Source organism: Algibacter luteus, from assembly GCF_900141715.1.
GTDB classification, from domain to species: Bacteria; Bacteroidota; Bacteroidia; order Flavobacteriales; family Flavobacteriaceae; genus Arenitalea; species Arenitalea lutea.
This window is the reverse complement of record NZ_FQYK01000011.1, coordinates 1-54,023: the sequence shown is the minus strand read 5'-3', so window position 1 is coordinate 54,023 and position 54,023 is coordinate 1. Positions and strand designations below refer to the sequence as shown.

Below are 54,023 nucleotides of genomic sequence, written 5' to 3'. Positions count from 1 at the left end.
CTGCCACCTGCAAATCCGTTTACTGGAGAGGTGCTGTAATCGTCTGCTACGGCATCGATTGGTGCTGGAGCTACGACTACTGTTACTGTAGCGGTATCACAGTTTGCTGGGTTTAAGTTCTCACAAATGGTGTAATCGTAAGTGTATGTTCCTGCTGTTGTACCTGGAGCTACCGTAATCGTACCATCAGCATTCATCGTAATGCTTCCTGATGCTGGACTTGGTGCTGTACCTGGTGTTAATGTGATATCTGCTGGAACTACGGCTACACCGTTTAAGGTGTCGTTGCCTAATACCGTTGTCGTGCTGCCACCTGCAAATCCGTTTACTGGAGAGGCGCTGTAATCATCTGCTACGGCATCGATTGCACATAAAGGGCCTAATATTGTATCGTCAGTAGAACTAACATCTCCTTGACCACCTGAAACTAAATCAGGAACACCGTTGGCGTCTACTGAACCATTAATTTGACCCGTGGTTCCATTAACTTGTGCTAAAGTGATTCCTCCATCACCTTCAAGTGCATCAAAACATCCATCACCATCGCTATCAGTATCAAATCTATTTGGAATTCCATCACCATCTGTATCTATATCTACATAAAAGTTTGGAGTAGTTACCCAATAATCCCTTGGGATACAAGGCAATAAAGTTATTGAGTGATTAGAATTGTCTCCTCCGTTACTTCCAAATCTGAAACTTACAGAATTTACAAATGAATAGGCAGCTGCCACTTGAAATTGAGGGGAGTCTAATCCAATTCCTCCAAATACATTTCCATTGCTTTCATATCCATTCGAAAATCCATTCTCAGTGGCTGTACCTGTATGAACTAATTCATCGGTTGGAGTATCAACATAAAGGCCTAATAAATAACCGTCTTTATATGTTACAAACTCCTCTACATCGTTATCAATTGTAGTTAATATAAAATTAGTTTCCGGCGCTGGTGTATTTGTCCCTGTTAAAACAAAATCAATCCTAAACTCAGTATAACTATCAGAATCATTATGATTTATAAGGGGCTGAAAATTATCATCAATTCCGGTACTTGTAACATCCAATTCTGTTATTGCCGTATCTGTTGAAGAAACAATTGTTATTATAGCATCAACACCTGAGTAAACTCCTATATAAAGGAATGCATCACCTACTTGAGGGTTATTTATATCTGACCCCAAATAGTTGTTCGGTCCTTGCGCAGCACCAAATACTGGTGTAACACCAGTAGTACAATCCATAATACCTAATTCATCTGTATCCAGAATTCCATCGTTATCATCATCTAAATCATCTTCATCAATAATACCATCCGCATCATTATCTGGTAAAACTATTACAGTGGCAAAAGCAATTTTACAATTGGTTGGTACAGCAGATTCACATATTTGATATTCTACAACATAAGTTCCTGTTGGAACCGCAGAAGTTACATTTACTGCTCCCGTTGCTGTATTTAATGTTACTCCAGGATTACTAGTACTTATCTGAGATAAAATCACATTAGAAGTTGTAGGCGTGTTACCATCTAAATCATCATTAGCTAGTACGTTAGCAATAGCAATTCCTCCGATTCCTTCATTCACAGAACCGCTATCATTATTTGCAGCAATAGGTGTTACAAATCCACAAAGTTCAACTGTTGCGGGAATAACACATTCAAAAGTAGAACCATCACCTGTGGTCAATCCACCTGTACTACCATTAGAAATATGACCTACAAAACAAATTGACCCACCATTTGCTCTATTAAAAAAGGTAGTTGCATGACCACCAACACTAGCAAAGACAGGATCGTCTACTCCAACATTAAACGAAGCTGGTATCGTTGGATCATCTACAGTTCCATTAGCTCCATGTCCTAATGAGTTGGTATTATTTAATCCCCATGTATATAGAAGATTAGGGTCTGAAGATGTTGGGCCTGCTGTAATCGCTGATGCCCCAGCCCATTCTTCGGAGGTATGAGATGTTGACAGTTGGATCACGCCAACAAAATCTCCACCACCTGCGGCCTGTATTGCTGTCCAAGTATTTACATTTCCAGTACCTGTAGTAATTAATTCTCCAAGAGTATTTGCACCAACTCCATATATTTTGGTGTCTGAACCCAACGCAAGAAGCCCAGTATCTCCATCATTATGAGTAAAAGCTGAAATTTGAGTTACTGGAACAGGCGGTGCAGTCATTTGAGTTGCGTAATCTAAATTTTGAGTTCCGCCACCATTACCTAGCTCTACAGCATCTCCCCAAGCATAAAGACTACCATCATTAAGCATAGCGTAACCTGCATATTTATTTCCAGTTACTTCGACTACGTTATTTAAGGCATTTCCTGCAGAGGTTTGCACTTGATGCCATATATTTCCATTACCACTTGCATTCCCGTTTGGTGCTGTAGTACCCGTAGTAGCGACCCAAACTTGACCAGAAGCTAAAACAAATAAAACGTCTGAACTAGCGTGAATTTGTGTAATATTAGCTGCCGTGAATGGTAAAGTTTGTGTGGCATTCATATCGTTAAATGCATTCCCTGATACAAACGAGCCGTCAACCACTTCTCCACTTAATCCCCAAGCATATAAACTCGTGGTTGTTGCTAAAAATGCTTGACCACCAGTATTACCGGATACACCAAAATGAATTGGAGTACCTGTGTAATTATACCCATTCCCAGGTATCACTTCAGTAATGCTTGTTGCATCAGTAGTACCGTTTGCAGTCATATCTTCACCCCATGCCACAATATTAGTGGATGTTTTGGCCATAGACTGATGATAGGAAGTTATTAATACGTCTGAATTAGGGTCGAATATACCTTCCGAAGTAATGGTAGGACAATCTTGCGCATTTAATCCCTGCGAAAAAATAACAAACGAAAAACAGATTAATAATTTAATTGAGAATCGAGTAGTGATTTGCATATTATTATGGAGTAAAATTTTAGTCTAATTTAATTTTTTATATAATAGAAAAAGCGCCAACGGCGCCTTCAAAAGTTTATTTAATATAATAGAATGTTTCTTCAATATTCATTTGAAAAGAATCTTTAAAAATCATTAATGCTAAAAGTATCTAATAAAATTTTTATTAACAAATGTTTATGCTTCAACTTCCAAGATACCTAAATTTAATTATAAAATAATTTTCTCCGGTAAATTAACGGCAAATACTTTAAGCATCAAACAATTTTATTAATTAGTAACTACGCATTTTATACTCAATATGCGAATTAAGTATATCAAAATAGTTAAATGAATACATGATATCGTATTTATTTTCCTTTTGTCGAACAAAAATAAACGTTTAATTCACGTAACTCAATTCTTGGTCAAAAAAATAATAAAACGATATTTCACAAAAGGTATGACACACCTTTAAATAAAAGGTCACATTTAGAAACAATTATTATTGTTGGCACTTATTAATTAATAGTATCTTTGCAAACTATTTGCACGATTATTATGAGTTTTTTAAAAGAAATACAGCGTAGACGCACATTTGGTATCATTTCTCACCCTGATGCTGGTAAAACGACTTTAACAGAAAAGTTATTACTTTTTGGAGGTGCTATTCAAGAAGCTGGTGCTGTAAAAAGTAATAAAATTAAGAAAGGTGCTACCAGTGATTTTATGGAAATAGAACGCCAACGTGGAATATCGGTAGCAACATCAGTTTTAGCATTTGAGTACAATGGTATAAAAATAAACATTTTAGATACCCCTGGGCATAAAGATTTTGCTGAAGATACTTTTAGAACTCTTACTGCAGTAGATAGTGTAATAGTTGTTATAGACGTTGCTAAAGGTGTTGAGGAGCAAACTGAAAAACTAGTTGAAGTTTGCCGTATGCGAAAAATCCCGATGATTGTATTCATTAATAAAATGGATAGAGAAGGAAAAGATGCATTTGATTTACTAGATGAGGTTGAGCAAAAATTAGGACTTAAAGTTGTACCACTTAGCTTCCCAATTGGCATGGGTTATGAATTTAAAGGTATTTACAATATTTGGGAAAAAAATGTTAACCTTTTTAGTGGAGATAGTAGAAAAGACATTGAAGAAACCATTGAAATTTCAGATTTATCGTCTTCCGAATTAGATAAACTCGTTGGAGACAAAGCTGCCAATACATTAAGAGAAGAAATTGAATTAGTAGAAGGTATTTATCCGAGTTTTAATAAGGAAGAATATTTAAATGGAAACCAACAACCTGTGTTTTTTGGTTCAGCATTAAATAACTTTGGGGTTAGAGAATTATTAGATTGTTTTGTTGATATAGCCCCTAAACCAAGACCAAAACAAAGTGAAGAACGCTTGGTTAAACCTGAAGAGAAAAATTTTAGTGGGTTTGTTTTTAAGATTCATGCCAATATGGATCCTAACCATAGAAACCGTTTAGCTTTTGTAAAAATAGTTTCGGGAGAATTTAAACGAAATACACAATACCTTCATGTAAGGCATAATAAGAAAGTGAAATTTTCTAGTCCAAATGCTTTTTTTGCTGAAAAGAAAGAAATCGTAGATATCTCCTACCCTGGTGATATTGTAGGGTTACAAGATACTGGGACTTTTAAAATTGGCGATACCCTAACCGAGGGCGAAGTTTTAAATTACAAAGGGGTTCCTAGTTTCTCTCCGGAACATTTTAGATATATTAATAATGCAGACCCGTTAAAGTCGAAGCAATTGTTTAAAGGCATAGATCAACTTATGGATGAAGGGGTTGCTCAATTATTTACCTTAGAACTTAATGGCAGGAAAGTTATAGGTACTGTTGGTGCACTGCAATATGAAGTAATACAATATAGGCTTGAACATGAGTACGGAGCAAAATGTACCTACGAAAATTTAAATGTACATAAAGCTTGTTGGGTAGATCCTAAAAACTCAAAATCTGACGAATACAAAGAGTTTGTACGTGTTAAACAACGTTTTCTTGCCAAAGACAAACAAAACCAATTAGTCTTTTTAGCAGATTCACCTTTCTCATTACAAATGACGCAACAGAAATACCCGAACATAAAACTTCATTTTACATCTGAGTTTGATTAAAAAAGGCTGCATTTCATCTATTCATAAGAAAAAATAGGTTTTTAATCGATTTTTAGATTCATTTTTTGGGGCTCCTTTTAAATTTATAAAACAAATCTCAACCCCAAATTGATTGATTATGAAAATAAATGCAAGAGAATTTAGTAATTCGGAAATCACAGTAACCTACGACCCATGCATCTGTAAACATGCAGACAATTGTGCTAAACAACTTTCTAATGTTTTTAGAGACTCCGTAATACCTTGGATTGATATTAATGGAGCAAGTTCTGCACAAATTATTAAACAAGTAAATAAGTGCCCCACTGGTGCCTTGAAATATTATTTAAATAAGAAAGAAGTTGCGTAGATTCACAAACTAATTATAACTTTAAAAACTGTTCCAGTAACAAGTTATTAAACTTAAAATATTTATGTTTTTATAACAATTATTTTAATACTTGTTATGTTTTAAGCTATTTCTGACGTGGTTATAGGATAATAACTCCCACCATTACAACAGACAAATTCAATATAACACACTTATTTACAGGTTTTTATATATAATTTTGCGTTTTAGATTATAAAGTATTTAATTTGTAACTAGTTATAACACTGATTTTCAGTATATAAATTGCTATTACATAACTCTCAATAAATATCATGAAGCTACTTAATACTATTAGTATCTTTGTATGTCTCTTTACGTTAAATCTTTCGGCACAAGTTGGAATTAACACTACCAATCCTCAAGAAACATTACATGTTGTAGGTACAGCACGAATAGAAACAACAAATCAAGTAGGCGTTACAACCACGAAGGTAACTGGTCTTGATAATTCTGGAACCTTACGAGAAATTTATATAGGGAGTAATCTAAAACTTACTAATAATACATTATCAAGCAATTTCGATTATTATTTTGGCAGTGTATCCTTCTCAACAAAAACTAACCATAACATAGATCTTTTACTAGATCCGGGTGAAGCCAATGAGGGTAAGCATATAATTCGTATAAATAATTCTGCCGGAGATACTGAAATTACTGGTATAAAAGATGGCTATGATGGCCAACATATTTGGATCTACGCACAAGGCAATGAAGTTAAGCTATTGGATAACAATGCTGGATCTAACGCAGGAAATAGAATTGAAGTAAACGATAAAATGGCAGCAAAGGATTGGGGAATGATTGAACTGGTTTATGACGGTGCCAGATCCAAATGGATTATCATGCAACACCATAATTAAATTAATAATTATGCCTGCCCTGTCGGTCCAAAATTTAGGGGCATTGGCGGTTGCTCATAATCTTTAATTTCACCATGTGCGCTCTCAAATCTGGCTACATTATCACCTAATGCTTTTAACAATCGTTTAGCATGCTGCGGCGTTAATATTATTCTAGCCTTTACCTTATTTTTAGGAATCCCTGGCATAATATTTACAAAATCAACAACAAACTCAGAAACAGAATGGTTAATAATAGCTAGATTGGAATATGTTCCTTCTGCCACCTTCTCATCAAGTTCTATGTTAATCTGTCCTTGTTTTGGATTGTTTTTATCATCTGCCATAATAATCTTTATTTAAATATTTAAAAAGCCTTCAAGTATATTAAACATGAAGGCTTTTAGTTTTATAGATTCCCGCCTTCCTGCCTGCCGGCAGGCAGGCGCGGAAATAAAATTTAATTATAATTTAATTCTTGCTTTACTTGCATCATTTCATCAAACTCTTCTTTAGAGCCTACAATGATATCGGTATAATTTCTCATACCTGTACCTGCTGGAATTCTATGTCCAACAATTACATTTTCTTTCAAGCCTTCTAACGTATCAACTTTACCGGCAACTGCCGCTTCGTTAAGTACTTTAGTTGTTTCCTGGAACGATGCCGCAGAAATAAATGACTTGGTTTGAAGTGATGCTCTTGTAATACCTTGTAAAATAGGTGTAGCCGTTGCAGGCTTAGCGTCTCTTGCTACTACAAGTTGCTTATCTTCTCTACGTAAGATGGAATTCTCATCTCTTAAATCACGAGGTGAAATTATTTGTCCCGCTTTAAGATTTGCCGAATCTCCAGCATCTTCAATAACTTTCATTCCGAAGATTTCATCATTTTCTTTGATAAATTCATCTTTATGAGCTAATTGATCTTCTAAGAAGATAGTATCACCAGAATCAATAATCTTCACTTTACGCATCATTTGTCTAACAACTACTTCAAAGTGCTTATCATTAATTTTTACACCCTGTAAACGATAAACTTCTTGTACCTCGTTTACTAAGTATTGTTGAACAGCTGATGGTCCTTTAATATTTAAGATATCATCTGGAGTAATAGATCCGTCAGATAAAGGCATACCTGCTTTCACATAATCATTTTCTTGAACAAGAATTTGATTAGATAGTTTTACAAGATACTTTTTAACCTCTCCTAATTTAGATTCTACAACTATTTCGCGATTTCCTCTTTTAATTTTTCCGAAAGAAACAACACCATCAATCTCACTTACTACTGCAGGGTTAGATGGGTTACGCGCTTCAAACAACTCAGTTACACGAGGAAGACCACCTGTAATATCACCAGCTTTAGCAGATTTACGAGGTATTTTTACTAAAATTTTACCTATGTTAATCTTTTCGCCATCATCAATCATTAAGTGAGCCCCTACTGGTAAGTTGTACGAACGTACAGTTTCACCTTTAGAATCTTCGATATGTAAAGTTGGAATAAGCTTTTTGTTTCTAGATTCAGAAATTACCTTTTCTTGGAAACCTGTTTGCTCATCAATTTCTACTTGGTATGTTACACCTTGCTCGATGTTTTCATATTTAACTTTACCAGCAAATTCTGAAATAATAACACCGTTATATGGATCCCAAGTACAAACCACATCTCCTTTTGACAGTTCTTGACCGTTTTTAACCAAAATTGTCGAACCATAAGGAATGTTGTTGTTACTTAAAACAATACCTGTTTTCTTATCGGTAAGTTTAAGTTCAGATGTTCTTGAAATTACAATATCAATTGCTTTTCCGTCACTATCTTGACCTTTAACCGTTTTTAAATCTTCTATTTCAGCAATACCGTCAAACTTAACAGCTAACTTGTTATCTTCAGAAATGTTACCAGCAATACCACCTACGTGGAATGTACGAAGCGTAAGCTGTGTACCAGGTTCTCCAATAGATTGAGCAGCAACTACACCTACAGCTTCACCTCTTTGTACCATTTTACCGGTTGCAAGGTTACGACCATAACATTTAGCACAAATACCTTGTAAAGCTTCACAAGTTAATGCAGAACGAACTTCGATACTTTCAATAGGCGAATCTCCAATAGACTTGGCGATATCATCTTCTATTAATTGCCCAGAAGAAACTAATAATTCGTCAGTTAATGGATTATGCACATCATTTAATGATACACGACCAACGATTCTTTCTTCTAAAGTTTCAACAACTTCATCGTTCTTTTTTAATGGTTCAACTTCTACACCTCTTAACGTACCACAATCAACGCTATTTATAATAACATCTTGAGACACATCAACTAAACGACGTGTTAAGTAACCAGCATCTGCTGTTTTAAGTGCAGTATCCGCAAGACCTTTACGAGCACCGTGAGTAGAAATAAAGTATTCTAATATTGAAAGTCCTTCTTTAAAGTTAGAAAGAATTGGGTTTTCAATAATTTCTCCTCCACCTGCATTTGATTTTTTAGGTTTCGCCATTAATCCACGCATACCTGTAAGCTGACGAATCTGTTCTTTAGATCCACGAGCACCAGAATCAAGCATCATAAATACCGAGTTGAAACCTTGTTGGTCTTCACGAATACGTTTCATTGACAATTCAGTCAATTCTGCATTTGTTGAAGTCCATATATCAATAACTTGATTGTAACGCTCGTTATTAGTGATAAGTCCCATGTTATAGTTTCCAGTAATACCGTCAACTAATGTATTGGCTTTATCAATCATGCCTTGTTTTTCTGGCGGAATAATAATATCACCTAAACTAAATGATAAACCACCTTGGAATGCAAACTTAAATCCTAAAGTTCTAATACCATCTAAGAAATCTGCCGTTTCAGGAACAGAAGTTACTTTTAAAATTCTACCAATAATATCTCTTAAAGATTTCTTAGTAAGAACTTCATTTATATATCCAGCCGCTTGAGGTACATGTTGGTTAAATAATACTCTACCAACAGTTGTCTCAACTATCATTCTGTCTAACTTACCATTTTCATTAATGTCAATGGTACGTACTTTAATTCCGGCATTTAAATCTACTTTCTTCTCGTTAAAAGCAATTTCTACTTCTTCTGGAGAATAAAAAGTTAATCCTTCACCTTGCACGGGAACTTCTGGAGTAGACTTACGTAACTTAGTCATATAGTAAAGACCAAGTACCATATCTTGAGAAGGAACCGTTACTGGTGAACCATTTGCAGGGTTTAAGATGTTATGAGAAGCCAACATTAATAATTGACATTCTAGTATAGCTTCTGGCCCTAATGGTAAATGTACTGCCATCTGGTCACCATCAAAATCGGCATTAAATGCTGTACACACTAATGGGTGTAACTGTATCGCTTTCCCTTCAATTAATTTTGGTTGGAAAGCTTGAATACCTAAACGGTGTAATGTAGGCGCACGGTTTAGTAATACTGGATGTCCTTTAAGAACATTTTCCAAGATATCCCAAACTACAGGCTCTCTTTTATCTATAATTTTCTTTGCAGATTTTACTGTTTTTACAATACCTCTTTCAATTAATTTTCTAATTACAAAAGGCTTATAAAGTTCAGCTGCCATATTTTTTGGCAATCCACATTCAAATAATTTTAATTCTGGACCAACAACAATTACAGAACGTGCAGAATAATCAACACGCTTACCTAGTAAGTTTTGACGGAAACGCCCTTGCTTACCTTTAAGTGAATCTGATAATGATTTTAACGGTCTGTTAGAATCAGTTTTTACAGCAGATGATTTACGTGTGTTATCAAATAATGAATCTACAGATTCTTGTAACATACGTTTTTCGTTACGTAAAATTACTTCAGGAGCTTTTATCTCTACTAAACGCTTTAAACGGTTGTTACGGATAATTACACGACGATATAAATCATTTAAATCTGAAGTTGCGAAACGACCACCATCTAAAGGCACTAACGGACGTAATTCTGGCGGAATGATAGGAATAACCTTCATAATCATCCACTCTGGTCTGTTTTCTCTATTTTGATTTGACTCACGTAATGATTCAACAACTTGTAAACGTTTTAAAGCTTCTGTTTTACGTTGTTTAGACGTTTCAGTATTTGCTTTATGGCGTAACTCATATGATAACGCTTCTAAATCAATTCTCGCTAATAACTCAATTAAACATTCAGCACCCATTTTAGCTAAAAACTTATTAGGGTCTGAATCGTCTAGATATTGGTTATCTTGAGGAAGTTCTTCTAAAATATTTAAATATTCTTCTTCAGTTAAGAAATCCATTTTTTGTAATGGTTCTCCTTCTTCATTCTTAGCATTACCTGGTTGAATTACTACGTAACGTTCGTAGTAAATAATCATATCTAATTTCTTAGATGGTAATCCTAATAAATAACCAATTTTATTTGGTAACGAACGGAAGTACCAGATGTGTGCTACAGGAACAACAAGGTTAATGTGTCCTACTCTATCACGACGTACTTTCTTTTCTGTTACTTCTACACCACAACGGTCGCATACAATACCTTTGTAACGTATTCTTTTATATTTACCACAAGCACACTCATAATCCTTTACAGGACCAAAAATACGCTCACAGAACAAACCATCACGTTCTGGTTTGTGCGTTCGATAATTGATAGTTTCTGGTTTTAAAACTTCACCTCTAGATTCTGCTAAAATAGACTCTGGTGATGCTAAACCAATTGAGATTTTATTAAATCTCTTAACTGTATTTTTATCTTGTTTTCTTGCCATAATAAATGGTTGAAATGAATTTAATTAATTAACTACTCCTCTAATCTGATGTCTAGACCTAAACCTTTCAATTCGTGCATAAGTACGTTGAAAGATTCTGGTAAACCTGGATCAGGCATTGGTTCACCTTTTACGATTGCTTCGTAAGTTTTGGCTCTACCAATTACATCATCAGATTTTACAGTTAAAATCTCACGTAAGGTACTTGATGCTCCATAAGCTTCAAGTGCCCAAACTTCCATCTCACCAAAACGCTGACCACCAAATTGTGCTTTACCACCTAATGGTTGTTGTGTAATTAATGAGTAAGGTCCTATAGAACGTGCGTGCATTTTATCGTCAACCATATGTCCTAATTTCAACATATAGATTACACCAACTGTTGCTGGCTGATCAAATCTTTCACCTGTTCCACCATCGTATAGGTAAGTATGACCATATCTTGGAATTCCAGCTTCATCTGTAAATTCATTAATCTGATCGATAGTTGCTCCATCAAAAATAGGAGTCGCATATTTGCGATCTAATTTTTGACCTGCCCAACCTAATACAGTTTCATAAATCTGCCCAATGTTCATACGAGAAGGTACACCAAGTGGATTTAATACAATATCAACAGGCGTTCCATCTTCTAAGAACGGCATATCTTCTTGACGAACGATACGAGCTACAATACCTTTGTTACCGTGACGTCCTGCCATTTTATCTCCAACTTTTAGTTTACGTTTCTTAGCAATGTAAACCTTAGCTAATTTAATGATTCCTGCTGGTAACTCATCCCCTACTGAAATTGTAAATTTCTCACGACGTAAAGAACCCTGTAAATCGTTTTCTTTAATCTTGTAGTTATGAATTAAATCTGCTACCAATTGATTTGTATGATCATCTGTAGTCCATTTTCCAGATACTAAATGCGCATAATCATCAACAGCATTTAACATTTTAAGTGTGAATTTTTTACCTTTTGGTAATACTTCTTCACCTAAATCATTAAAAATACCTTGAGCTGTTTTCCCGTTAACGATATTGAAAAGTTTTTCGATTAAAACATCTTTCAACTCATCAAATTTTCTATCGTATTGAGCTTCTAAAGCAAGAATATCATCTTTATCTTGTGCTCTTTTACGTTTATCTTTTACGGCTCTTGCAAATAATTTTTTCTCAATTACTACACCGTTTAATGAAGGCGACGCTTTTAAAGAAGCATCTTTTACATCACCTGCTTTATCACCAAAGATAGCACGTAATAATTTTTCTTCTGGAGTTGGATCTGACTCTCCTTTTGGAGTAATCTTACCAATTAAGATATCACCTGGTTTAACTTCAGCACCAATACGAATCATTCCATTTTCATCAAGATCTTTAGTAGCTTCTTCTGAAACGTTAGGAATATCATTAGTTAACTCTTCGTTACCTAATTTTGTATCTCTTACTTCTAAAGAGTACTCATCTATATGGATTGATGTGAAGATATCTTCACGAACTACTTTTTCTGAAATTACAATTGCATCCTCAAAGTTATACCCTTTCCAAGGCATGAAGGCTACTTTCATATTTCTACCAAGTGCTAATTCACCTTTTTGAGTGGCATACCCTTCACATAGTACTTGACCTTTAGTTACTTTATCTCCTTTAACAACAATTGGTTTAAGATTGATAGAAGTACCTTGGTTCGTTTTTCTGAACTTAACTAATTGGTATGTTTTAATATCACTATCAAAACTAACTTTAGCCTCATCTTCAGTACGGTCGTATCTAATTTTGATTTCGTTTGCATCAACGTACAGAACTTCACCCGATCCTTCAGCGTTGATTAAAACACGAGAATCTGATGCTACTTGACGTTCTAAACCAGTTCCAACAATAGGTGCATCTACTCTTAATAAAGGTACAGCCTGACGCATCATGTTTGATCCCATCAATGCACGGTTTGCGTCATCATGTTCCAAGAAAGGAATCAGAGAAGCCGAAATTGATGAAATTTGATTAGGTGCAACATCCGTATAATGTAACTGATTAGGGTCGATAACTGGGAAGTCACCTTCCATTCTAGCAATTACCTTATCGTGTGTAATTTTACCTTTATCATCAACTTTAACCGTAGCTTGAGCAATCAATTTTTCTTCTTCCTCTTCAGCACTTAAGTAAATTGGCTCATTTTTAATATCAACTACACCATCTGTTACTTTTCTATAAGGTGTTTCAATGAATCCCATAGAGTTCACTTTAGCAAATACAGAAAGTGAAGAAATTAAACCAATATTTGGTCCCTCTGGTGTTTCAATAGGACAAAGTCTTCCGTAATGTGTGTAATGAACGTCACGTACCTCAAACCCTGCTCTCTCTCTTGATAAACCACCTGGTCCAAGAGCTGATAAACGACGCTTATGCGTAATTTCAGCTAAAGGATTGGTTTGATCCATAAACTGAGACAACTGGTTTGTACCAAAAAATGAGTTAATTACTGAAGACAAAGTCTTAGCATTAATCAAATCTATAGGTGTAAACACCTCATTATCTCGAACGTTCATACGCTCGCGAATAGTACGTGCCATACGCGCTAAACCAACTCCAAATTGTTGAGATAATTGCTCACCAACAGTTCGTACACGACGGTTTGATAAGTGATCAATATCATCAATCTCTGCTTTAGAATTGATAAGCTCGATTAAATATTTTATAATGGTAATGATATCTTCTTTGGTAAGCACTTGCTTGTCCATTCCAATATCAAGACCTAATTTTTTGTTCATTCTGTAACGCCCAACTTCACCTAAAGAATAACGTTGGTCTGAAAAGAATAATTTATCAATTATTCCACGAGCCGTTTCTTCATCAGGCGGTTCTGCATTACGTAATTGTCTGTAAATATGTTCAACAGCCTCTTTTTCAGAGTTTGTTGGATCTTTTTGAAGCGTATTGTGAATAATAGCATAATCACCTTGTTCTGTACCTTCTTTATGTAAAAGAATGGTTTTAACTTCAGCTTCAATAATTTCCTCAATATTTTCTTTATCTAGAACCGTATCACGATCAAGAACAATTTCATTACGCTCGATAGAAACTACTTCACCAGTATCTTCATCAACAAAGTCCTCGTGCCAAGTATTAAGTACACGTGCTGCTAATTTTCTTCCAGTATATTTCTTTAAACCAGATTTAGAAACTTTAATTTCTTCTGCTAAATCAAAGATTTCTAGAATATCCTTATCACGTTCAAAACCAATTGCACGGAAAAGTGTTGTAACTGGTAACTTCTTCTTTCTATCAATGTATGCGTACATCACTTGATTGATGTCCGTAGCAAACTCTATCCAAGATCCTTTAAAAGGAATTACTCTCGCTGAATATAATTTAGTACCATTAGCATGGTGTGATTGTCCAAAAAAGACTCCAGGTGAACGGTGTAATTGCGATACCACAACACGTTCAGCGCCATTGATTACAAAAGTACCACTAGGTGTCATGTAAGGAATAGTTCCTAAGTACACATCTTGAACAATGGTCTCGAAATCCTCATGTTCAGGGTCTGTACAATATAACTTTAACCTTGCTTTTAGTGGAACACTATAAGTTAACCCTCTTTCAATACACTCTTCAATAGTATATCTTGGTGGATCTACAAAGTAATCTAAAAATTCTAAAATGAATTGATTACGCGAATCTGTAATTGGAAAATTTTCCATGAAGGTATTGTATAAACCTTCATCACCTCTTTCTTCTGATTTTGTTTCCAATTGGAAAAAATCTTGAAAGGATTTAATTTGAATATCTAAGAAATCTGGATATTCTGTTCTATTTACAATAGAGGAGAAATTTAATCTTTCAGCTTGTGTTGACAACATCAATAGACGGAATTTTGATTAAAAAAAAATTGAATTTTGTATATAACTGTTATATACACAAAATGGTTTAGGTCTTGAAGACAACTCTCCAGACCTAAACCTTTATGTTCTTGAGTTATTAAGCTTACTTAAGCTCAACCTCAGCCCCAGCTTCTTCTAAAGATGCTTTTAAGCCTTCAGCTTCATCTTTAGAAACACCTTCTTTAATTGGGCTAGGTGCACCATCAACTAATTCTTTAGCTTCTTTTAAGCCAAGACCAGTTAATTCTTTTACTAGTTTTACAACAGCTAACTTAGAGCCACCTGCAGCTTTTAATATAACATCAAATTCAGTTTGAGCTTCAGCAGCGTCTCCACCACCAGCAGCAGGACCAGCAGCAACAGCTACAGCTGCAGCAGCAGGCTCAATACCATACTCATCTTTTAATATAGTAGCTAACTCATTTACTTCTTTTACTGTAAGGTTAACTAATTGTTCTGCGAAATCTTTTAAATCTGCCATTTTTCTATCGTTTTAATAAATTTTTAATAATAATATAATTGTAATAAGTGCGTACTTGTTAAGACTATCCTTCTTTTTCAGATAGTGTTTTAATAATTCCAGCTAATGTTCCGCCACTTGATTTAAGTGCTGAAACAACGTTTTTAGCAGGCGATTGTAGTAATCCTATAATCTCTCCTAATAACTCTTCTTTAGACTTGATATCAACTAACATGTCTAATTGATCGTCGCCAATATAAACTGTTTCCTCAATAAATGCTCCTTTTAATAAAGGCTTGTCTGATTTCTTACGGAAAGTTTTAATCAACTTAGCTGGTACATTACCAGTTTCAGAATACATTACAGATGTATTTCCTTTTAAAACTGTTGGAAGATCTCCAAACTCTCTGTCTGAAGCTTCCATAGCTTTTGCTAATAATGTATTTTTAACAACTGATAATTTTACGTTTGCTTTAAATGCAGCACGACGTAAATCTGAGGTTGTAGCGGCGTTTAATCCTGAAATATCGGTTAAATAGATATTTCCATTGTTAGCTAATTCTACAGTTAATTCCTCAATTACTTGTGATTTTTCTTGTCTTGTCATAATAAAAGTTTTAACTAATTAACCACCAACTTTAGGATCAACAGCTATACTAGGGCTCATAGTAGAAGACATAAAAATGCTTTTTACATATGTACCTTTTGCAGTTGTTGGTTTAAGTTTAACTAATGTTTGAATTAATTCTTGAGCGTTACCTTCAATTTTATCAGCACTAAATGATGCTTTACCAATTGCAGCATGAACGATACCAGTTTTATCAACTTTAAAGTCAATTTTACCAGCTTTTACTTCAGTAACTGCTTTAGCAACATCCATAGTTACTGTTCCAGTTTTTGGGTTTGGCATTAAACCACGAGGACCTAATACACGTCCTAAAGGACCTAATTTACCCATTACACTAGGCATAGTAATAATAACGTCAACATCTGTCCAACCATTCTTGATTTTCTCTAGATATTCATCTAATCCTACATAATCAGCTCCAGCTTCTTTAGCTTCTGCTTCTTTATCAGGAGTTACTAATGCTAAAACTTTCATGTCTTTACCAGTTCCGTGAGGTAATGAAACTACACCTCTCACCATCTGGTTGGCTTTACGTGGGTCTACACCTAAACGTATTGCTAAATCTACAGAGGCATCAAACTTAGTATTAGTAATTTCTTTTACTAATGCCGATGCTTCATTTAAAGAATATACTTTACCTTTTTCTATTTTCGCTAAAGCTTCTTTTTGCTTTTTTGTTAATCTTGCCATTTTATAATGTCTTTAATAGATTACGATGGGAATTGCCCAGTTACGGTTATACCCATTGATCTTGCTGTACCAGCAACCATTTTCATAGCAGATTCAACAGTAAATGCATTTAAATCTACCATTTTGTCTTCTGCAATAGTTTTAATCTGATCCCAAGATACTTTAGCTACTTTTTTTCGGTTTGGCTCTCCTGAACCTTTTTTAATTTTGCTCGCTTCTAATAATTGTACCGCTGCAGGAGGAGTCTTGATTACAAAGTCAAATGATTTGTCTTTATAAACAGTAATCACTACTGGTAACACTTTACCTGGTTTATCCTGTGTTCTCGCATTAAATTGCTTACAGAATTCCATAATGTTAACTCCAGCAGCTCCTAAAGCGGGTCCAACCGGTGGCGACGGATTCGCAGCACCTCCCCGAACTTGTAACTTAACTACTTTGCCAATTTCTTTTGCCATTTTTAATAATTTAGTTTGATATACTTCTAAATTTGGAAGCCTAGTAATACATCATTTATATAGTGTAACAATTATTATACTTTTTCAACTTGCATATAGCTTAGCTCTAATGGTGTTTTTCTTCCAAAAATCTTTACCATTACTTCTAGCTTACGCTTTTCTTCATTTATTTTTTCAATAGTACCATCAAATCCATTAAACGGACCATCAATAACTTTTACAGTTTCACCTTTAGTAAAAGGTATCGCTACATTAGCACTTTCTTCTACAGATAATTCATCAACTTTACCTAACATTCTGTTTACTTCAGATTGTCTTAATGGTACAGGGTCTCCACCTTTTGTTTCCCCTAAAAACCCAATTACATTTGTAACCGATCTTATGATATGAGGAACTTCACCAGTTAGATTTGCTTGTATCATGATATATCCAGGAAAAAACGTTTTTTCTTTCTGAATTTTCTTTCCGTTACGGATTTGTATCACCTTTTCTGTTGGAACAAGAACCTGATCAACATAATCTTGTAAACCTAAACGAGCAATTTCATTCTCGATATACGTTTTGATTTTGTTTTCTTGACCACTTACGGCTCGAACAACATACCATTTTTTTTCACTTACTTCAGACATAAATTCTTCTTTTAACCGTTAATCCATTGAAAGTAAGTTGCTATAACTTTACTGAATACTGTATCTACACCCCAAATAGCAAGGGAAAATATAATTGAAAATACAGCAACTAAAACTGTTAAACTTTGTGCTTCTGCCCATGTTGGCCAAGACACATTATTTTTTAGTTCTCCGAATGATTCTTTTATATAATTTACAATTCCAGCCATGTTCTTATTTTTTATTCCAATTTGAAATGATACTCAAATTACTATTGCACGGGTTGAGAGACTCGAACTCCCGACACCTGGTTTTGGAGACCAGTGCTCTACCAACTGAGCTAAACCCGTAAATATAAGGGAAGGTATTCCGAAAAAAACGGAATACCTTAACTTAATATTTATTTAAACTGTATTAGTCTAATATCTCAGTTACCTGACCTGCACCAACTGTTCTACCTCCTTCACGGATAGCGAAACGTAAACCTACGTTCATTGCAATTGGTTGAATTAACTCAACAGTAATAGTTAAGTTATCTCCAGGCATAACCATTTCAACTCCATCAGGTAAAGCAATGTTACCAGTTACGTCAGTTGTACGTACGTAGAACTGTGGACGGTAGTTATTATGGAATGGAGTATGACGTCCACCTTCTTCTTTTTTAAGGATATAAACCTCAGCTTTGAATTTAGCATGTGGTGTTACTGAACCTGGTTTAGTAATAACCATACCTCTTGAGATTTGAGATTTCTCAATACCTCTTAATAAGATACCAGCATTATCACCAGCCTCACCTCTATCTAAAATTTGACGGAACATTTCGATACCAGTAATAGTAGAAGTTAATTTCTCTGCACCCATACCAATAATTTCTACAGGATCTCCAGTATTAGCAACACCAGTCTCAATACGACCAGTTGCTACAGTACCACGACCAGTAATAGAAAATACATCTTCGATAGGCATTAAGAAAGGCTTATCCATATCACGAACTGGCTCTTCAATCCACTCATCACAAGCTTTCATTAATTCTAAAACTGTATCAACCCACTTTTGCTCACCATTAAGTGCACCTAAAGCAGAACCTGAAATTACAGGACCATTATCTCCATCATATTCATAGAAGTTTAATAAATCTCTAACTTCCATGTCTACTAATTCTAATAACTCTTCATCATCAACCATATCTACTTTGTTTAAGAAAACAACGATACGTGGAATTCCTACTTGACGACCTAATAAGATGTGCTCACGAGTTTGAGGCATAGGACCATCAGTTGCAGCAACAACTAAAATAGCACCATCCATTTGTGCAGCACCAGTTACCATGTTCTTTACGTAATCCGCGTGACCTGGACAGTCAACGTGAGCATAGTGACGATTTGCTGTTTGATATTCAACGTGAGAAGTATTAATTGTTATACCTCTTTCTTTTTCTTCTGGAGCATTATCAATTTGATCAAATGATCTTGCTTCTGAGTAACCTGCATCAGCTAATACTTTAGTAATAGCAGCAGTTAAAGTTGTTTTACCGTGATCTACGTGTCCAATTGTACCAATATTTAAATGTGGTTTTGAACGATCGAAAGTTGCCTTTGCCATGTTTTTTAAATAATTTTAATCTTAGTTATATAATAATATTAGTGTATTCTAAATTTCTCTAAAAATAGAGCCAATGACGAGATTTGAACTCGTGACCTCTTCCTTACCAAGGAAACGCTCTACCCCTGAGCTACACCGGCGTAAAGTTTTTATTTCCTATTCTCTCAAAACCAATCTTTTTCAAGATTTAAGCTAATATGAAAGAAGAGATTCCTGCCTTCGCAGGAATTTTAGAGCGGGAGACCGGGTTCGAACCGGCGACATTCAGCTTGGAAGGCTGACGCTCTACCAACTGAGCTACTCCCGCAATTTTTTGATAAATGCTTATTTATCAGGTTTTCAAAATATACAAAAAACTAAAAAAGTTGTGGGGAGAGCAGGATTCGAACCTGCGAAGACGTAGTCAGCAGATTTACAGTCTGCCCTCGTTGGCCGCTTGAGTATCTCCCCAATTTACTTATTTCATTTTTTTTAAGAACTTGAGCCGATGGAGGGACTCGAACCCACGACCTGCTGATTACAAATCAGCTGCTCTAGCCAGCTGAGCTACATCGGCGTTTTTTATACTTTTGGCGCATAAAAAAAGCCCGTTATTTCTAACGGACTGCAAATGTATAGATTTTTTATTTTATTCAAAACATTTTTTGAGAATTTTTATTATAAATGTGCTCTTAATTTCTCTTTTCTCTTTTTTAATTGTCTTTCTAACGATGCAACTGCCATATCTGTACCTTCTTCAAAGGATTTACATTGCTTTTTAACTACCAAGCTATCTCCTGGAACACTAACTCTTGCTTCGAAAATTTTATTTTGTTTATCGCTTGTGTTTTCAACTTTTAAAAAAACATCAGATTTAATAACTTTATCATAAAACAAATCTAATTTATCCATTCGTTTTTGAATAAAATCAATCAATTTTTGGTCTGCATTAAAATTTACTGATTGGGTGTTTACTTTCATCTGTTTACTTTTTTGGTTAGACTTTATTACAACTACTATTTTTTACTTCTTGGATGTGCATCAATATGCACTTTTTTTAATTCTGCAATACTATTATGTGTATAAACTTGTGTTGCAGCTAAACTTGAATGTCCTAAAAGCTCCTTAACAGCATTTAAATCGGCACCTTGGTTTAACAAATGTGTAGCGAAGGAGTGCCTCAAAATATGTGGACTCTTCTTTACCTTTGAAGATGCCTTACTAAAATACTCATTTATTATTCTGTAGACAAGTGTTTCATATATTTTAACGCCTTTTTTCGTCAAAAAAAGATATTCCTTATCAACAATCTTATCCAATTGTAATCTTGCTTCTAAGTATTTAATAGCTGTTTGATGCACTGATTTTATTAACGGTATAATACGTTCTTTATTTCTTTTACCTAATACTTTTAACGTATTTTTATGTAAATCTAAGCTCGATAATTTAAGTTCAACCAATTCAATTCTTCTTATACCAGTAGAATAAAAAAGTTCAATTATAAATTTATCTCTTAACCCCTCAAAATCATCGGCAAAATTTAAGTCGTTTAAAACGTCTTTAATTTCTTCTTCAGAAAAAGGTACCTGAATTTTTTTACTCGTTTTTAATGCTTTGTGTTTTGCTAACGGGTTTAACTTAATATCGCCTGTTTTTAAAAGAAATTTATAATATGAATTTAAAGCTGATATTTTTCTATTAATTGTACGGTTAGAAAGTTCATTTTCTACAAGGATTACAATCCAGCTTCGTATTTGCGAATAATTAACTTGATTTATAGAAGCAGTATTGAATTCAACTTTTATAAATTCTGAGAAATCATTTAAATCATTTTGATAAGCTTTAACAGTAAGCTTCGAATAGTTTTTTTCCAATAAGAGGTAATCCAGAAATGATTTAAAAGTCATCTTACATATGTTAAAGATTTAAAGTTAGAAGTTATTAGTTAAAACGACAAGTTTAATTACTTTAATGTAGTTATTCCACAATTATCAATACAAAAAAATCCCGCAAAATGCGGGATTTTTATATTCTTAATAAATCAAATCATTTAAGATTAGATGTTTTCTGCATCTCTTAATGATTGAATGTATTGTGCTTTTTGAACTTGAGCTCTACGAGCTACTGAAGGCTTTGTAAACTGCTTACGTTCTTGCAACTGATTTTTAATAGTTGTTCTAACAAACTTACGCTTGTAACGCTTTAACGCTCTATCTATATTTTCTCCTTCTTTAACTGGAATTATTAACATAGTGTCTTAACCTCCTCTCTTTTAGAAATTTCTGGCTGCAAATATAAAACTATTTTGGAATTACAAAAACACCTTTTAAAGTTTTTTTTAAATTAAGGATGTAATACTTTTCAAGTATTGTTTTAGCTAATTGTGATACAATTTTCGCCAAAATAATATAAGTTATTTAGTTGCTGGTCGATATTCTTTTTTATCTATTATTATTTTAGCGATAATCTCTCTTAAGATTTCTGAAGTGCCACCACCAATTGGTCCTAGTCTGCTATCTCTTAACAACCTTGCCATAGGGTATTCTTCCATATAACCATATCCACCTAAAAACTGAAGACATTGATAAATAACCTCATCGGCCATTTTTGTAGACTTTAATTTAGACATTGTTGCTTCTTTTACAACATATTCGCCTTTATCTAATCTTGTTGCTACATTATAATTGAAAACTTTACAGATTTCCATTTCGGTATATAAATCAGCAATACTATGTCTAAGGGCTTGAAACTTATCGATTGTTTTTCCAAAAGCTTGACGCTCACTCATATATTTTAAAGCATATTCAAGCGCATATTCTGCCCGGGCATGAGCATTAATACCCATGATTAGACGTTCCAATGAAAAATGCTCCATAATATAAGAAAAACCTTTATTCTCTTCGCCTAAACGATTTGTAATTGGAATTTTAACATTATCAAAAGCAATTTCGCCAGTATCAGAAGCGTTCCAACCTAATTTTTTTAGTTTGGTTGCCGATACACCATTCATGGTTCTATCTAAAACAAATATGCTTATACCTTTATTACCAAGTTCTGGATTTGTTTTTGCAGCAACCACTAAATAATCACTACTCACCCCATTAGTAATAAATGTTTTCGAACCATTAATAATATAGTGGTCATCTTTTTTTACTGCTGTTGTACGCATACCTGCCACATCACTTCCTCCAAAGGGTTCAGTAATACAAAGACATCCTATTTTATCTCCAGTTATACTTGGAGCTAAATATTTTTCTTTTATAGCCTCATCTCCTTCAGCATTTAAATGCGTCATAGCTAAATAGGCATGTGCCCAAATTGCTGCAGCGAAACCACCAGAATTTATTTTTTGAAGTTCTTCAAGAAGAATAACAGTATAGAATAAATCTAAATTCATTCCACCATAGGCTTCTGGATAATTGATTCCGAAGAAACCCATGTCTCCAAATTTTTTCCAAATAAACCGGTCGATAGATCCGGTTTCTTCCCATTTTTCAATATGCGGTACAACCTCTTTCTGTAAAAAGTCTTGAATACTTTTTCTAAAAAGCTGATGTTCTTCAGTGAAGTACATGTTATTCATTTATTTTTCTTTTTCGAAGTGCAAATATAATTCAATTATCTTTATTTTATTTAAAGGGAAGTCTTTTACTTTAGTTAATTCCTCAATTGAATTGAAACCCTGTCTTAATTTTCGTTGCTCAATAATATTATAGGCTAATTCGTAATCTATATGAGGAATCTTAACTAATTCATTACTTGAAGCCTTATTTACGTTTATTTTATTAACTGAATTTGGTGTTTTAACAGTAAATTGATTTGTAATTTTTTCAATTAATTCTGGTGTAAGACCATATATATCTTCGAGTTGAACATCTGCAATAAAACCACCTTTTAGTTTATTTCGATATTTAATAATGCGTTCTGAAAAGGTTTTGCCTATACCATTTATATTTTGAAGGTCTTGTGCTGTTGCTGTATTCAAATCTTGTTTTTGTGCATATGTCTTAGGTTTATTATTCGAAGATGTTAGAAACCGTTCTTTTGAAGGTTTAGAACTTGTAACCCATTCTGGAAATTTAAAATACACAGAAAGTGCTGCCAACAGTGAATCTGATACTTGAGTAACTTCTTGAAATTGTTCAGCAGTATTTATCCATTTATTTTGATTTCTAAACCTTAATAATCTATCAATTTCTTCATTAGTCATTCCTAATGAAGCACCTTTAAAATCGGTTAAATAATTAGGGTTAAATGGATATATTTTAGGTACTCTTTCTTGTAACTCAATTATTTTTAAAGAATCAATTTCTTTAATGAATTCTGAAAGTTGTTGTTCATCAACTGAAACTTCTTCCGAAGTAAAATCGACAAAAAAGTAAATACATTGAAAGGTAATTATGAGGGTTAACATTAAAAAAATCCCATTACGTTGTTGTTTAGTAAACGTGAATTGGGATTTCATTTGTTATAGTTTTTGTTTATTTAGTTATCTATTGCTTCCTTTTTAAGGTTAATAGCATCAAGATAGCGCTTTAATTGTCGCTTAACAACTGGGAACAACAGGAACAGACCAACCATGTTTGGGAAAATCATGGCAAAAATCATGGCATCTGAGAACGACCAAATAGAGTTCATACTTGCCGCTGCACCAATTACTACGAAAGTTAAAAATAAAAGTTTATAGATTAAATCGGCTGTTTTTCCTCTACCGAAAAGAAATTTCCAAGATTGTAAGCCATAGTAAGACCAAGAAATCATTGTTGAAACCGCAAATAAAACTACAGCAATGGTTAAAAACACATTTGAATATGGAATATATTGTGCAAATGCTTTAGATGTAATTCCTGCGCCTTCAAAAGGCATACCATCAATAAAAACAACTCCAGATCCATCGCCACCGTATTCGAAGAAACCTCCAAAGTTAAATATAACAATTACTAAAGCTGTCATGGTACAAATTACCACTGTATCAATAAACGGCTCTAGTAAAGCCACTAAACCTTCACTGGCTGAGTATTTTGTTCTTACTGCAGAATGAGCAATAGATGCTGAACCTGCACCTGCTTCGTTTGAAAAGGCAGCACGTTGAAATCCTACCAACAATACCCCAATTAACGAACCTACTCCAAAAGCTGTTGGACTAAAAGCTTCTTCAACTATTAGACCAATTGCATCATCAATTAAGCTAAAATTACTTAGGATAATATAAACACATGCAACTATATACATTAAGGCCATGAAAGGCACTACTTTTTCGGTTACCGATGCAATACGTTTAATTCCACCAATGATAATTACCCCAACCAAAACAGCCAACACCAAACCAACAATGGCTCCTGCCGCTGTACTTTCCCATTCGAAAAGTTCTTTTATCACGATAGTGGCTTGATTAGATTGTGCCGCATTACCTCCACCAAAAGAACCTCCTATACAGAAAACAGCAAATATTCCTGCTGCTATTTTACCAAAAGTTTTAAATCCTTTGGCTTTAAGACCTTTACTTATATAATACATAGGGCCACCGTATACTGTTCCATCTTCACCAACATCTCTGTATTGTACCCCTAAAGTACACTCCACAAACTTTGTAGACATTCCTAATAAACCACAAACAATCATCCAGAATGTTGCGCCTGGTCCTCCTAGAGCAATTGCCAATGCCACACCAGCAATATTACCATTACCTACAGTTCCAGAAACAGCGGTTGCCAATGCTTGAAAATGCGAAACTTCACCTTCAGAACTTTCATCTCTTATGGTATCAACAATATCGCCATCAATGGCTAAATCGGTTTTAAGATTCTCAATATGTTCCTCGATATCTACATTTGAGAGGTCTTGACCCTGTGCAATACCATCTTCTCCATAAAGTTCTTTAGCACCATGTTTTTCAATATCTTCATACTTCCCTCTTACCGTATTAATAGCTGTCCAGAAATATCTAACATTTGGAAACCCAAAATAAATTGTAAAAAACAATGCACTACCAACTAATAGTAATAATACAAATGGAATAGTATAAACCCCATCATCGTAAATTGGAAAAAAAATTACATCTGTAAAAAATTGAGCTACGGGAGCAAATGCTTGATCTATTTTTTGGTCTAAACCTATTTCGGAAGTTTCTTGAGCAAATATTAAAAATGGAAATATTAAAGTGAGCACTGAAAGAAGATATTTCTTCATAGGAAAATTATGTTAGTTAGTTTTTATTGAAAGATTCTTATTAAAAGGTAGCAAGATGCTAAAAAAAAATCATTTTTTAAAACAATGGTTGTTAAAATAGCATAATCGTTAATCGATATCGTACTCTGTATTTAAGGCTTCAATTTGTTCTGGACGACCTAGAACGATAATTTTCGAATGTCTTGCCAATTTTAATTCTGCCCCAGGATTTACAATATATTCACCATTTTCATCTTTATAGCCTATTACGGTGCATCCGGTTTTTTTTCTTAGATCTAAATCCTTAATAGTTTTAGGTGTTTTTGAATTATAAAATTTTTCAACAGCAACTTCTTCAATATTTATATCAGACTTACCAACTATTGATAGATTATCAATAAACTCCATTAAACCAGGGACAACAACTAATGATGCCATATGATCGCCTCCAATTTTATCTGGTAAAATAACATTATTGGCTCCCGCGAACTTTAACTTATCATAAGATGATTCGTTTGAAGCACGACTAATTATATTTATTTTTTTATTCAGTTGTCTTGTTGAAAGAACCACAAATAAATTATCGGCATCGTTTGGTAATGCCGAAATAAAACAGGAAGCTCTATCAACTCCTGCTTGAATTAAGGTTTCATCTTCATTAGCATTTCCAATGACATAGGGAACTTCATCCAATTTTAAACGGTCTTCTAATTCTTTATTCTTTTCAACGACAACAAACTGTTTATTGTATGCCATGAGCTTTCTTGCTGCTTGCTTACCGTTTCTTCCGTAGCCACAAATTACAATGTGATTCTTGAAATTATCAATATCCTTTTGCATCTTTTTTTGTTTTAATTCGTCTAGGTCATTTTTACTTAAAATGTATTCTGTAATTATAGATAAGGCATAACCTACTATAACTACACTCGCTAAAATTAAAAATATGGTAAATATTTTAGATTGATCATCCAATGGCACCACTTCTCCAAAACCCACCGTGGTCATGGTTATAACGGTCATATACAAAGCATCGATCCAGGTGTAACCAGAAATCATTTTATAACCAGTAACTCCAATAAGTAATAGTGCAGCCAATAACAAAACGGCTGTATATATTTTTGTTCTAAAAAACTGTACAAGTTGGTTCATAAATCAAAAACCGATGAGCGTTTTGTATAAACTAAATCTTTAATGCGCATCCAAAATGCTAAAAACAAATAAAGTGCAAAACCAAAACCAAGAGTAACGAAAGTTAAATACATGAATGATGTTCTTACCACTTTAGCTCTTATCCCAAGCCTCTCTGCAATACGTTGGCACACGTAATAACCATGTTTTTGGAAAAATAATAGAGGTTTATAAATATTATTCATGCTGCAATTTAACTATAAATTTAATATTAGTTATTTAAATAATCTTACAATTTAAAGTGATTGTAAATTTATTCATTTTTATCTGTTTTATTAAGCATTCGCTGAAATAAGAGAATTCCCAATAGCACATTGTAAACATTTATTTTTATCGCAATACTCTGATTTAAGTTGTATGAGTGCTTGAGAATGTAATGACGAATTTGAAACCTTTTTCAAATTGTTAAACGCTTTAATTATGTTGTTTTTTTCTGAAGTAATAGAAGTTGCTAGTTTTATTATTTCATTATCTATTTCTTCTCCTTTTTGTTTAGCATAGCTGAACTTTAAAGGCAGAATTGTATTGATTAACAATAAATCTACAAATGACTTTGTAAGTGTTTTTTTTGAAGTTTTTGACTTTTTTTGAAACGTATAATGAGATTCCCAAAACTTAGAAGTTGATACTTTAAACAACTCATAAAATTCTTCCAGTTTTTTTATCTCGATGATTTTTGAAAATAAATTTTGATTTGTGCCATATAAACTTGCCAGTTGAGATAACCTTATGGTTGGAAAATTAGGCGGTCTTAATCTAAAAAACTGTAGGGGCAGCACTTGAGTATTATTTAGATTAAATTTTAGCTTTAGAAATTCATATTCTTTTTTTAAACTTAGATGGTAGGCATCTTCTACATCTTGTTCAAGTAAACCCGATTGTCCAAGTAACAATGCTTCTAAAACTAGAGGAGTATTTCGTGTTTTTCTAATAATTGAAAAATCGATGGATTGGGCTAAACTAAAAAATGACTCACCATTAACTTTTAATCCGAAATTTCTAGTCAACATTTTAAACAAAACAGCTTCCCAATCGTTTTTTGATCCTGCTAAAAGGGTTTCAATGTTTTTAGATTTTCGTTCTAACCGTTCAAAGTATAGACGCTCAAGCCAATTATCTAAAATAAAACTATCTATTATTGCAAAATCGTTTTCACAATTAATCCATTTGTTTTGTTTCGCAAATAACCTTTCAAAATTGTGCAATAAACCATCATCAACAATATTTTTGAGCTCTAAAGTTGGTATAACGCTATTGTCTTTCCTGAAAACTTCAGTGTCATCTTCCCAAACCACATGTAAAATGACATTATCATAGGCTTTATCTTGTTCATGATTATGCAAAAACCAATCAGAAGATTTGATATGAATTTCAACATTTCCAGCCCAAAGCTGATTTCCTATTTTAAGTTGTGCATTAAAAAAATCTGGACCTGAATTATAGTTATGCTGTCCAACGGAATTAATTACGACAGGCGCTCCGTTAACAGTTTTTAAATTATTTACTCCTATTTTTTTATGTTTCCAGATGTAATGTAGGAAGTCTTCTTGCATGCATCTAAAATAGAAAATATTACGCTTTTTTATTTGATGTTGTTGAAATTTAAAAGAAATTTGAACTATGGAAGAACTTACACTTACAACACCTGCACTTTTATTCTCTGCTATTTCCTTGATAATGCTAGCTTACACCAATAGATTTATAGCTTATGCTGCTATAATAAGAAACTTACATGACAAATATTTACAACAGAAAGACGAGCGATTAATAAAACAAATAAAAAACTTAAAACAACGCCTATACTTGACTCAAGCCATGCAAATAACTGGTATAAGCAGCTTGTTACTTTGTGTACTCACCATGTTTTTAATTTATGTGAAACAACCTATTGTTGCTATTTGGGTTTTTGGAGCAGCTCTTATTTTATTGATTATTTCTTTAGCACTTTTAATCAAAGAAATTAAAATCTCTGTTAAGGCTTTAGAGCATCATATTAGCGATATTGAAAATAGCTAATCTTCATTAGTAGTTACAGCTTCATACGATGTTGGCTTTTGATACTTTTGAAACGGTTGTTTCAGTAAATCTTTAATATTGCTGTTTTCTTCTTCATTAGGAAACACATCAACGCCATAAATTATTTTATCTGGATCTAATTCCATGTAAGTTCCAAGAAGTCTATCCCATACCGAAAAAATATTTCCGTAGTTAGAATCTGTATATGGCATTTTATAATGATGGTGCACTTTATGCATGTTAGGAGATACTAACACATAACTTAACCATTTATCAACCTTTCTTGGAAGTTTAATATTGGAATGACTGAATTGTGTGGCGACAATAGACATAGATTGATATAACATGACTATCCCAATAGGCGCTCCAATTGCAAAAACCCCTAATAAAGTAAATAAATATCGAATAACACTCTCAATAGGATGATGTCTGTTTGCTGTTGTAGCATCTACTTTATGATCGGAATGATGAACCAAATGCACCATCCACAATGGTGGTACTTTATGCTCAATTAAATGCGGTAAATAAGCTCCGAAAAAATCCATTAAAAAGACACCTAATAATACATACAACCAAAGCGCCATTTCTGGCAACCAATTTAAAATCCCGAAATTATTAGTCATTACCCAATCGGCAGAATATAATAACAAAAATGCCATAGGAAGATTTACGGCAATTGTTGTAATTGTGAAAAATATATTAGGTACTGCATGTTTCCACTTTTTATAATTGAAATTTACTAAAGGCATTGCGCCTTCTAAAATCCAGAAAAAGGTTAATCCTGCCACAATAATAATCCCTCTATGTAACGGTGGTATGGTCTCAAAATAGTTTAAAATAGTCTCCAAAAGTTTAAAATTTTGTTTTAAAGATACTATTTTATTCTCTTTTTCATGTCCTCAACAATGTTATAAGCCGCAGGACAAATGGACACATTTTTTAAAGTAAGGTTTGAAATTTGCTGAAATTTTTTTCTATCGGTATGCGGAAATTCTTTGCATGCTTTTGGTCTAACCTCATAAATAGAACAGTAATTGTCTGCCCCTAAAAACGTACAAGGTACACTTTGCAAAACATAGTCGTTATCTTCATCGATTCGCAAAAATTCGGCGATAAATTGCTGAGTTTTCATTCTAAAATGTTTCGCAATTCTATCCACATCTTTATCTGTAAACAATGGACCTGTAGTTTTACAACAGTTGGCACACTCCAAACAATCAGTTCGTTCAAACTCCTTTTCATGCAATTCTTGCATAAGATAATCCAAATCTTTTGGCGGTTTCTTTTTTAACTTCGCGAAGAACTTTTTGTTTTCGTTATGTTTATCTTTGGCGAGCTTTGGAAGATTATTAATTAGGTCTTGCATGGTGTAAAATTAGACAATTTGTTTTATTAGACTCTTAAATGGGTTTTATTTTTAACGTATTTAATACCTTTTAATTTTTAAAATGAAAGACCTTTTTGGGAACGCTTTATTAGATTATCAAAATGGAAATTATTCTGAAGATATTATTACTTCAACCAATATTTCTGATGAAGATGTGTTACCTCTTCCCTATTTGTTTCGAAAATATAAAGACATGCCTAAAATAGAGCAGAAAGCTTTAGAACTTTGCAAAGGTGACATTTTAGATGTTGGATGCGGATCAGGAAGCCATAGCTTGTATTTACAAAGCAAAGGCTATAAAGTTAAAGCTATTGATGTTTCTAAAGGTGCTATTGAAGTTTCAAAACAACGCGGTGTATTGCATGCTGAAGTTTTAAATATTTTGGATGAGACCGAGACGTTTGATACCATTTTATTGTTAATGAATGGCACTGGTATTTTTCAAGAACTGACCCAAGTTTCAAAATACTTATCGCAGTTAAAAACACTTTTGAAACCTGGTGGACAGATTTTAATTGACTCATCGGATATAAAATATATGTATGAAGATGAAGATGGCGGGTTTTGGATGGATATGAATGCTGGTTACTACGGTGAGCTTGATTATTTTTTGAGCTATAAAGGTGAAAAAGAATCACCAATGAAGTGGTTGTATCTAGATTTTGAAACTTTAAAATTGGCCTGTGAAACTGTTGGACTTACATGTGAAATGTCTGTGGAAGGAGAACATTTTGATTATTTGGCGCGTATTACAATCTAATTTTAATCTCTTATGAAAGTATGCTGAGACTTTCCTTTACCGTAAACGAAGTTTATTTTGTTTAACACCGTAATCTTTTCGGTCATTTGATAATACAGACTTTGAATTTCGATATAATAATTTCCTCGTTTTAAGACGATTATGAAGTTTTCATGATCGTTGATAATGATTTCATTTTCTGTAGTTTTTTCGGCTTTTGGTGGTAAATTCATTTCTGGGAGCACCTCAATAAAACCTTTATGGTTTGAAATACTAAACCTGTAAACAACGTTTTTAGTATCATTTTTTAATTTCCAATCGCCTTCAATTAGTGATTCTACATCATCCACAGATTTGCAGCTTTTCAGATTTTGAGAAAACGCGTTTAATGCTGAAAATAAAATGATAAAAAGAAAAACTTTCTGCATATGTTATTTAATTGAAATAAATATAGCCATAATTAAGCAATGCAAATTGGGTTTATCCATTTTCTGTCTGATACGCCCGCGTTAGAGATTGCAATGAAAATCCTTTTGTGAGACACGAGCAAAAGATTGTAATGAAAAGCCCGACCCGACCGGGGAACGCCCAAATTATTTATAAGAAGACACTGCAACGAGATTTGAGTAACACAAATGTTAAAAATCAAACTTATAAGTAGCTCCTGCTAAAAACTGAATGCTCTGTACAGGGAAATTTTGCCATTTTTGATAAGCCTCATTAGCTATATTGTTGGCTTTGGCAAATACCGAAAGCTGATTGTTTATGTGATAGCCAAGGTGCGCATTCGCATCGAAATAACTATCTAGAACTACCGTAAATGGCGTAGTAATTGTCATGCCGTCGTTTAAGAAAAACTGGTCTTTACGCTCGCCAACATAGAATAAATTTGCGCCTGCAAACCAATGTTCGTTTATCTGATAATCTAAAAAGAGTGAACCTTTTATGTCTGGTAAATTCCACGCTTCAGCCTCATTATCCGAGTTATAAGAGAAATATTCTGCTTTTATACCTAGTTTAAAATTTCGGTTAACATCTACATTTATTTCGCCTGCAACTCCAAAAGTTTCAATATCGTCGTAAACGATGCCAAATGAGTTACCATAGGTATAGTCTTCGTTTGTTAAAGTGATTTCGTTGTTTCTGAAAAGCGCTTTGTTTCTATCGGCAATGTAACGACCGCTAATATTATAGCTCATATTGCTCGATAATTTCCCTTTTAAACCTACAAATGCGTTGTACAATTGATCTGTTGGCTGGATGAATAAGGTTGGCGAAACGAAGGGATTTTCGTTTGCAAATCCGTGATATGAATTCTGAATTAAATCGCCCTTTAAGCCTCCGTAAGCTATTAAAACATCGTTTACTAATCTGTAAGTTGCCCTAATATTTGGATACACATAGAAATTATTATCGCCTGATTCTTTATCGTTTAAATAGAATATGGACACGCCTAAATCTAAAGTTAAATCGTCTTGTTTTAGTTGATATGTTGGTGATAATCCTACTTGAAAGTTCCCGTAATTGAGCTCGTTGGTATCTTCATAATTTCTATCGAAAGTTCCACCTAAATAGTCGATTTTTAAATCGGTTGAAATTTCTACATCGTTAATAGGTACTTCGACTTTAGCTTTTACGGTAAATCTATTTTCTCCTGAGCCCTGATTGTCTCCAAAGCGTCTGAAAAAGAAACTTCCTGAATTAATGTAAGTGTTTTCAAATGAAATATCGCCACCAAAATGGGCATCGAAAAACGCATGATCTACTTCAATATTGTTGGCTTGTGCTTGCGCTATTTGAGATTCTGGAACACCATACCAATTGTACATTTGATGCTGAAAACCGCCTTCAACATTCCAAGCTAAATCTTTTAATCGGCTGGAATAGTTTAAATTTAATTTTGAATTTGAAAAATTATCGTTGAATGATATGCCTTCAATTCCGCCCGCAGATGAATGATGGCTTACATAACCACCAACGCTTTCATTTCTATTTATCGCGTGATTTAAATAAACTTCACCCAAAATAGTCGTGTATGTTCCAACGCCTAATGTGGCGTAATTATCGAATAATTTTACCGGTGCACGTTTTTCTACAACCGCCGCTTTTCCTTTTGCTGGTGTAAAGGTTGATGCAACAGGAAACGAAAATATATTGTATTTGATGTCTTTTTTGGTTTCGGTAGTTTCATCGTTTAATGATGGTACCTCTTTAACCTTAAAAGCATCTGAAATTGATGGTGTATATGGCTTTACTACATCAATTACACCAGTGTTAATAGTGTCGTTTTGTGTTCTCTGTGAAAACCCTAGGGTTATGCTTAATAAAAGAATACCATTGAAAATATATTTTATTTGCTTACGCATATTTGATATGTTTTGATTAACGATTGACGATTTTTGATTTATGTATTAGGTATTTGCTACACTCAACCAGACTATTTAATCTTCTGGTGAAATAGATGCGTTAGTTTTGGCTTCTTCCCTTTTGATTTTATTAAGTTCTGTTTTGGCTTCGGAAACGACATCATCAAACTCTGGGAAATTTTGAATGACACTTTCTAATATATAAGTGGCTTGAAACGCATCTTTTAAAGCATAGTAATTTTTAGCCATAAGCACCAAGCCTTTGGCACTATAATATTTATATCCTGAAAAATCTTTTGCTAATTTTTGAACGGAACCATTTGAAGCTTCAAACCTGCCTTCTTTATTCTTAAAATATGCATTAAAATACAAAGCTTCTGCTGCTGTTTCTCCAGTAGCAACGCGTTCAACATTCGCATATGCCGATTTTGCTCTGTCTTCATTTCCTGTTTTCATCGCAGAACGCGCAATTATAATATGTGCATCGCTTTTAATTTTGTTATCAATTTTAGAGCTTCTTAAAACTTTTTCAGCATAGGAAACCGCATTGGTATAATCTTCTAATTGATAATGGGCTTTCATTAAATTGGATTGAGCAAAAACAATATTTTGCGGATAATTAGCTTCTGCTTCCAAACGCTTTAACAACGGAATTGCTTGGTTCCAACTTTTACGCTCTAAATAAAACTGTGATAATCGCGATAAGGCTTCTTCTGTAAATTCGCTCTGACTTGCATCTAACACATATTTGTAATGAGGCGCTGCATTTTCCAATAAATCTTTTTTATAGTATAACTGTGCTACGTAAAAATGTGCTTGTAATGCATGTAAGCCATTCGGAAACTGATTTAAATAGCTATTAAACTGCTTAATTGCGCTTTCCGTATTATTATCCAAATATTGTTTTTCAGCTGCTTCATAGGTGGCATTATCTAAATCGGCATCTGTAACCTCAACATAGTCTAATTGCTTTACCCAGCGAGCATATTCATCTACTCGACCTAAATCAATATAAATTAATCGTGCCGTAGAAACCGCTTGAACCGCTTCGGGTGTTCCTGGATAATCGCCAGCTACTTTTTTAAATTTTGTTAAAGCTTGCTCGTTATCACTGCCATTATAATAAACCAACCCTTGTCGCAACAATGCTTTTGGCACGAAAGAACTCATACGATATTCACTACTTAATTGATCGTAAGCTTTCATCGCTTTATTTACTTCATTGGCCTTTACATACGAATTTCCGAGTTCGTAAAGTGCGTCGTCTCTAAGTTTTGAGTCAGGATACTCGACAATAAAATCTTCTAAGCCTTTTATTTTATTCGAAGTTTGCCCTGTATACCCAACGCTTATTGTTTTTTGAAATGCGGGATAATCTGAATCAATTTCATTTAGTTTGATTGCTTTTTCGTAAGCTGAAACGGCACTTTGGTATTGACTAGACACGAAATAACCATCACCCAAGCGTAAATAAGCATCATTAAGTCTTACTTTGTCGTCCTTTTTATTAGCCACAAATCGATTGAAATACTCGGAAGCTTTTCCATAGTTTTTCAATTTAAAATAAGTATACCCTAAGTTGTAATCTATATTTTCGATTTCAGGAGTAGAAGATGCCTCAGTTTGTTGCTGAAACTGTTTAAAACCTACAAGTGCATCGTCATAATTTGTTAAATTATAATCGGCTTCTGCTTTCCAAAATGTTGCTCTCGAAGTAAAAATAGGATCACGAGGTTCTTTTAATGACGCATCAAAAAGAGATTCGGCTTCTTGATAATTTCCTTCATTATATAATTCTAAACCTCTGTAAAATGCTACTTTTTGATATGCCATTTTATTCTCAAAACTATTTTTGTTTTCGAGTAGTTTTAAGGCTTCTTTATAATTTTTGGAAGTGATATAAGAATCAATTAAAAGTGTTTCAATTTCTTCTTTATAACCCGTATTTGGATATTTTTCTAAATAACCGGCTAACACTTGTGGTGCCGATTGATATGGGTTTCCTATTTCGTAACTAATTTTTGCATAATTTAACCAAGCATCTTCTTGGATTTTTAAATCGAAATTCATTTGTGATGCATTTCTAAACGCATTTAATGCTTCTTGTTTTTTATCTAAATTGATATAGCTTTCACCTAAATGATAATATGCATTTTGGGCAATAGCATCATTCCCTCCAATTATTTTATTAAATTCTGAAATGGCATTTTCAAAATCCTTTTGCTTGTAGTAAGCATAGCCGAGTTGATAAAAATCGGTATTATTCCACTTTCCTCTTTTGCCTTTATATGCTTTTAAATACGGAATTGCCGCTTGATATTGTTCTAAATTAAAATAACTCTCGCCTATTATTTTTGAAAGCTCTGAAACTTCATTATCATCGCTAGACGCTAGTCGTGCTTTGGCAAGTTCGATGGCTTTTTCAAATTTTCCGAGTTTAAAATTTAAATCGGCCTGATAGTACGAAAGTTTTTCTTTGTAACGCTCTTGGTCGCTAACTTGATCGAAATACGCATTAGCCTGATCGTAATCATCACCTTCATAAGCCATAAAACCGATATAATACTTCGCTTGCGAGCCGAATTCTTGTGAGTTTTCCACTTTGCTTAGATACTTTTTAGCATCTTTATATTGTTTTGTAGAAAACGCAGTATATCCATTATTAAAATAGAATTTTTCACGTTCTTTTCTACCTAAAGCATTTTCATCAACTTTATCATACCATTTTCTAGCGTAGGCGTATTTTGAGTTTTCAAAATAATAATCGGCTACATCAACAAATGCCGTATTTCTTTTGGTACTAGTTGGGTATTCTTTTACAAAATCTTCAACCAACTGGTCTGCATTTTGTTGGTTTAATCGCACTGCGCAGTTCGCAATATAATAGGCACAATTAGATTGTAAAATATCTTCTTGCGCGGTCTTCTTTACATTACTGAACATAGTTTGAGCCGCCTGATACTGCTGATTATTATAAAGCGACAATGCTTTTTGATAATCTACCAAACTACTTGTATAGGTTGCAGATTGCTGCGCTATGATTTGAAAACTAAAACTTATTGCAATAACTAATAAACCGATACTTTTCTTAATCATTTTGGACTAATTATTAAATTTAAAATCAAAGATAAATTAATATGAATCTTATAACGTAATAATCGTGCCATAATTATAAACCGAGTTATTAAATGTTAAAACATGCTGAAAATTACAACACAGAATTCAATTGTTTTATCTACAACTATTTTAAAGTTTTGACGTTTATCTTTTACATTCAAGTTTTAAATAATACTTTTACAACAGACAATTAAGAATTCTATTTAATCTATGCCAGATCCTATTTTACAACTTAAAGACGCTTCTATTTTTCAAGGCGATAGTTTAGTGCTTTCAAATGTTAATGTTGAAATCAATAAGGGCGAATTTGTGTATTTAATTGGAAAAACGGGAACCGGAAAAAGTAGTTTTATGAAAACGCTTTATGGCGATTTACCACTTACCGAAGGCGAAGGACATATTGTAGATTTCGATTTAAAAAACCTTAAAGAAAAAGACATTCCTTATCTACGCCGAAAATTAGGCGTGGTATTTCAAGATTTTAAACTGCTAACGGATAGAACTATAAATGATAATTTATTATTTGTTTTAAAAGCGACTGGTTGGAAAGACAAAGATAAAATGAAAACACGTGTTGAAGAAGTTTTAACCAAAGTAGATATGAAAACTAAAGGTTTTAAATTTCCTCACGAACTTTCAGGAGGCGAACAACAACGTGTTGCTATTGCAAGAGCATTGTTAAATAATCCTGAGCTTATACTTGCCGACGAACCTACTGGAAACTTAGACCCGCAAACAAGCGTTGAAGTCATGGAAGTGCTTCAAGACATTAATAAAAATGGCAATACTATATTAATGGCAACTCACGACTATGCTTTGCTTCTTAAATACCCAAGTAAGACTTTGAAATGTGATGAGAATCAGGTATATGAGGTAGTTCAGCGTAAAGGATAATATGTACAATTCTATAAAAAAAGGTCTTAAATCTGTAATTCCGAAGCGCTTCTTAATTAAGAATGAAATGCTTTTTCGGAATATATTTGGTGTTTTCTATAAAGGCAATAATCACGAATGCAATATTTGTAAAAAAAAATTAAGATCTTTTATTGCATTAGAAAATCAAGATTTACTTTGTCCTTTTTGTGGTAGTTTATCAAGAAACCGAAGGCTTTGGCAATTACTTCAAGAAAATGATGCTATAAAAGGAAATTTACTGCATTTTTCACCTTCTAGAAACCTTTATAGAACACTAAAAAAAAAGAAGAACATCAATTACTTTAGTAGTGATTTTGAGAATGAATTTCTAGCCGACTATAAATTCGACATCACCAATATTGAACAAAAAGACGCCACTTTTGATACTATTATTTGTTATCATATCTTAGAGCATATTACAGACGACCAAAAAGCTATGAAAGAACTTTACAGAGTACTTAAACCAAACGGTAAAGTTTATATTCAAACCCCTTTTAAGACAGGTGATATTTATGAAAATGATTCGATAACAACTCCGGAAGAACGTTTAAAACATTTTGGACAAGAAGATCACGTAAGAGTTTATTCAATTGAGGGATTGAAAGACAGATTGGAATCTAATGGTTTTAATGTGAAGCAAATCACATACAGTCAAAATGAAGATGATTTAAAATACGGATTTTTGTCGCCAGAAACAGTATTAATTGCTAACAAATAATGCTTTCAATTTTAATTCCTACATACAATTACAATGTATATCCGCTTGCAAGCCAACTTGAAAAGCAAGCTCTCGATTCTAATATCGCGTTTGAAATTATTTGTATTGATGATGGCTCGAAATCTGCAATCAACGTGGAAAATGAAAAAATCAATAGGCTCAAAAATTCAAAATTTATTGCACAAACAAAAAATGTTGGTTTAAGTAATAATAGAAATGCATTGGCAAGAGAATCGAAATATGAAAACTTGCTATTTATTGACGGCGACTCATTACTACCAGATGCACAATTCATAGTGAGATATAAAAAAGCATTACAAGCCGATACCGATGTTATTTACGGCGGAAGAATCCACCCAGAAAAAGTAGAAGCAAACAGGAAACTTCGCTGGAAATATGGTGTTTTTAAAGAAGATGCTAGCGCCAATAAAAGAAATAAAAATGTTTACAAAAGCGTCCTTTTTAATAATACATTAATTAAAAAAAGTGTTTTCACCACAATTGGTTTTGAGAAAAGCATTACTGAATATGGTCATGAAGACACTGTTTTCGCATATAATTTAAGTAAGATTAAAGCATCCATTTTACATATAGACAACCCAGTTTTGCATGGCGATGTTGATTTGAATGAAGTGTATTTCAAGAAAACACATAAATCATTAGAGAATCTAGATACTATATACAAAACCAAAATGATTGAGCCAGAATTCACAACATTTTTAAAGGTTTTCATCAAATTGGAAAGGATTAAATTGAATTACGTTTTTGCATTCGTTTATAAAATTTTATCACCTTTTTTTGCTTACAATTTAAAATCTAAACACCCATCACTATATATCTTTGAGTTATTTAGATTAAGTTATTTTTGTCATATTAATTTAAAAACATGACGCCTTTTTTTTCTGTAATTATACCCTTGTACAACAAGGAAGATTTGATTGAGCAAACCATTAAAGGTGTGCTGAACCAATCGTTCACAGATTTTGATGTCGTTATAGTAAACGACGGCTCCACCGATAGTAGTTTAGATAAAATAAGACCCTTAGTTGATGCGCGTTTTAAAATTATAAATCAAGAAAACAAAGGCGCATCATACGCTAGAAATTTAGGTATTGCCAATGCTGAAGGCAAATATATGGCTCTGTTGGATGCCGACGATCTTTGGAGTGAAAACCATCTTTTAGAATTAAAAAAGCTCATCGATAAATTCCCAAACGCAGGTTTATTTTGTAATAACTACGAAGTAATTTATACGAACAAGTTAAAACAACCTGCCAAATTTAATTTCGATTATGATAAAAACTGCGTAATAGTTAAAGACTTTTTCAAAGCTAGTGTTACTAATTCTGTTGCGTGGACTTCTGCTGTTGGATTTACAAAAGAAAAATTTAATTCTGTTGGAGGTTTCAATACCAATTTAAAAACTGCTCAAGATTTAGATTTATGGATTAAAATGGCTTTGAAATATGAAGTTGCTTTCAACCCCAGCATTACCATGTCTTATAAATTTCATGTTGATAATAGTTTATCAAAAAGCAATTATAATGATATTAGATATGAGTTTATTAATAATTTCTCAGAAGAAGAAAAAACAAACGCTTCACTTAAACTTTATTTAGATATCAACCGATGCGCTGTAGCTATTCGATGTAAAATGAATGACGAGCATTACCTTTACAAAAAACTAAAATCAGAAATTAACGATTCTAATTTGAACTTTAAGCAAAAATTTTTACTTAATTCTCCAAAGTATGTTTTAAAATTAACTAAACAAATCCATAGTCTTTTAGTTAAAAACGGATTGTATTATTCTGCCAACAGGTAATTTACACTTTACTATTTCTCTTCTTTTAAACCTAAGATGCTAAAAAAGAAACTGAAAAGAATAGTCTGAATTCCTAAAACCACAACTACTATAGCTGGCACTATTATTTTTAGTATTCTTTCTGTACTTTCCATATTGTTTTTAAAGCCAAAATAATATATAGCTACTCCTATTAATGTTAGAAAAAAACCAAGTATTACCCCACGTTCTAAAGTGAAATAAACGAATAAATTATCGTAGCTTCTTTTTCTTGGAATTAACCCATGGTTAGTTGCATATATTTTAGTGAGTGCATAAAACACTACAAACTGATAGCTTATTAAGAATAATCCAGCAAAAAGTGGGATCCATTTTAAATTATGGTTATTGGTATCAAACGAAATATTTATGGCTCCAATTATACCAATAAGCATGCATAAAAATCCTGGAATGAGGAACAACCATTTTGGACTATACAACAGTAAAAATCTTAAATGTCGCCAACCATCAGAGAAAGTTCTTAAATGCGCTTTTCTATTTCTTCCAGCCGGAAAAACTGTTGTGGGAACCTCGGTTATTTTTAAGTTTAACAAGGATGCTTTTACAATAATTTCTGAGGCAAATTCCATACCTGGTGTTGACAATTTCATTTTCTCATAAGCTTCCCTTGTAAAACCTCTTAACCCACAATGAAAATCGCCTAAATTAGTTCTGAAAAATAAATTACCAATAAAGGTCAAAACAGGGTTTCCAACATAGCGATGTAAAAAAGGCATGGCATCTTTTTTATTTTCACCTTTAAAGCGATTTCCCATGACTAAGTCTGAACCTGACCTCAAATTATCAAGAAATAAATTAAGGTTAAGAATGTCATGACTATCATCTGTATCTGCGGTAATAATGTATTTTCCCTTTGAACCTTCTATTGCTCCTCTGGATGCGTTTCCGTATCCTTTTTTCTCAACATTCACGACTACTGCTCCTAAGTTCTTAGCGATTTCCTGAGAGCCGTCTGTACTTCCATTATCGCCAATTACAACTTCACCATCAATATTATTTTCTTGCATAAAAGTTTGTGCCTTTTTTATACAAGATGCGATAGTTTCTGCTTCATTTAAGCATGGCATAACTATAGATAATTCAAGACTCACGTAGCTTTTCGTTTTTAAAAAATTCGTTTAACAATATGATGAAAGTTGCAAAAATAACCCAATCAAAATAGAAAATATAGCGCTTTATAGAATGTATTACTAAAGCAATAAGCACATTATTAGCAAACATAAACAATGTAGCGATGACAATAAATTTATAAATATTTTTATTCGTCTTAATAAAGTTAAACACTCCATAGCAGAGTAACATTAAAAAGAATAGGAATTGTTTTGATGAGCCAAATGCGTTTTTTAGGTTTTTAGTGAAAAGTTTAATCCAAATTTTAAAGTTTTGCTTTATTAATGGAATAACCATTTGGGAACACAAGGTGTTTAAAGCAATATTACTTTCAATGTAATTTAGCCCTTTGGCTTGATAATAATTTAAGCCTAAGTCATAAATTCTTCTATTACATATTTTAGCAAAATTATGCTGAAAGAATAAATAATCATCCTTATCTACACTTAAGTTTTGGTTTCGTGTTAATTCTGCTTCTTGTAAACTCGTATAAATTAAATTGAAATATGTTCTTTGATCTTGATCAGAAAAAAGGTTAATATCACTTTCATTGGCAATATAAAATGGCGAAGCAATAACATGAACATAATTCATGGCGTTGTTGACAAAATGACCAAATACTATTTTATTATAGACTCTTTCTGTAAAACTTGTTAGAATTGGAATAGCTATCAAAAGAACTAAAAAATAGTAATATTTCTTGAAAGATTTCTTCTTATAAAGAATAAAACCAACTATTAAAATTAATGCCGGTATTAAAGCTAAAAATTGTCCTCGTGTTAAAATTAGAACAAACAATAAAACGCTAATCTTATATAAATACGTCAAATTCTCTTCCACAAACATTTTTAAGGTTAAGGCAAAAATCACCAAAAAAATAGGATAAGTTAAAGCCTCACTCAGTATAGCGCTGCCTAAATCGTGAACATAAACACAAGGTGCTAAACAGATAAGTTGTATTATTATAATACCAACTTTATGAATATTAAAAACCTGTCTTAAATAGGAAAGAAAAAAATGCACTCCAAATACTATTATTCCATATTGGGCTATAACTAGAGGTAATTCAAAACTATCTCCAAAAACGCTAGTGAAAATTTTCAAAAAAGTACAATAGAACGGGCTATGATTCAACGCCATATCTATAAATGTATAACTATCAGGAAAGTAAATGGCACCTTTTGAAATAACAAAAATTCCTATAAATACATATATAAGAATCTGAATTATACTATTTAAATTAATTTGTTTGCTAAAAAGTTTCAATAATCTCGTTAATTTATTTATTAATACTACTTTGTTTGTTCCAATTCAATTAATAATTCATTCCAAGTTTTAGAGATTTTTTCCATTGAAAAACTTTGTATACTAGCTTTAGTATTTTCTTTACATTTTAAATAAAGAGATTGATCTTCAATAAATAAATTAAAAGCATCAGCCAAAGCCATTTCGTTATGATTTTCAACCAACAACCCATTCTGTTTATGCTGAACAATCTCATTAGGCCCAGATTTACAATCTACTGAAACAACAGGTGTTCCGCAGCTTAAAGATTCTACTAAAACCATAGGAAACCCTTCATGTCTACTAGTTAAAACCGTAAAAATAGCCTTTTTAACATATGGGAAAGGATTTTCGAGGTAGTTAATATGATTTACGTAAGAATCTAATTGAAATTCATTTATTTTTCCATGTAAAAAAGCAAGATCTTCTCCTTCACCTATTACATATAGTTTAATTCCTCTTTTCGGTAAAATTGAACGTTTGTAGGCTGATAATAACAGAGTTAAATTCTTTACTTTCTCGTCAATACGGCCATAAAACAATATATAATCTTCATTTATTATAATGGATTCATTTGCATTAGTTGTTATACTTTCAACATTATTTGGATTGTATATTTGACGAGAATTGACAAACTTATACTTACTTACAAGCACTTTTTGAATTTCTTTGCTTACAGCTACAATTTCAACATTCTTGTACAATACTTTTGCTAAGAAAGGTAAACGCGGTAAATACTTTTTTAAATGATAACTATGAATAACTGTTATGATGCTTTTCGCTTTAAATACAATTTTATATAGAATATATTCTTTAAAAAAATTTGGTCTTGTGCGGTTATCTATAATAATATCGAAATTCTGATTTTTAAAATATGCCCTTAAGATTTTAACTTTTTTAAAATTGGAATTACTATTGCTTAATAATTCATCAAGTTGAAATAAATGACCTGAAAATTCAAAATCGACAACACTTTTAGTAGTTACAATATGTATCTCATGTCCCAAATTACTAAGCATTAGAGAAAGTAATGCACTAAAACGTTCAGCGCCTCCTTTTCCTAACGATGTTGTAACGATGCATATTTTTTTCATGGTGCAAAAAAAGTATCATAATTAATAGTATCTTTTATGATACGTTTTCGGTCCTTAAAATCTTCACTAAAAATACTTCTTGATGTTTCAACCTCCTTAGCAGAAATATGAAGTAAATCTGCTATTGAATGAAATAAATCGTCAATCATATATTTTCTATTACTTTCAAAATACAAAGCCTTTTCCTCTTTATATTTTTGTGATTGCCACAAAAAGAAAGGGATGTCAAACATTTGTTTGGAATAAATATCTTCATTATGACCTGCCATATCTAATTCAGAATACATTTCTTCTGCATGATCAGAAAAATATAAGACAAAACTTTTTTTATTAAGACTGTCCACTTTTCTTATGACTTCGGAAATGATAAAATCGTTATATAAAATGGTATTATCATAATGATTTATTTTAGCGAAGCTTTCTTCAGATTTAAAATTAGTGCGAGGTTCATCATTAAATTTACTAAATGACTCAGGATATCTGTTTTCGTAATGGTGGTGTGTTCCCATCATGTGAAGAAATATAACCTTCTTCTGTTTTTTATAACGTAATGCTTTATTAAACTCAACTAAAAGTTCACCATCTAAAACTTTACTATTACCTGCAACCGTGGTTGTTAAAAATTTACTTTCTTTAGATGAGAGACTAATTTTAGTAATCATGCTTTCAAATGGGCCAATTGGTCTTTGATTTGAAAGCCAATATGTATCAAAACCCACTGCATTAATTAGTTGAATTATAGAGCCTTCTGATATTCTTTCTGGGTTTTCATAATTTGCTAAAGTTAAAATCTTGGTTAAGGCACCAACAGAATAAACATGAGGACTAATAACATCGTTGTATATTACCAATTGATTTTTAATACTGCTAAGTTTAGGCGTTGTTTCTCTGTAATAATCATAAATTCCCATGTGTGATCTTGCTGTAGACTCGCCAATAATTACAACATAAACCTCGTCTTCATTAGTACCAGATAGCCTTGAAACACCATTGAAGTTACCTGTTTTGTTATTTTTATAGTCTCCAAGTTTTTCAGATTCAGCTCTATATTCTATACCAGATTTTAATATTAAATAAGGAAGATTAAATCGAATTACAGTCGACTGTCTGATAAACAAAACAATACCAAAAAACAATAATAGAATCTTAAGCTTTGAGTATTTTGATTGAACAAAGTTATTTTCGAAGATATTACGTGATTTTAAAAGCAGGTATAAAACAAGTAGACCAAAAATAAGTGTGAAAACGATTATTGGAGTATCAATATAAAAGTTTAAAAATTCTTTACTTTCTTCGGCATTTGAATCTAAAGTTACAAATATAGCAGACGAACTAAAATAGGTGTCAAACAAGTAATAATAAGCAGTTTCTAAAAAAAGACAAATTGAAAAAAATACAAACGAGATATAAAAATAAATCGTTTGTATCTTATTGCTTTGGAATATGTAAATCAGACAGATTAAAGCGCTAGCGAAAAAAATATTCTCGAGAAAATTATATAAACTAAATATTGTTATTGTACTTGAAATAATTTCAAACAAAAAAGCAACTATGATTAGTGTGCCATATTTATAGAAAATTTTCAATAATTTTTTCATAAAGTTAATTCATCAATGCTCTTTACTCCACTTTGCTACCAATTAAACTATGTCTTAAAATAAATAGCACGATTAGTAAAAACAAAACATATCTAACAAAATGTGCCATTACCACACCGTCTGTTCCATAAATATCTATAAAATAAACTGAAAAGCCATAGAACATTAAAACTGAAAACACTTCAGTAATAATGAAATAGCCCATTTGTTTTTTTGCTATAAACTGATAAGATAATACAATGGCTATAAACTTAACTAAATCTCCTAATAATTGCCATTTAAAAAGGCTAGACATTTCTAAAAACTCATTGGTATATAACGCTTTAATAATAAAATCCCTAAAAATAAAAACGATTACCATTCCAATAAAAAGCAAAGGCAATAGCATTTTATATATTTTAATCACTTCTTTTCTAAAATCAACCGTATTGTTCAATTTTGCATACACAGGTAAAATATACAAAGGAAATATTGCTGCGGTAAATTGCATATATACTTTAGATATGGAATTCATTGCCGTCCAATAACCAGCATCGGCCATACTTATTTTATCTTGAATTAAATGCCTAATGGCAACATCTGTTATGTTAATAAGAAAAACAACTACCAAGGTCATTAAACTATAAGACAATAATTGCTTTTTAAAACTTAAATTAAATGATATACTTCTTAAATTAATATAACCACTATAAGTTTTTGAGCTTAAAATAATATAAATGAGAAATTGCAAAAAAGGTATGGTGCTAAAGGCAATTAAACTTCCTGTAAGTCCAAATTTTATAGTTAAAAGCACAATTAAAACAGTACTTGTAATAACAACAACTAACCCTATTTTCGAGAATAGTCTGTAAGCAGACAATCCATTTAATAATGAGTACAAAACGGCATTAATACTTGTAAAAGGCAGTATAAATGCTAAAATCTTAAAGATAAAACCAAAATCAGAACCCTCCCCAAAAATGAAGTTACTCAGGGTATTTGACCAGAAAAATAAAATTATAAAGGAAATTATACAGGTAATAGCAGACAAAACAAAAACCGTTGAAAATAAGTTGCTTAATTGCTTTTTATCAACTTTATGTTGCGCAATATACTTTACTAAACCATTTGAGGTCCCTAATATTGAAAACTGCTCAAGAAAAGCTAATACATTTTTTAAATTACCAACTAAAGAAATTCCTTCTGCTCCGATTAAAATGGCCAATGCTTTTTGTGAAACTAAGGAAAACAACATTCTTACTAAAACCAACCCTGTGTTAGCAGAAGTTACTTTTAACAATAAATTGTTTTTTATGAAACTTGGTATTTTCAATAATTAAGGAGAATAAATTAATAAAATGGATAGTTAATTATTTTCGCTTTCTACACCAAAAAGAGAACTTCCAAATATGAGCAATAATATACCAAAATACATTAAATAACTCACTAAATGAGCAATAACCGCACCTTCTACGTTGTCAAGTAAATCAATAAAATAAACACTAGTAACGTATAAAATTATTACTAAAAAAGCTTCGGTTAATATATAATGCCAAAACATTTTCTTAGCTAAAAATTGATATGCAATTATGATAGATAGTATTTTTACAAAATCGCCTAAAAGTTGAAATAAAAATAAATCTTCAACAGGTTCAAATTCCTCAGTGAATATGATTAATACAATAACATGTCGTAGCAAATAAATAACAACCAACCCAGCAAAAAGTAACGGAATTATTGTTTTATAAAAGCTTATTACTTCTTTTTTAAACTCCCTTTTCGTATTAATTTCCGAAAATCGAGGTAATAGATAAAGTGCAATTAACGAACTCACAAACATTAAATAGTAGTCTGAAATTCGAGTCATAGCTTCCCAGAAACCAGCATCTTTGTAACCAATATTTTCAATAATATAAGATCTTATGGCTATAGCAATAAAAGGCAAAAACACTGCCGAAAAAAGTGCCATTAATGAATATGGACTTAGCTTTTTAAATATACTATAACTAACCTGACTAACTTTAATTTGTGAGACTAAACTTTTTCTATTAATAATACCAACCAGCGTGATTAGAAAAATTAACGACTCCGCTATAACTACCGATATTAAAGCGCCATCAATCTTATTTTGATAAATTAAAAGTAAGGCAATGGAAACACTTAAAATTTGCCCTATTATATTTATAATAATTAAGATTTTATACTTTGAAAACCCATTCATAATCGAGAACGAGAACATGTTTAAAGCATAAAAAGGAAGCACAATTGCGAAGATTTTAATAACGTATGCGTAGTCGTTATAAGTGGGAAATATGATGTCATTTATCCATTCGGCCCTGAAATAACAAAAAAATGAGACTATAACGGTAGCTATAAATCCCATGTAATAAACCGTAGAAAGGGTTTTACTTAATTTTACAGTATCCTCTTTAAATTCAGAAATATACTTAACTACACCCTTATAAAACCCAACAGTGGCAACGGTTTGAAAAGCTCCTACAAAATTTCGTAAATTACCAATAAGAGCCAACCCTTCTGCACCAATAAACACGGCTATAGCTTTAGATGTTAAAATACCGGCTATTATTCTGGTTAGTACTGAAGCGGTTTGTAATGAGGCTATTTTTACTAAAACCTTATTGTTGATATAATCAATTAATTTTTTCAATTAATATTTTATTTCCTTGGCCATTTAACTTATTACACGCTATTAATATCAATAAACGCTTAAAGGGATTACAATTTCTCTGGATTTCTAAATGTAATCAAATATACAAAATGATTTAAGTTATACTTGAAATCCGCACTAAAACTGCCATTAATAAATTAAATCTTTAGACAGAAAACTAATTTTTATTTTTCAAAATGTAGTATAAATTAATACAAAAAATGGCAATATTTGTAATAATTATTGGTTTGGATATGGGCTGAAGAATAAATCCATAAAACACAAATAGTAAACACCCAAAGGCATTTACTATTCGTAAGTTATATACAGATTTCATTAAGAATGATATCAATACAGTTGCCATTGCAGCATAACCAACCCACTCTATCCACGAAACCCCTAAGAATTCCATATTAAATAGTTTTGTTTCGTTTACGCTCTACTTCTGTTAAGTAAATTTTACGTAATCGTAAATAGTTAGGCGTTACCTCAACATACTCATCTTTTTGAATATATTCTAAAGCCTCTTCTAAAGAGAATTTAATCGCAGGAACAATTTTAGCTTTATCATCAGCACCCGATGAACGTACGTTACTTAACTTTTTAGTTTTGGTTACGTTAACCGTCATATCATCACCACGAGAATTTTCACCAATAACTTGCCCCTCGTAAATATCTTCACCCGGATCAACGAAAAACTTACCTCTATCTTGTAATTTATCAATAGAATAAGGAATCGCTTGACCTTTTTCCATAGAAACTAACGATCCGTTTTGACGCTCTGGAATACCTCCCTTCAGGGGTTGATATTCTTTAAAACGGTGAGCCATAATAGCTTCACCAGCAGTAGCCGTTAGTAATTGGTTTCGTAAACCAATAATACCTCTAGATGGTATCATAAACTGACAAACCATACGTTCACCTTTAGCTTCCATACTCAGCATTTCACCTTTACGCATCGTTACCATTTCTATCGCTTTACCAGAAACTGTTTCAGGTAAATCAATAGTCATTTCTTCAACAGGTTCACATTTTACACCATCAATAACTTTTACAATTACTTGTGGCTGACCAATTTGAAGTTCGTATCCTTCACGTCGCATCGTTTCAATTAAAACCGATAAGTGTAATACACCACGACCAAAAACCATAAACTTATCTGCACTATCAGTTTCTTCAACTCTTAATGCTAAGTTTTTTTCTAATTCTTTATTTAATCTATCTTTTATGTGTCGAGATGTTACAAATTTTCCGTCTTTACCAAAAAATGGCGAATCGTTAATTGTAAACAACATACTCATTGTTGGCTCATCAATAGCAATAGTTTTTAGGCCTTCTGGGTTTTCCCAATCAGCAACAGTATCACCAATTTCAAAATTTTCTAGACCAACAAGTGCACAAATATCTCCAGTTTGAACTTCGTCTACTTTTTTACGACCTAAACCTTCAAAAGTATGTAGTTCTTTTATTTTTGATTTCACAACGCTACCATCTCTTTTTACTAAAGATATGTTTTGTCCTGCTTTTAATTCGCCACGTGTTAATCTACCAATAGCAATTCGTCCTGTAAATGATGAAAAATCTAACGATGTAATCAACATTTGAGTAGTTCCTTCAGCAATTTTTGGTGCAGGTATATGCTCAATTACCATATCTAACAATGGCTCAATATTAGTAGTTGGTTTTTGCCAATCTTCACTCATCCAATTATTTTTCGCAGACCCATAAACGGTAGGGAAATCTAACTGCCATTCCTCAGCACCCAATTCAAACATTAAATCAAAAACTTTTTCATGTACTTCGTCTGGCGTACAATTTTCTTTATCCACTTTATTAACAACCACGCAAGGTTTTAAACCTAAATCAATCGCTTTTTGTAATACAAAACGGGTTTGTGGCATTGGTCCTTCAAAAGCATCAACTAATAATAAAACACCATCTGCCATATTAAGTACACGCTCTACTTCTCCTCCAAAATCGGCGTGACCTGGTGTATCAATAATATTAATTTTTGTGTCTTTGTATATTACAGAAACGTTTTTAGAGGTAATAGTAATTCCTCTTTCACGCTCTAAATCGTTATTATCAAGAATTAAATCTCCAGTATTTTCGTTTTCTCTAAAGAGCTGACAATGATACATAATCTTATCAACCAAGGTTGTTTTACCATGATCAACGTGTGCAATAATTGCAATATTTTTTATATTAGCCATAACAGTGCCTTATTTTAAGCGTGCAAAGGTACATGATATTTAGTTAATTATATGTTATAATTAAATAGTATTATACTTTTTAAATGTCGTTTTCGTTAATTTTATAAAAATAGCGTTCTCTCAAACATCAAAAATGAATAATTATGTCCCTTTTCAATAAAATAACCAAGGTTATTCCTTATTTATATTTCATCAGCATTTCTGCGTACTGGTTCACTGTTGTAAACCGAAGCGAAGGCATCACTGCATACCCAATTTTACTGTTTGGAATTCCGTTTTTATGGCAAATTATAAAACCAAGTAAACGCTTAAATTTCACACTTGGTATTACCTTCGTTTGTATTTCGTCATATTTAATTTTAGCCTTTATTTCAGACCTGCTACAAATTGTATCACTTTCCAGCCCAATAAAACAACTCATGATGTATGGCGGATTATTTGTTTTTGCCAGTTTCATTATGGCACTCTGGATTATAAGAAACAGCTTAAAAGAAAGTATGTAATTTCAATTTGGGCGTTACCACAAGGGTCGGGCTTTTCATTACTAGTTTTGGCTCGATGCGCGCCTCGCCAAAAGCTAGCCATTACAATCCCTAACGCGGGTGTAACTGCCAACAGCAATTTATATTCGGTATCAGATTAGTACTTTTCACTTATGTTAATAGGCAATTTTGTAACTTTGCTGCTTAAATTTTTAAGTACATGAACCTCAACGACGTTCCCAAACTAAAACATACCAATTCCAATAACTTTTTTTTATTATGCGGACCATGTGCCATTGAAGGCGAAGACATGGCGCTTCGCATTGCCGAAAAAGTGGTTACCATTACAAATAAGTTACAAATCCCATATATTTTTAAAGGCAGTTTCAAAAAAGCAAACCGCAGCAGAATTGATAGTTTTACGGGTATTGGCGACGAAAAAGCTTTAAAAATTCTTAAAAAAGTATCCGAAACCTTCGATATACCAACCGTAACAGATATTCACGAAATTTCAGACGCTCAACTCGCAGCACAGTATGTTGATGTATTGCAAATTCCGGCGTTTTTAGTGCGCCAAACCGATTTGGTGGTAGCAGCAGCAAAAACAGGTAAAGTAGTGAATTTAAAAAAAGGACAATTTATGAGTCCAGAAGCCATGAAACACGCTGTGCAAAAAGTAAAAGATGCGGGCAGTGATAAAGCGTGGATTACCGATCGTGGTACCATGTTTGGCTACCAAGATATGATTGTAGATTTTAGAGGCATTCCAACTATGAGGGCCTTTGCTCCTACAGTTCTAGATGTTACACATTCTTTACAACAACCTAATCAATCTGCTGGGGTAACAGGCGGCAGACCAGATATGATAGAAACCATAGCCAGAGCTGGTGTAGTAAATCATGTGGATGGACTGTTTATTGAAACACATTTCGATCCTGCAAATGCAAAAAGCGATGGTGCCAATATGTTACATTTAGATAAATTAGAAGGGTTATTGACACGTTTGGTTGCAATTAGAAAAACTATTTCTAATTTCTAAGAATCTAAACTTTTAAATATTACCAATTATGAAAAAATCAAGAAGAGCTTTTTTACAAAATATGGCATTAGCTCCTCTTATCTTGGGTACTGGCAGGCTCATGGCATTTCCTAGCACAGAGCAACCTAATAAAAAGAATAGAGTGCAATATAGTGTTAATGCCTACTCATTCAACTCCTTGCTTAGAAGTGGCGAAATGACATTTGTTGACATGATGGAATTCGCCGCAGATATTGGATTAGATGCTGTAGATTTGACTGGTTATTATTTTTCATCATATCCAAAAAAACCATCAAACGAAGAACTTTTTACACTAAAACGAAAAGCTCTAGAATTGGGTCTTGACATTGCATGGACAGGGATTCGAAATGATTTTGTAACACCAGATATCGAAAGTAGAAATGCGGATAAAGCACACATAAAAGATTGGCTTGAAGTTTCCTCAAAACTAGGCGCCACCATAATGAGGGTTTTTACAGGCAGAAACAAAAGCGAAGATTTCACTAAAGACCAAATAAAAGATTGGCTTGTTAGTGAATTCAAAACATGTGCTGAATACGGTGCGGAAAACGGCGTGATTGTTGGACTACAAAACCATGATGAGTTTTTATTTACTAGCAGTGAGGTGATTGATATTCTTAAACGTGTTAATTCCGATTGGTTCGGGCTTATATTAGACTGTGGAAGTTTACCTTCTAACGACCCTTACACAGAAATTGCAAAACTAGCGCCTTATGCCAACTACTATTTTGTGAAAGAACATGTAAAAACTCAAGATAGTACTAAAATACCCGCGGATATAGAAAGAATTGCATCCATTATCAAAAATCAAAACTATAAAGGCTACGTGTCTTTTGAAAGTCTCGCAGATGGCGACACAAAAGCTATTATTAAAGATATGCTAGAAACGTTTCAGTCTGTTATGTAATAATAATTTCTACAAGCCAATAGATATTATTAAGAATTTGGAATTTAATACCTCTAAACAAATTAGAATTGTAATTAACTAACCGGATTGCAATCTCAAAAACTTTAAAAAGTTAAGCTTAAATAAACCAAGCCCTCTTACTTTTTCTAACACGATCTACGGTTGCATATAAAAGCATTTCAAAATTTTCTTAAATCCAAATCTACAATCGTTTTTAAGTTTCATACAACCGGTAATCGCAACCCACTAATAACCTCCTAAACTTAGATTTGAGAACTGAATTATTAAGATGGTATCCCATTATTTCGAACCACATTCTTTATTATTCACACCCCAAAAATCTCTGTAAACCTTTGAAAAACATGATAGTACAGGATAGTGCATGATTGTACAGGATGGATTTTTAAATAATATCTTTTCATGTAGATTAATCTGTAATTTAACGGAATTTTTTTTCGTTAGTCATTTAATTTGAAATATTTAGACATTCATAAATTTTTTTATACTCCCTATTATCTATTCATAATATTATTATTTATTATAACCATTAATCAATAGTAATAGCACTTTAACTTCTTTGTTTCGAAACAATTAAACTAAATTAGAAACGAATGAAAAGAATTACTTCAAAAATCACAGGGTTCTTAATACTAACATTGTTTGCGCTCCAAATACAAGCGCAAATTGTTGAAGGAACAACTTACAACTTAAAAAATGTTGCAACTGGTGAATACCTAAAAGGTTTATCAACCAGTGTTTACGAATCTGGTCCTTTAGGTGCAGGCGGCGCAGATTTTAACTTTAATTTTGTGGCAGCAGGTGCTGGTGATGCATATTGGAATATTGATAGCGAAAACAGAGGTTCTATGCGAGGTGTAGGAAGCACTAGAACTACAGTTCATACCACAAAAGCACCTCCTACCGATGATCCTGATAAAATTTGGACAGCGGTTAATGTTGAAGATAATGTTTATCAATTTTATTTAAAAGATAATGCCACTATGTTGGTACATTGGGACACTGTTTCTGGCACCCTTAAACTTTTGGCAGATGGTACAGATGATAGTACTAAATGGGTACTCGAGGAACAAGTAGAACTAGCTCCATACAATGGTGTGGCTTACAATGGTGCAACACCGCAACTTGGAGTTACTCCTAATACTCCAGTAGTAATAGAGCTTGAAAATTATGATGAATTAATTGGAGAGCCTTCAGGAGACGACGGCGGGAACTTTAATGATGATTCAGATGATATTCCTACCGGAGTTTTAGGAACATATAACGATAGGACTGCAGGTGGCTCTACATCTGGAACACAAACAGTTAGACTGTCTAGTGATGTTGATATTAAGGCTGGTGCAACTGGCAATGTACTTACAGATGTTCTACCTAATGAATACACAATATACACTGTAAATGTTGTAACTGCTGGCACCTACCATATGGGAGTGAACTACAAACATGGTGGAACTAGTAAAGATATTAAAGTGTACTCGCACAATACAAACGGCGCTAATAAAACGTTGTTATATGATTCAACGCTTGATGGGGGGCTACCACAAAGTGATTATGCGACAACAGATAATTTAGGGTCTTTTGAATTACCAGCTGGTCCTCTATTAATTAGGTTTAGAGTTTTAGATAACGGCCCAAGTTTTGATTATATGACATTTACTCTTAAAGGTGATGAAGCAGAAGATGCCGATGGCGATGGTGAGACTGCTGATACGGATTGTGATGACAATGACCCAGCAGTTAACTCGTCAGCTACTGAAATTCTTTACGATGGTATCGACAACGATTGTAACCCTGATACCTTAGATACAGAAGATGC

General features: G+C 32.9%; 45 protein-coding genes and 5 tRNA genes. 13 read left to right on the top strand and 37 right to left on the bottom strand.

Going from position 1 to position 54,023, the window contains the following annotated elements; genetic code table 11:
- Positions 1 to 2,924, bottom strand: a 2,924-nt coding sequence (locus BUA46_RS14580) for an RCC1 domain-containing protein (protein WP_143148152.1), incomplete at its 3' end; no start/stop codon positions are given.
- Positions 2,925 to 3,464: 540 nt separating this feature from the next.
- On the opposite strand from BUA46_RS14580, the gene BUA46_RS14575 reads away from it, so the two are divergent.
- The 3 genes from BUA46_RS14575 (at position 3,465) to BUA46_RS14565 (ending at position 6,284) form a co-directional block, all read left to right on the top strand.
- On the top strand, positions 3,465 to 5,054 hold the full coding sequence (locus tag BUA46_RS14575) for a peptide chain release factor 3 (RefSeq protein ID WP_019388710.1): 1,590 nt from the start codon (positions 3,465 to 3,467) through the stop codon (positions 5,052 to 5,054).
- Between the two features lie 118 nt (positions 5,055 to 5,172).
- Positions 5,173 to 5,403 (top strand): (4Fe-4S)-binding protein, encoded by a 231-nt coding sequence (locus tag BUA46_RS14570; RefSeq protein ID WP_019388709.1) that lies wholly within the window; start codon positions 5,173 to 5,175, stop codon positions 5,401 to 5,403.
- 293 nt (positions 5,404 to 5,696) lie between these two features.
- Complete coding sequence (locus BUA46_RS14565) at positions 5,697 to 6,284, top strand: hypothetical protein (protein ID WP_019388708.1); 588 nt, start codon at positions 5,697 to 5,699, stop codon at positions 6,282 to 6,284.
- A gap of 8 nt (positions 6,285 to 6,292) precedes the next feature.
- Here BUA46_RS14565 and BUA46_RS14560 read toward each other — a convergent pair whose 3' ends face one another.
- The 24 genes from BUA46_RS14560 to BUA46_RS14445 form a co-directional block, all read right to left on the bottom strand.
- A complete protein-coding gene (locus BUA46_RS14560) occupies positions 6,293 to 6,610 on the bottom strand; it encodes a DUF3467 domain-containing protein (RefSeq protein ID WP_019388707.1) in 318 nt (105 codons plus the stop codon).
- Positions 6,611 to 6,723: 113 nt separating this feature from the next.
- Positions 6,724 to 11,025 (bottom strand): DNA-directed RNA polymerase subunit beta', encoded by a 4,302-nt coding sequence (gene rpoC, locus BUA46_RS14555; RefSeq protein WP_019388706.1) that lies wholly within the window; start codon positions 11,023 to 11,025, stop codon positions 6,724 to 6,726.
- Positions 11,026 to 11,057: 32 nt separating this feature from the next.
- Positions 11,058 to 14,870 (bottom strand): DNA-directed RNA polymerase subunit beta, encoded by a 3,813-nt coding sequence (gene rpoB, locus BUA46_RS14550; RefSeq protein WP_019388705.1) that lies wholly within the window; start codon positions 14,868 to 14,870, stop codon positions 11,058 to 11,060.
- A gap of 124 nt (positions 14,871 to 14,994) precedes the next feature.
- Entirely contained in the window at positions 14,995 to 15,372 is a 378-nt protein-coding gene (gene rplL / locus BUA46_RS14545) for a 50S ribosomal protein L7/L12 (RefSeq protein ID WP_019388704.1), read from the bottom strand.
- A gap of 64 nt (positions 15,373 to 15,436) precedes the next feature.
- Positions 15,437 to 15,958 carry a 50S ribosomal protein L10 gene (rplJ, locus tag BUA46_RS14540; protein WP_019388703.1) on the bottom strand — a complete coding sequence of 174 codons (522 nt, stop codon included), beginning with the start codon at positions 15,956 to 15,958 and terminating at the stop codon, positions 15,437 to 15,439.
- 18 nt (positions 15,959 to 15,976) lie between these two features.
- Entirely contained in the window at positions 15,977 to 16,669 is a 693-nt protein-coding gene (gene rplA, locus BUA46_RS14535; RefSeq protein ID WP_019388702.1) for a 50S ribosomal protein L1, read from the bottom strand.
- A gap of 20 nt (positions 16,670 to 16,689) precedes the next feature.
- Positions 16,690 to 17,127 carry a 50S ribosomal protein L11 gene (gene rplK / locus BUA46_RS14530; RefSeq protein ID WP_019388701.1) on the bottom strand — a complete coding sequence of 146 codons (438 nt, stop codon included), beginning with the start codon at positions 17,125 to 17,127 and terminating at the stop codon, positions 16,690 to 16,692.
- 74 nt (positions 17,128 to 17,201) lie between these two features.
- On the bottom strand, positions 17,202 to 17,756 hold the full coding sequence (nusG, locus tag BUA46_RS14525; RefSeq protein ID WP_019388700.1) for a transcription termination/antitermination protein NusG: 555 nt from the start codon (positions 17,754 to 17,756) through the stop codon (positions 17,202 to 17,204).
- A gap of 11 nt (positions 17,757 to 17,767) precedes the next feature.
- Positions 17,768 to 17,965: a preprotein translocase subunit SecE gene (secE, locus tag BUA46_RS14520; RefSeq protein ID WP_019388699.1), complete on the bottom strand. Its 198-nt coding sequence runs from the start codon at positions 17,963 to 17,965 to the stop codon at positions 17,768 to 17,770.
- 47 nt (positions 17,966 to 18,012) lie between these two features.
- A tRNA-Trp gene (locus tag BUA46_RS14515) sits at positions 18,013 to 18,085 on the bottom strand.
- Between the two features lie 64 nt (positions 18,086 to 18,149).
- Positions 18,150 to 19,337, bottom strand: a complete 1,188-nt coding sequence (gene tuf / locus BUA46_RS14510; RefSeq protein WP_019388698.1) for an elongation factor Tu — start codon at positions 19,335 to 19,337, stop codon at positions 18,150 to 18,152.
- 68 nt (positions 19,338 to 19,405) lie between these two features.
- Positions 19,406 to 19,477, bottom strand: a tRNA-Thr gene (locus BUA46_RS14505).
- A gap of 94 nt (positions 19,478 to 19,571) precedes the next feature.
- Positions 19,572 to 19,644, bottom strand: a tRNA-Gly gene (locus tag BUA46_RS14500).
- 61 nt (positions 19,645 to 19,705) lie between these two features.
- Positions 19,706 to 19,787, bottom strand: a tRNA-Tyr gene (locus BUA46_RS14495).
- Positions 19,788 to 19,819: 32 nt separating this feature from the next.
- Positions 19,820 to 19,893 (bottom strand) — tRNA-Thr (locus BUA46_RS14490).
- Between the two features lie 101 nt (positions 19,894 to 19,994).
- The gene (gene hpf / locus BUA46_RS14485) at positions 19,995 to 20,297 is read right to left on the bottom strand and encodes a ribosome hibernation-promoting factor, HPF/YfiA family (protein WP_019388697.1); all 303 of its coding nucleotides are present in this window, start codon (positions 20,295 to 20,297) and stop codon (positions 19,995 to 19,997) included.
- A 35-nt stretch (positions 20,298 to 20,332) separates the two neighbouring features.
- Positions 20,333 to 21,223 carry a tyrosine-type recombinase/integrase gene (locus BUA46_RS14480; protein WP_019388696.1) on the bottom strand — a complete coding sequence of 297 codons (891 nt, stop codon included), beginning with the start codon at positions 21,221 to 21,223 and terminating at the stop codon, positions 20,333 to 20,335.
- 149 nt (positions 21,224 to 21,372) lie between these two features.
- Positions 21,373 to 21,567 (bottom strand): 30S ribosomal protein S21, encoded by a 195-nt coding sequence (gene rpsU, locus BUA46_RS14475; protein ID WP_019388695.1) that lies wholly within the window; start codon positions 21,565 to 21,567, stop codon positions 21,373 to 21,375.
- A gap of 162 nt (positions 21,568 to 21,729) precedes the next feature.
- Complete coding sequence (locus BUA46_RS14470; RefSeq protein WP_019388694.1) at positions 21,730 to 22,899, bottom strand: acyl-CoA dehydrogenase family protein; 1,170 nt, start codon at positions 22,897 to 22,899, stop codon at positions 21,730 to 21,732.
- Positions 22,900 to 23,781, bottom strand: coding sequence for a ComEA family DNA-binding protein (locus BUA46_RS14465; RefSeq protein WP_026010149.1), 882 nt, complete (start codon positions 23,779 to 23,781; stop codon positions 22,900 to 22,902). It lies immediately after the preceding gene.
- A 20-nt stretch (positions 23,782 to 23,801) separates the two neighbouring features.
- Positions 23,802 to 25,505 carry an alanine/glycine:cation symporter family protein gene (locus BUA46_RS14460; protein WP_019388692.1) on the bottom strand — a complete coding sequence of 568 codons (1,704 nt, stop codon included), beginning with the start codon at positions 25,503 to 25,505 and terminating at the stop codon, positions 23,802 to 23,804.
- 108 nt (positions 25,506 to 25,613) lie between these two features.
- Positions 25,614 to 26,633, bottom strand: coding sequence for a potassium channel family protein (locus tag BUA46_RS14455; RefSeq protein WP_019388691.1), 1,020 nt, complete (start codon positions 26,631 to 26,633; stop codon positions 25,614 to 25,616).
- Positions 26,630 to 26,857, bottom strand: a complete 228-nt coding sequence (locus tag BUA46_RS14450) for a PspC domain-containing protein (protein WP_019388690.1) — start codon at positions 26,855 to 26,857, stop codon at positions 26,630 to 26,632. The genes BUA46_RS14455 and BUA46_RS14450 overlap by 4 nt, the downstream gene beginning before the upstream one ends.
- A gap of 90 nt (positions 26,858 to 26,947) precedes the next feature.
- Complete coding sequence (locus tag BUA46_RS14445) at positions 26,948 to 28,225, bottom strand: DUF2851 family protein (protein WP_019388689.1); 1,278 nt, start codon at positions 28,223 to 28,225, stop codon at positions 26,948 to 26,950.
- Positions 28,226 to 28,292: 67 nt separating this feature from the next.
- Here BUA46_RS14445 and BUA46_RS14440 point away from each other — a divergent pair, with 67 nt between their 5' ends.
- A complete protein-coding gene (locus BUA46_RS14440) occupies positions 28,293 to 28,688 on the top strand; it encodes a DUF2721 domain-containing protein (protein ID WP_019388688.1) in 396 nt (131 codons plus the stop codon).
- Here the strand turns inward: BUA46_RS14440 and BUA46_RS14435 are convergent.
- Positions 28,685 to 29,536 (bottom strand): sterol desaturase family protein, encoded by an 852-nt coding sequence (locus BUA46_RS14435; RefSeq protein WP_019388687.1) that lies wholly within the window; start codon positions 29,534 to 29,536, stop codon positions 28,685 to 28,687. The two genes, BUA46_RS14440 and BUA46_RS14435, sit on opposite strands and share 4 nt — an antisense overlap.
- Positions 29,537 to 29,562: 26 nt before the next feature.
- Positions 29,563 to 30,054: a YkgJ family cysteine cluster protein gene (locus BUA46_RS14430; protein WP_019388686.1), complete on the bottom strand. Its 492-nt coding sequence runs from the start codon at positions 30,052 to 30,054 to the stop codon at positions 29,563 to 29,565.
- Positions 30,055 to 30,136: 82 nt separating this feature from the next.
- Between BUA46_RS14430 and BUA46_RS14425 the strand changes: the two genes are divergently transcribed.
- On the top strand, positions 30,137 to 30,835 hold the full coding sequence (locus tag BUA46_RS14425) for a class I SAM-dependent methyltransferase (RefSeq protein WP_019388685.1): 699 nt from the start codon (positions 30,137 to 30,139) through the stop codon (positions 30,833 to 30,835).
- 2 nt (positions 30,836 to 30,837) lie between these two features.
- On the opposite strand, the gene BUA46_RS14420 is transcribed toward BUA46_RS14425, so the two are convergent.
- The 3 genes from BUA46_RS14420 to BUA46_RS14410 all read right to left on the bottom strand — a co-directional run bounded on the left by BUA46_RS14420 (position 30,838) and on the right by BUA46_RS14410 (position 36,276).
- Positions 30,838 to 31,242 carry a hypothetical protein gene (locus tag BUA46_RS14420; RefSeq protein ID WP_019388684.1) on the bottom strand — a complete coding sequence of 135 codons (405 nt, stop codon included), beginning with the start codon at positions 31,240 to 31,242 and terminating at the stop codon, positions 30,838 to 30,840.
- Between the two features lie 210 nt (positions 31,243 to 31,452).
- A complete protein-coding gene (locus BUA46_RS14415) occupies positions 31,453 to 33,180 on the bottom strand; it encodes a TonB-dependent receptor (RefSeq protein ID WP_019388683.1) in 1,728 nt (575 codons plus the stop codon).
- A 75-nt stretch (positions 33,181 to 33,255) separates the two neighbouring features.
- Positions 33,256 to 36,276 carry a tetratricopeptide repeat protein gene (locus BUA46_RS14410; RefSeq protein WP_019388682.1) on the bottom strand — a complete coding sequence of 1,007 codons (3,021 nt, stop codon included), beginning with the start codon at positions 36,274 to 36,276 and terminating at the stop codon, positions 33,256 to 33,258.
- Positions 36,277 to 36,507: 231 nt separating this feature from the next.
- On the opposite strand from BUA46_RS14410, the gene BUA46_RS14405 reads away from it, so the two are divergent.
- The 4 genes from BUA46_RS14405 to BUA46_RS14390 are packed head-to-tail and all read left to right on the top strand — an operon-like array spanning position 36,508 to position 39,755.
- Positions 36,508 to 37,191, top strand: coding sequence for a cell division ATP-binding protein FtsE (locus BUA46_RS14405; RefSeq protein ID WP_019388681.1), 684 nt, complete (start codon positions 36,508 to 36,510; stop codon positions 37,189 to 37,191).
- Between the two features lies 1 nt (position 37,192).
- A complete protein-coding gene (locus BUA46_RS14400) occupies positions 37,193 to 37,930 on the top strand; it encodes a class I SAM-dependent methyltransferase (RefSeq protein ID WP_019388680.1) in 738 nt (245 codons plus the stop codon).
- Positions 37,930 to 38,820, top strand: a complete 891-nt coding sequence (locus BUA46_RS14395) for a glycosyltransferase family 2 protein (protein WP_019388679.1) — start codon at positions 37,930 to 37,932, stop codon at positions 38,818 to 38,820. Before BUA46_RS14400 ends, BUA46_RS14395 begins: the two co-directional genes overlap by 1 nt.
- Positions 38,817 to 39,755: a glycosyltransferase family 2 protein gene (locus tag BUA46_RS14390; RefSeq protein WP_019388678.1), complete on the top strand. Its 939-nt coding sequence runs from the start codon at positions 38,817 to 38,819 to the stop codon at positions 39,753 to 39,755. Before BUA46_RS14395 ends, BUA46_RS14390 begins: the two co-directional genes overlap by 4 nt.
- An 11-nt stretch (positions 39,756 to 39,766) precedes the next feature.
- Here the strand turns inward: BUA46_RS14390 and BUA46_RS14385 are convergent, their stop codons facing one another.
- The 7 genes from BUA46_RS14385 to typA form a co-directional block, all read right to left on the bottom strand.
- Entirely contained in the window at positions 39,767 to 40,885 is a 1,119-nt protein-coding gene (locus tag BUA46_RS14385) for a glycosyltransferase family 2 protein (protein ID WP_050981792.1), read from the bottom strand.
- Positions 40,875 to 42,008 carry a hypothetical protein gene (locus BUA46_RS14380; RefSeq protein WP_155949616.1) on the bottom strand — a complete coding sequence of 378 codons (1,134 nt, stop codon included), beginning with the start codon at positions 42,006 to 42,008 and terminating at the stop codon, positions 40,875 to 40,877. The genes BUA46_RS14385 and BUA46_RS14380 overlap by 11 nt, the downstream gene beginning before the upstream one ends.
- A gap of 188 nt (positions 42,009 to 42,196) precedes the next feature.
- Entirely contained in the window at positions 42,197 to 43,282 is a 1,086-nt protein-coding gene (locus BUA46_RS14375) for a glycosyltransferase (RefSeq protein WP_019388675.1), read from the bottom strand.
- Entirely contained in the window at positions 43,279 to 44,634 is a 1,356-nt protein-coding gene (locus BUA46_RS14370; protein WP_019388674.1) for a phosphoethanolamine transferase, read from the bottom strand. Before BUA46_RS14370 ends, BUA46_RS14375 begins: the two co-directional genes overlap by 4 nt.
- Positions 44,635 to 44,902: 268 nt before the next feature.
- Complete coding sequence (locus BUA46_RS14365; RefSeq protein WP_143148151.1) at positions 44,903 to 46,159, bottom strand: O-antigen translocase; 1,257 nt, start codon at positions 46,157 to 46,159, stop codon at positions 44,903 to 44,905.
- A 66-nt stretch (positions 46,160 to 46,225) separates the two neighbouring features.
- Complete coding sequence (locus BUA46_RS14360) at positions 46,226 to 47,527, bottom strand: O-antigen translocase (RefSeq protein ID WP_019388672.1); 1,302 nt, start codon at positions 47,525 to 47,527, stop codon at positions 46,226 to 46,228.
- A 413-nt stretch (positions 47,528 to 47,940) separates the two neighbouring features.
- Positions 47,941 to 49,740, bottom strand: a complete 1,800-nt coding sequence (gene typA, locus BUA46_RS14350) for a translational GTPase TypA (protein ID WP_019388670.1) — start codon at positions 49,738 to 49,740, stop codon at positions 47,941 to 47,943.
- Positions 49,741 to 49,883: 143 nt separating this feature from the next.
- Here typA and BUA46_RS14345 point away from each other — a divergent pair, with 143 nt between their 5' ends.
- The 4 genes from BUA46_RS14345 to BUA46_RS14330 form a co-directional block, all read left to right on the top strand.
- Positions 49,884 to 50,243 carry a hypothetical protein gene (locus BUA46_RS14345; protein WP_072794762.1) on the top strand — a complete coding sequence of 120 codons (360 nt, stop codon included), beginning with the start codon at positions 49,884 to 49,886 and terminating at the stop codon, positions 50,241 to 50,243.
- Between the two features lie 199 nt (positions 50,244 to 50,442).
- Positions 50,443 to 51,261 (top strand): 3-deoxy-8-phosphooctulonate synthase, encoded by an 819-nt coding sequence (gene kdsA / locus BUA46_RS14340; protein ID WP_019388668.1) that lies wholly within the window; start codon positions 50,443 to 50,445, stop codon positions 51,259 to 51,261.
- Positions 51,262 to 51,289: 28 nt separating this feature from the next.
- Positions 51,290 to 52,189, top strand: coding sequence for a sugar phosphate isomerase/epimerase family protein (locus BUA46_RS14335; protein ID WP_019388667.1), 900 nt, complete (start codon positions 51,290 to 51,292; stop codon positions 52,187 to 52,189).
- Positions 52,190 to 52,800: 611 nt separating this feature from the next.
- A partial coding sequence (locus BUA46_RS14330) for a MopE-related protein (protein ID WP_218587872.1) occupies positions 52,801 to 54,023 on the top strand: 1,223 nt, incomplete at its 3' end.

Bases quoted from the DNA above. Each gene is read 5' to 3' on its own strand.
- hpf (WP_019388697.1), bottom strand. From the start codon at position 20,297: ATGAAAGTAAACACCCAATCAGTAAATTTTAATGCAGACCAAAAATTG.
- BUA46_RS14425 (WP_019388685.1), top strand. From the start codon at position 30,137: ATGAAAGACCTTTTTGGGAACGCTTTATTAGATTATCAAAATGGAAAT.
- BUA46_RS14480 (WP_019388696.1), bottom strand. From the start codon at position 21,223: ATGACTTTTAAATCATTTCTGGATTACCTCTTATTGGAAAAAAACTAT.
- BUA46_RS14410 (WP_019388682.1), bottom strand. From the start codon at position 36,276: ATGATTAAGAAAAGTATCGGTTTATTAGTTATTGCAATAAGTTTTAGT.
- BUA46_RS14460 (WP_019388692.1), bottom strand. From the start codon at position 25,505: ATGAAGAAATATCTTCTTTCAGTGCTCACTTTAATATTTCCATTTTTA.
- BUA46_RS14465 (WP_026010149.1), bottom strand. From the start codon at position 23,781: ATGAAATCCCAATTCACGTTTACTAAACAACAACGTAATGGGATTTTT.
- BUA46_RS14470 (WP_019388694.1), bottom strand. From the start codon at position 22,899: ATGAATAACATGTACTTCACTGAAGAACATCAGCTTTTTAGAAAAAGT.
- BUA46_RS14395 (WP_019388679.1), top strand. From the start codon at position 37,930: ATGCTTTCAATTTTAATTCCTACATACAATTACAATGTATATCCGCTT.
- BUA46_RS14455 (WP_019388691.1), bottom strand. From the start codon at position 26,633: ATGAACCAACTTGTACAGTTTTTTAGAACAAAAATATATACAGCCGTT.
- BUA46_RS14450 (WP_019388690.1), bottom strand. From the start codon at position 26,857: ATGAATAATATTTATAAACCTCTATTATTTTTCCAAAAACATGGTTAT.
- tuf (WP_019388698.1), bottom strand. From the start codon at position 19,337: ATGGCAAAGGCAACTTTCGATCGTTCAAAACCACATTTAAATATTGGT.
- BUA46_RS14400 (WP_019388680.1), top strand. From the start codon at position 37,193: ATGTACAATTCTATAAAAAAAGGTCTTAAATCTGTAATTCCGAAGCGC.
- BUA46_RS14430 (WP_019388686.1), bottom strand. From the start codon at position 30,054: ATGCAAGACCTAATTAATAATCTTCCAAAGCTCGCCAAAGATAAACAT.
- rplK (WP_019388701.1), bottom strand. From the start codon at position 17,127: ATGGCAAAAGAAATTGGCAAAGTAGTTAAGTTACAAGTTCGGGGAGGT.
- rpoC (WP_019388706.1), bottom strand. From the start codon at position 11,025: ATGGCAAGAAAACAAGATAAAAATACAGTTAAGAGATTTAATAAAATC.
- BUA46_RS14405 (WP_019388681.1), top strand. From the start codon at position 36,508: ATGCCAGATCCTATTTTACAACTTAAAGACGCTTCTATTTTTCAAGGC.
- BUA46_RS14415 (WP_019388683.1), bottom strand. From the start codon at position 33,180: ATGCGTAAGCAAATAAAATATATTTTCAATGGTATTCTTTTATTAAGC.
- kdsA (WP_019388668.1), top strand. From the start codon at position 50,443: ATGAACCTCAACGACGTTCCCAAACTAAAACATACCAATTCCAATAAC.
- typA (WP_019388670.1), bottom strand. From the start codon at position 49,740: ATGGCTAATATAAAAAATATTGCAATTATTGCACACGTTGATCATGGT.
- BUA46_RS14420 (WP_019388684.1), bottom strand. From the start codon at position 31,242: ATGCAGAAAGTTTTTCTTTTTATCATTTTATTTTCAGCATTAAACGCG.
- secE (WP_019388699.1), bottom strand. From the start codon at position 17,965: ATGGCTGGAATTGTAAATTATATAAAAGAATCATTCGGAGAACTAAAA.
- rplJ (WP_019388703.1), bottom strand. From the start codon at position 15,958: ATGACAAGACAAGAAAAATCACAAGTAATTGAGGAATTAACTGTAGAA.
- rplA (WP_019388702.1), bottom strand. From the start codon at position 16,669: ATGGCAAGATTAACAAAAAAGCAAAAAGAAGCTTTAGCGAAAATAGAA.
- rplL (WP_019388704.1), bottom strand. From the start codon at position 15,372: ATGGCAGATTTAAAAGATTTCGCAGAACAATTAGTTAACCTTACAGTA.
- BUA46_RS14570 (WP_019388709.1), top strand. From the start codon at position 5,173: ATGAAAATAAATGCAAGAGAATTTAGTAATTCGGAAATCACAGTAACC.
- BUA46_RS14335 (WP_019388667.1), top strand. From the start codon at position 51,290: ATGAAAAAATCAAGAAGAGCTTTTTTACAAAATATGGCATTAGCTCCT.
- BUA46_RS14445 (WP_019388689.1), bottom strand. From the start codon at position 28,225: ATGCAAGAAGACTTCCTACATTACATCTGGAAACATAAAAAAATAGGA.
- rpoB (WP_019388705.1), bottom strand. From the start codon at position 14,870: ATGTTGTCAACACAAGCTGAAAGATTAAATTTCTCCTCTATTGTAAAT.
- rpsU (WP_019388695.1), bottom strand. From the start codon at position 21,567: ATGTTAATAATTCCAGTTAAAGAAGGAGAAAATATAGATAGAGCGTTA.
- BUA46_RS14575 (WP_019388710.1), top strand. From the start codon at position 3,465: ATGAGTTTTTTAAAAGAAATACAGCGTAGACGCACATTTGGTATCATT.
- BUA46_RS14375 (WP_019388675.1), bottom strand. From the start codon at position 43,282: ATGAAAAAAATATGCATCGTTACAACATCGTTAGGAAAAGGAGGCGCT.
- BUA46_RS14345 (WP_072794762.1), top strand. From the start codon at position 49,884: ATGTCCCTTTTCAATAAAATAACCAAGGTTATTCCTTATTTATATTTC.
- BUA46_RS14560 (WP_019388707.1), bottom strand. From the start codon at position 6,610: ATGGCAGATGATAAAAACAATCCAAAACAAGGACAGATTAACATAGAA.
- BUA46_RS14440 (WP_019388688.1), top strand. From the start codon at position 28,293: ATGGAAGAACTTACACTTACAACACCTGCACTTTTATTCTCTGCTATT.
- BUA46_RS14565 (WP_019388708.1), top strand. From the start codon at position 5,697: ATGAAGCTACTTAATACTATTAGTATCTTTGTATGTCTCTTTACGTTA.
- nusG (WP_019388700.1), bottom strand. From the start codon at position 17,756: ATGTCTGAAGTAAGTGAAAAAAAATGGTATGTTGTTCGAGCCGTAAGT.
- BUA46_RS14390 (WP_019388678.1), top strand. From the start codon at position 38,817: ATGACGCCTTTTTTTTCTGTAATTATACCCTTGTACAACAAGGAAGAT.